The organism is Aquaspirillum sp. LM1 (genome assembly GCF_002002905.1).
Classification (GTDB): domain Bacteria; phylum Pseudomonadota; class Gammaproteobacteria; order Burkholderiales; family Aquaspirillaceae; genus Rivihabitans.
Window position 1 is genome coordinate 855,660 of record NZ_CP019509.1, and the last position, 57,671, is coordinate 913,330.

The 57,671-nt window shown below is 61.9% G+C and carries 49 protein-coding genes, 1 pseudogene and 2 riboswitches (2 of these 52 cut by a window edge); of the genes and pseudogenes, 28 read left to right on the forward strand and 22 right to left on the reverse strand.

Translation table 11 applies throughout. From position 1 onward, the window contains the following. A protein-coding gene (locus tag BXU06_RS03770; protein ID WP_077296970.1) for a heavy metal translocating P-type ATPase crosses the window boundary here: on the reverse strand, positions 1 to 568 show its 5' portion. The gene continues 1,865 nt to the left of window position 1, outside the view; 568 of the gene's 2,433 nt are visible here — the first part of the coding sequence; the start codon lies at positions 566 to 568; its stop codon lies beyond the left edge, outside the window. Positions 569 to 972: 404 nt separating this feature from the next. Between BXU06_RS03770 and BXU06_RS03775 the strand changes: the two genes are divergently transcribed. Continuing rightward, the gene (locus BXU06_RS03775; RefSeq protein WP_077296972.1) at positions 973 to 1,617 is read left to right on the forward strand and encodes a TetR/AcrR family transcriptional regulator; all 645 of its coding nucleotides are present in this window, start codon (positions 973 to 975) and stop codon (positions 1,615 to 1,617) included. Positions 1,618 to 1,993: 376 nt separating this feature from the next. On the opposite strand, the gene BXU06_RS18460 is transcribed toward BXU06_RS03775, so the two are convergent. Then, entirely contained in the window at positions 1,994 to 5,158 is a 3,165-nt protein-coding gene (locus tag BXU06_RS18460; protein WP_077296974.1) for a DEAD/DEAH box helicase, read from the reverse strand. Positions 5,159 to 5,433: 275 nt separating this feature from the next. Here BXU06_RS18460 and BXU06_RS03785 point away from each other — a divergent pair, with 275 nt between their 5' ends. The 4 genes from BXU06_RS03785 to BXU06_RS03800 are packed head-to-tail and all read left to right on the forward strand — an operon-like array spanning position 5,434 to position 10,274. Further along, entirely contained in the window at positions 5,434 to 5,964 is a 531-nt protein-coding gene (locus BXU06_RS03785; protein ID WP_150125090.1) for a hypothetical protein, read from the forward strand. Between the two features lie 14 nt (positions 5,965 to 5,978). Next, on the forward strand, positions 5,979 to 7,562 hold the full coding sequence (locus BXU06_RS03790; protein ID WP_077296978.1) for a hypothetical protein: 1,584 nt from the start codon (positions 5,979 to 5,981) through the stop codon (positions 7,560 to 7,562). After that, complete coding sequence (locus tag BXU06_RS03795) at positions 7,532 to 9,547, forward strand: hypothetical protein (RefSeq protein WP_150125091.1); 2,016 nt, start codon at positions 7,532 to 7,534, stop codon at positions 9,545 to 9,547. Before BXU06_RS03790 ends, BXU06_RS03795 begins: the two co-directional genes overlap by 31 nt. Before the next feature lie 16 nt (positions 9,548 to 9,563). After that, positions 9,564 to 10,274 carry a hypothetical protein gene (locus BXU06_RS03800; protein WP_077296982.1) on the forward strand — a complete coding sequence of 237 codons (711 nt, stop codon included), beginning with the start codon at positions 9,564 to 9,566 and terminating at the stop codon, positions 10,272 to 10,274. Positions 10,275 to 10,313: 39 nt separating this feature from the next. On the opposite strand, the gene BXU06_RS03805 is transcribed toward BXU06_RS03800, so the two are convergent. Continuing rightward, positions 10,314 to 11,522 carry an RNA-guided endonuclease TnpB family protein gene (locus BXU06_RS03805; RefSeq protein WP_077296984.1) on the reverse strand — a complete coding sequence of 403 codons (1,209 nt, stop codon included), beginning with the start codon at positions 11,520 to 11,522 and terminating at the stop codon, positions 10,314 to 10,316. Between the two features lie 61 nt (positions 11,523 to 11,583). On the opposite strand from BXU06_RS03805, the gene tnpA reads away from it, so the two are divergent. The 5 genes from tnpA (at position 11,584) to BXU06_RS03835 (ending at position 16,242) form a co-directional block, all read left to right on the forward strand. Further along, a complete protein-coding gene (tnpA, locus tag BXU06_RS03810) occupies positions 11,584 to 11,961 on the forward strand; it encodes an IS200/IS605 family transposase (RefSeq protein ID WP_256364063.1) in 378 nt (125 codons plus the stop codon). 375 nt (positions 11,962 to 12,336) lie between these two features. Then, positions 12,337 to 13,440, forward strand: coding sequence for a chorismate synthase (gene aroC, locus BXU06_RS03815; protein WP_077302640.1), 1,104 nt, complete (start codon positions 12,337 to 12,339; stop codon positions 13,438 to 13,440). 61 nt (positions 13,441 to 13,501) lie between these two features. Then, the gene (ccoS, locus tag BXU06_RS03820; RefSeq protein ID WP_077296986.1) at positions 13,502 to 13,687 is read left to right on the forward strand and encodes a cbb3-type cytochrome oxidase assembly protein CcoS; all 186 of its coding nucleotides are present in this window, start codon (positions 13,502 to 13,504) and stop codon (positions 13,685 to 13,687) included. A gap of 85 nt (positions 13,688 to 13,772) precedes the next feature. Further along, the gene (locus BXU06_RS03825; RefSeq protein WP_077296988.1) at positions 13,773 to 15,056 is read left to right on the forward strand and encodes an MFS transporter; all 1,284 of its coding nucleotides are present in this window, start codon (positions 13,773 to 13,775) and stop codon (positions 15,054 to 15,056) included. Between the two features lie 247 nt (positions 15,057 to 15,303). Next, positions 15,304 to 16,242, forward strand: coding sequence for a nucleoside recognition domain-containing protein (locus tag BXU06_RS03835; protein ID WP_077296992.1), 939 nt, complete (start codon positions 15,304 to 15,306; stop codon positions 16,240 to 16,242). A 59-nt stretch (positions 16,243 to 16,301) separates the two neighbouring features. Here BXU06_RS03835 and smc read toward each other — a convergent pair whose 3' ends face one another. Next, positions 16,302 to 19,790 (reverse strand): chromosome segregation protein SMC, encoded by a 3,489-nt coding sequence (smc, locus tag BXU06_RS03840; RefSeq protein ID WP_077302642.1) that lies wholly within the window; start codon positions 19,788 to 19,790, stop codon positions 16,302 to 16,304. 95 nt (positions 19,791 to 19,885) lie between these two features. On the opposite strand from smc, the gene BXU06_RS03845 reads away from it, so the two are divergent. Both BXU06_RS03845 and ruvX read left to right on the forward strand, forming a co-directional pair. Then, positions 19,886 to 20,446, forward strand: a complete 561-nt coding sequence (locus BXU06_RS03845; RefSeq protein ID WP_077296994.1) for a YqgE/AlgH family protein — start codon at positions 19,886 to 19,888, stop codon at positions 20,444 to 20,446. Then, positions 20,439 to 20,897, forward strand: a complete 459-nt coding sequence (gene ruvX / locus BXU06_RS03850; protein ID WP_077296996.1) for a Holliday junction resolvase RuvX — start codon at positions 20,439 to 20,441, stop codon at positions 20,895 to 20,897. Before BXU06_RS03845 ends, ruvX begins: the two co-directional genes overlap by 8 nt. Positions 20,898 to 20,936: 39 nt before the next feature. On the opposite strand, the gene BXU06_RS03855 is transcribed toward ruvX, so the two are convergent. After that, positions 20,937 to 21,224 carry a transposase gene (locus BXU06_RS03855; RefSeq protein ID WP_216352535.1) on the reverse strand — a complete coding sequence of 96 codons (288 nt, stop codon included), beginning with the start codon at positions 21,222 to 21,224 and terminating at the stop codon, positions 20,937 to 20,939. 96 nt (positions 21,225 to 21,320) lie between these two features. On the opposite strand from BXU06_RS03855, the gene BXU06_RS03860 reads away from it, so the two are divergent. Next, positions 21,321 to 22,382, forward strand: coding sequence for a S8 family serine peptidase (locus tag BXU06_RS03860; protein ID WP_171982104.1), 1,062 nt, complete (start codon positions 21,321 to 21,323; stop codon positions 22,380 to 22,382). Between the two features lie 190 nt (positions 22,383 to 22,572). Here BXU06_RS03860 and BXU06_RS03865 read toward each other — a convergent pair whose 3' ends face one another. Continuing rightward, a complete protein-coding gene (locus tag BXU06_RS03865; RefSeq protein ID WP_150125092.1) occupies positions 22,573 to 22,935 on the reverse strand; it encodes a transposase in 363 nt (120 codons plus the stop codon). Between the two features lie 191 nt (positions 22,936 to 23,126). On the opposite strand from BXU06_RS03865, the gene BXU06_RS03870 reads away from it, so the two are divergent. Further along, positions 23,127 to 23,498 carry a co-chaperone YbbN gene (locus BXU06_RS03870; protein ID WP_077297002.1) on the forward strand — a complete coding sequence of 124 codons (372 nt, stop codon included), beginning with the start codon at positions 23,127 to 23,129 and terminating at the stop codon, positions 23,496 to 23,498. Positions 23,499 to 23,586: 88 nt separating this feature from the next. Further along, on the forward strand, positions 23,587 to 24,813 hold the full coding sequence (locus BXU06_RS03875) for a multidrug effflux MFS transporter (protein WP_077297004.1): 1,227 nt from the start codon (positions 23,587 to 23,589) through the stop codon (positions 24,811 to 24,813). Here BXU06_RS03875 and BXU06_RS03880 read toward each other — a convergent pair. Then, entirely contained in the window at positions 24,799 to 25,671 is an 873-nt protein-coding gene (locus tag BXU06_RS03880; RefSeq protein ID WP_077297006.1) for an EamA family transporter, read from the reverse strand. The genes BXU06_RS03875 and BXU06_RS03880 overlap by 15 nt on opposite strands. Before the next feature lie 155 nt (positions 25,672 to 25,826). Between BXU06_RS03880 and BXU06_RS03885 the strand changes: the two genes are divergently transcribed. The 7 genes and pseudogenes from BXU06_RS03885 (at position 25,827) to BXU06_RS03920 (ending at position 33,399) form a co-directional block, all read left to right on the forward strand. Next, a complete protein-coding gene (locus BXU06_RS03885) occupies positions 25,827 to 27,134 on the forward strand; it encodes a replication-associated recombination protein A (protein ID WP_077297008.1) in 1,308 nt (435 codons plus the stop codon). Positions 27,135 to 27,142: 8 nt separating this feature from the next. Beyond that, on the forward strand, positions 27,143 to 27,784 hold the full coding sequence (locus tag BXU06_RS03890) for an Eco29kI family restriction endonuclease (protein ID WP_077297010.1): 642 nt from the start codon (positions 27,143 to 27,145) through the stop codon (positions 27,782 to 27,784). Positions 27,785 to 27,786: 2 nt separating this feature from the next. Then, positions 27,787 to 28,902: a DNA cytosine methyltransferase gene (locus BXU06_RS03895; protein ID WP_077297012.1), complete on the forward strand. Its 1,116-nt coding sequence runs from the start codon at positions 27,787 to 27,789 to the stop codon at positions 28,900 to 28,902. A 227-nt stretch (positions 28,903 to 29,129) separates the two neighbouring features. After that, positions 29,130 to 29,477 (forward strand): annotated as a pseudogene (locus BXU06_RS03905) (recombination factor protein RarA); the annotation flags it as partial. A gap of 3 nt (positions 29,478 to 29,480) precedes the next feature. Continuing rightward, entirely contained in the window at positions 29,481 to 30,755 is a 1,275-nt protein-coding gene (serS, locus tag BXU06_RS03910; protein ID WP_077297018.1) for a serine--tRNA ligase, read from the forward strand. Between the two features lie 213 nt (positions 30,756 to 30,968). Beyond that, positions 30,969 to 32,261: an AAA family ATPase gene (locus BXU06_RS03915; RefSeq protein WP_077297020.1), complete on the forward strand. Its 1,293-nt coding sequence runs from the start codon at positions 30,969 to 30,971 to the stop codon at positions 32,259 to 32,261. Between the two features lie 148 nt (positions 32,262 to 32,409). Continuing rightward, positions 32,410 to 33,399, forward strand: coding sequence for an IS5 family transposase (locus tag BXU06_RS03920; protein ID WP_077297022.1), 990 nt, complete (start codon positions 32,410 to 32,412; stop codon positions 33,397 to 33,399). Between the two features lie 154 nt (positions 33,400 to 33,553). Here BXU06_RS03920 and BXU06_RS03925 read toward each other — a convergent pair whose 3' ends face one another. The 5 genes from BXU06_RS03925 to BXU06_RS03945 all read right to left on the reverse strand — a co-directional run bounded on the left by BXU06_RS03925 (position 33,554) and on the right by BXU06_RS03945 (position 39,850). Further along, positions 33,554 to 34,084 carry a hypothetical protein gene (locus BXU06_RS03925; RefSeq protein WP_171982105.1) on the reverse strand — a complete coding sequence of 177 codons (531 nt, stop codon included), beginning with the start codon at positions 34,082 to 34,084 and terminating at the stop codon, positions 33,554 to 33,556. Positions 34,085 to 34,242: 158 nt separating this feature from the next. Then, positions 34,243 to 37,104, reverse strand: coding sequence for an aminomethyl-transferring glycine dehydrogenase (gcvP, locus tag BXU06_RS03930; protein ID WP_077297026.1), 2,862 nt, complete (start codon positions 37,102 to 37,104; stop codon positions 34,243 to 34,245). A 70-nt stretch (positions 37,105 to 37,174) separates the two neighbouring features. After that, positions 37,175 to 37,561, reverse strand: a complete 387-nt coding sequence (gcvH, locus tag BXU06_RS03935) for a glycine cleavage system protein GcvH (protein ID WP_077297028.1) — start codon at positions 37,559 to 37,561, stop codon at positions 37,175 to 37,177. Positions 37,562 to 37,644: 83 nt separating this feature from the next. After that, positions 37,645 to 38,736: a glycine cleavage system aminomethyltransferase GcvT gene (gene gcvT, locus BXU06_RS03940; RefSeq protein WP_077297030.1), complete on the reverse strand. Its 1,092-nt coding sequence runs from the start codon at positions 38,734 to 38,736 to the stop codon at positions 37,645 to 37,647. Between the two features lie 35 nt (positions 38,737 to 38,771). After that, positions 38,772 to 38,890: riboswitch (glycine riboswitch) on the reverse strand. 15 nt (positions 38,891 to 38,905) lie between these two features. After that, positions 38,906 to 38,999, reverse strand: a riboswitch (glycine riboswitch). Positions 39,000 to 39,253: 254 nt separating this feature from the next. Then, a complete protein-coding gene (locus BXU06_RS03945) occupies positions 39,254 to 39,850 on the reverse strand; it encodes a hypothetical protein (protein WP_077297032.1) in 597 nt (198 codons plus the stop codon). A gap of 249 nt (positions 39,851 to 40,099) precedes the next feature. Here BXU06_RS03945 and BXU06_RS03950 point away from each other — a divergent pair, with 249 nt between their 5' ends. Beyond that, the gene (locus tag BXU06_RS03950; RefSeq protein WP_171982106.1) at positions 40,100 to 41,326 is read left to right on the forward strand and encodes an IS4 family transposase; all 1,227 of its coding nucleotides are present in this window, start codon (positions 40,100 to 40,102) and stop codon (positions 41,324 to 41,326) included. A 21-nt stretch (positions 41,327 to 41,347) separates the two neighbouring features. On the opposite strand, the gene BXU06_RS03955 is transcribed toward BXU06_RS03950, so the two are convergent. Beyond that, positions 41,348 to 41,884 carry a MarR family winged helix-turn-helix transcriptional regulator gene (locus BXU06_RS03955; RefSeq protein WP_077297035.1) on the reverse strand — a complete coding sequence of 179 codons (537 nt, stop codon included), beginning with the start codon at positions 41,882 to 41,884 and terminating at the stop codon, positions 41,348 to 41,350. Positions 41,885 to 41,966: 82 nt separating this feature from the next. Here BXU06_RS03955 and BXU06_RS03960 point away from each other — a divergent pair, with 82 nt between their 5' ends. Then, positions 41,967 to 42,842: an EamA family transporter gene (locus BXU06_RS03960; protein ID WP_077297037.1), complete on the forward strand. Its 876-nt coding sequence runs from the start codon at positions 41,967 to 41,969 to the stop codon at positions 42,840 to 42,842. A 9-nt stretch (positions 42,843 to 42,851) separates the two neighbouring features. On the opposite strand, the gene rarD is transcribed toward BXU06_RS03960, so the two are convergent. The 6 genes from rarD to BXU06_RS03990 form a co-directional block, all read right to left on the reverse strand. Continuing rightward, complete coding sequence (gene rarD, locus BXU06_RS03965; RefSeq protein WP_077297039.1) at positions 42,852 to 43,748, reverse strand: EamA family transporter RarD; 897 nt, start codon at positions 43,746 to 43,748, stop codon at positions 42,852 to 42,854. Positions 43,749 to 43,925: 177 nt separating this feature from the next. After that, on the reverse strand, positions 43,926 to 44,414 hold the full coding sequence (locus BXU06_RS03970) for a CinA family protein (RefSeq protein ID WP_077297041.1): 489 nt from the start codon (positions 44,412 to 44,414) through the stop codon (positions 43,926 to 43,928). Then, positions 44,411 to 46,087 (reverse strand): glucose-6-phosphate isomerase, encoded by a 1,677-nt coding sequence (pgi, locus tag BXU06_RS03975; RefSeq protein WP_077297043.1) that lies wholly within the window; start codon positions 46,085 to 46,087, stop codon positions 44,411 to 44,413. The genes BXU06_RS03970 and pgi overlap by 4 nt, the downstream gene beginning before the upstream one ends. Before the next feature lie 228 nt (positions 46,088 to 46,315). Continuing rightward, positions 46,316 to 47,110, reverse strand: a complete 795-nt coding sequence (locus BXU06_RS03980; RefSeq protein ID WP_077297045.1) for an alpha/beta fold hydrolase — start codon at positions 47,108 to 47,110, stop codon at positions 46,316 to 46,318. Between the two features lie 134 nt (positions 47,111 to 47,244). After that, the gene (locus BXU06_RS03985; protein WP_077297046.1) at positions 47,245 to 47,520 is read right to left on the reverse strand and encodes a barstar family protein; all 276 of its coding nucleotides are present in this window, start codon (positions 47,518 to 47,520) and stop codon (positions 47,245 to 47,247) included. Beyond that, positions 47,511 to 47,960, reverse strand: coding sequence for a ribonuclease domain-containing protein (locus BXU06_RS03990; RefSeq protein WP_077297048.1), 450 nt, complete (start codon positions 47,958 to 47,960; stop codon positions 47,511 to 47,513). Before BXU06_RS03990 ends, BXU06_RS03985 begins: the two co-directional genes overlap by 10 nt. Positions 47,961 to 48,325: 365 nt before the next feature. Between BXU06_RS03990 and BXU06_RS03995 the strand changes: the two genes are divergently transcribed. From BXU06_RS03995 to ycaO, 4 genes are all read left to right on the forward strand, one after another. After that, positions 48,326 to 49,198, forward strand: a complete 873-nt coding sequence (locus tag BXU06_RS03995; protein WP_077297050.1) for an HDOD domain-containing protein — start codon at positions 48,326 to 48,328, stop codon at positions 49,196 to 49,198. Between the two features lie 376 nt (positions 49,199 to 49,574). Further along, a complete protein-coding gene (locus BXU06_RS04000; protein ID WP_077302644.1) occupies positions 49,575 to 49,958 on the forward strand; it encodes a type II toxin-antitoxin system RelE/ParE family toxin in 384 nt (127 codons plus the stop codon). Further along, on the forward strand, positions 49,942 to 50,244 hold the full coding sequence (locus BXU06_RS04005) for a DNA-binding transcriptional regulator (RefSeq protein WP_077297052.1): 303 nt from the start codon (positions 49,942 to 49,944) through the stop codon (positions 50,242 to 50,244). Before BXU06_RS04000 ends, BXU06_RS04005 begins: the two co-directional genes overlap by 17 nt. Positions 50,245 to 50,395: 151 nt before the next feature. Further along, the gene (gene ycaO / locus BXU06_RS04010) at positions 50,396 to 52,114 is read left to right on the forward strand and encodes a 30S ribosomal protein S12 methylthiotransferase accessory factor YcaO (protein WP_077297054.1); all 1,719 of its coding nucleotides are present in this window, start codon (positions 50,396 to 50,398) and stop codon (positions 52,112 to 52,114) included. Positions 52,115 to 52,199: 85 nt separating this feature from the next. Here ycaO and tldD read toward each other — a convergent pair whose 3' ends face one another. The 3 genes in view from tldD to BXU06_RS04025 are tightly spaced (at most 19 nt apart) and all read right to left on the reverse strand, a layout consistent with a single transcriptional unit that may run on beyond the window. Further along, positions 52,200 to 53,645 (reverse strand): metalloprotease TldD, encoded by a 1,446-nt coding sequence (gene tldD, locus BXU06_RS04015; protein WP_077297056.1) that lies wholly within the window; start codon positions 53,643 to 53,645, stop codon positions 52,200 to 52,202. 19 nt (positions 53,646 to 53,664) lie between these two features. Continuing rightward, positions 53,665 to 54,474 carry a carbon-nitrogen hydrolase family protein gene (locus BXU06_RS04020; RefSeq protein ID WP_077297058.1) on the reverse strand — a complete coding sequence of 270 codons (810 nt, stop codon included), beginning with the start codon at positions 54,472 to 54,474 and terminating at the stop codon, positions 53,665 to 53,667. Then, a protein-coding gene (locus BXU06_RS04025) for a YhdP family protein (protein ID WP_256364064.1) crosses the window boundary here: on the reverse strand, positions 54,471 to 57,671 show its 3' portion. Its footprint extends 570 nt past the window's final position; only the last 3,201 of its 3,771 coding nucleotides appear in the window; the start codon falls outside the window, past its right edge; it ends in the stop codon at positions 54,471 to 54,473. Before BXU06_RS04025 ends, BXU06_RS04020 begins: the two co-directional genes overlap by 4 nt.

The window sequence follows — 57,671 nt, forward strand, 5'->3', positions numbered from 1 at the left end:
CCTGCATCATCGACAGCCCGGCTACCCACAGCCGGTTGATTGCCTGCTTGCGCTCTTGCTGGGCCAGTTTTTCCTGGCGGTCGGCATCGTAGGGGTGGGCGTGGTAGCCAATGTCGCCAATGGCTTGCAGGATGCTGGACAGGGCAATGCGCTGATTGTCCCAGCGCACCCTGGCGCGATGGCTGGTGTAGTTGATATCTACCGACAGCACGCCGGGCAGGCGCTGCAGGTGGTGTTCGTTCAGCCAGATACAGGCCGCGCAGGTAATGCCTTCCAGAATCAGCGCCGCTTCACGGATATCGCCGTCTTCGCTGCGGACAAAACTGGCCTGCAAGGCTGGGCTGTCGTACAGGCGCAGGCGTTCGAGCAGCTCGTCCGGCAGCGGGTCGGCCTGGCGGGCTTCGGCGGTGCGGTGGGTGTAATACTCGCCCAGGCCGCTGTCCAGAATGGTCTGCGCCACGGCCTGACAGCCGGCGCAGCAGGCAGGGTGAGTGGTGTCCCGGTCACGGATGGGGAAATCAACCCCTGGCGGCACCGGCAGGCCGCAATGGAAACAGGTTTGGCTCATGCCAATATTGTGACATACCCCCTTGCTCTGTGGGCAACTTCACCCACGCTACCCAGCGTATGCCCTTGCCCTGAATCAACTTGTTCCGCCTGTCGGAATTGGCGGCAACTGTGGCAGAATTTACCCTTGTTCCCCTTTTGCGGCGCATTGGCTGCGTGCAAGCGCTGCCCATTTGACCAAAAAATGGCTAAGTGCTTGTTCAGTCAACAATCCAAGCCCATGGGCAAACGGCTCGGATCGTGATAAAAAGCAAGCATACACGGGGCTTGCCGCCTGCCGCCCCTGGGCCGCGCTGGCAAACCGCTGCCAGAGCCCCCCTCTGGCATAAACAAAAGTTTCAAACAACCATTTATAAAAATATAATGTCCGAGCCCAATACTTCTACTCCCCCCCAACGGAATACCATGGATAGCGCCAACAAGGACACCGCCACCCGCATTCTGGATGCAGCAGAGCGGCTGTTTGTCGAGCACGGCTTCGAGGCCACCTCGCTGCGGACCATTACCCAGCAGGCCGAGGTCAATCTGGCTGCGGTCAACTACCACTTTGGCTCCAAGGATGCGCTATTTCAGGCGGTGCTGGTGCGCCGGCTGGCCCCCCTGAACCAGCAATGCGTGGCCGAGCTGGATGTGCTGGAAAAATCCGGCACGCCCGTTACCGTGGAAGCGGTGCTGATGACCTTCATCCGCCCCTGTCTGGCGCTGTCCAAAGACCCCAACCGTGGCGGGGCCATGTTTGTCCGCCTGCTGTCGCGCACCTTTGTGGAAAACCACCGGCTGATCCGCGACACCCTGCCACAGCAATACAGCGAATTTGTCAGCCGCTACAGCAAGGCGTTTGCCCGGGTGCTGCCCGAGCTGAAGGGCGAAGAACTGGCCTGGCGGCTGCATCTGGCGTTTGGCATGATGTTCAATGCCTTTGCCGGCAACGATGTGCTGAAAATTTTTGTCAAGAGCGACATCGTCTCGGCCCGCGACCCGGATACCGTGGTGCGCCACATGATTCCGTTTGTGGTGGCCGGGCTGACCCGGCCAGCCAGCGTGCTGTAAGCGCCACCGCATCTGGCCCGGCGCGGCAGCGATGGACTTGCCCGTCGCCCTGCCGGGTTTCCTAGTAGCCAGTCACGATGATATGAACCAAATGACTGGCGACTCGACTGCTTTCGGCATGAGTTTCATCTGACGTGTCGTTCCCGCGAAGGCGGGAACCCAGACCGCGCTACAGCGTGCGCTGTGGGGGGTGAGCGTTGCAGGATGGCCGGCACGCTGTGGATGCCACTGGATTCCCGCCTGCGCGGGAATGACGCGGTGGGGTGCGGCGGATGGTTCGCCGTGTCAAATCAAGCTGTTGTATTGAAATAAATTAAGCAAGACATCCGACGTTGGCTTGCTCGCATACACCCTCGTGTTTCAACGTGACTGGCGACTAGCCGATTGCCTCCCCGCGCAACAGCGCCAGCAAGGCGTCGGCATCCAGCAAGGCGCTGCGGTCACCGCCTTCCAGCAGGCTATCGGCCAGATCACGCTTGGCGTGGTGCAGGGCAATCATCTGTTCTTCAATGGTGTCTGCGGCAATCAGCCGGTAGATGGTCACCGGGCGTTGCTGGCCCATGCGGTAGGCGCGGTCGCTGGCCTGGTCTTCCACTGCCGGGTTCCACCAGGGATCCAGATGCAGCACATAGTCGGCGGCGGTCAGCGTCAGCCCGGTGCCGCCTGCTTTCAGGCTGATCAGGAATACCTCGCCCTCGCCCGCCTGAAATGCCTTGACCCGCGCCTGACGCTGACGGGCCGGGGTGCTGCCATCCAGATACTGATAGGCAATGCCGCGCTGTTCCAGCCAGTGCCGGGCCAGCGCCAGGTGGTCCACAAACTGGCTGAACACCAGCGCCTTGTGGCCATTGTCCAGCAGCTCGGTCATCAGGCCGGCAAATGCGCCCAGCTTGCTGCCGGCCAGGGTGCTGTTGGGCAACACCAGCGAAGGATGGCAGCACAGCCGGCGCAGCCGGGTAATCTGCGCCAGCACCTGCATGGCGCGTTCATGCTCGGCGGCCTGGGCCACCTGGTCCAGCGCTTCCTGACGCAGCGCCTCATACAGATGCCGCTCATCGTCGGACAACACCACTCGATGCACCAGTTCGGTACGCGGCGGCAGCTCGGTCAGCACCTGCGCCTTGGTCCGGCGCAAAATAAACGGCTGCACCAGGCTTTTCAGCGTCTCGCGGGCGGCGTGGTCGCCCTGGGCGATTGGCGTGGCAAAGCGCTCGGCAAAGCGCGCCTGGCTGCCAAGCAAGCCGGGGTTGATAAAGCGGAACAGGCTCCATAGCTCGCCCAGATGGTTTTCCACCGGGGTACCGCTGGCCGCCAGGCGAAAGTCGCTGTGCAAGGCAAATGCCGCCTGGGCGCGGCGGGTGTCGGGGTTTTTGATTGCCTGGGCTTCATCCAGAATCACGCTGGTCCAGCGCACGCTGGCAAAGGCCTCGGCATCGAGCTGGAACAGCCCGTAGCTGACCACCACCAGATCGTGCGGTGCCAGCCCGCGCAGATGGCGCTGCTGCTGATACGGACGCAGGCGCAGGTCGGGGGCAAAGCGGGCGGCTTCGGCCAGCCAGTTTTGCGCCACCGAGGTGGGGGCCACCACCAATTGCGGCCCCTGCCCGGCGCGCAGCAGGCACAGCGCCAGCGTCTGCATGGTCTTGCCCAGGCCCATATCGTCGGCCAGACACGCCCCCGCCCCCCAGTGTGCCAGCCGCGCCAGCCAGGTAAAGCCGGCCAGCTGGTAGTCACGCAGGGTGGCCTGTAGCGTGCTCGGCAGGCTGACGGCCTGTTGCGACACCTCCCGCCAGCGCGCCTGCTGGGCAGCCCAGGCGGCATCGGCCTGGCAGTCGCCTACCTCGGCGGCCAACTGCGCCAGCAGCGGCAAAGCCAACGGGCTGATCCGTGCGCCGCCGTCGGCACCCAAGTGGTCGCACGCCAGTGCCAGGGCTTCCAGCCGCTGGCGCAAGCGCTGATCCAGCACCAGCCAATCCTGTTCGCCCAGCGCCACATAGCGGCCCGACTGCTGCGCCAGCAAGGTGAGCAGCTCGCGCAGCTGGACCACCCGGCCATCGTCCAGGGTCAACTGGCCCGACAGCACAAACCAATTGCCTTGCTGCTGAATGCCCAGTGATGTCTGGCGCAAGCTGGCCGGACCGGCCAGCCGCATCCGCTGGCCGGCGGGCCAGATGCAGCGCAACTGGTCGTCTTCAATCGCCTGTAGCTCGGCCAGCACCGCCAGCGCCTGCTGCGGGTCGGTGCATAGCCGGTCGCCAGATTCATGCGCGCACGCCGCCAGCGTCGGGCACTGGCGCAACAGCCGGGCGGCCTGCCTGCGTTCGTGGTCCAGCAGGCGGCAGGTGTGGACGGTGCGCCCGTCCACGCAGCCCACCACGGTGACCATGCCCTGACCCGGACGGTAATCACGGCCTTGCGCCAACGGGCGCACGCGCAGCTGCACACGCAGGCCGTCGCCTTCCGGGCGCAAATGCACATACAGGGTGGGGTCGGCTGGCACGGCGGGCAGTTGGCCGGCCAGGTCGGTCATGTCGCTGTGAATCGGCAGCAGCGGGGCCAATTGGGTGATCACGTCCAGCAGCTGCGCCCGCGCCGCACGCGGTACGCGCAGCCCGTGCCCGATGATGGCGCTGATCCGAGTCAGCTCGGCGCTAACCGGGTACACCTGCCAGCAGCCGGGGTTGATCTGCTCCAGCCACACCCCCTGGGCGTGAGCCAGCCCCGCTGGCGACAAGGCCAGCTGCACGGTGTCGCCCTGCTGTTGCAGCAGCAGGGCCGGCTGGCCGGCCTGCAGGCTGACCGGTTGTCCGGTCTGGGCGTCAAACAGCGCCGGATGGCCAATCAGCCGGGGCAAGGCGGCATCGGCCTCCAGCTGGCAGCTTTCGCCACCGTAGTAATACACCTCGCTGACGCGGATCTGGGCCAGCACCGTGCGGTCTTGCGCGCTGAGCCAGGTGGGCGGATCGGCACGCAAACGTTTCCAGCTCAGTACCCGCCCCCGACTCCAGCCTGACGCGCTGCGCTTTTGCTCACGCGCCGCCAGTTCTACCCCACCGTCGCTGACCGTCAGCCACCACGCCAGCCGGCAGGGGGCTTCTGGTGCGGATGGCGCATCGGCCTGCGCATTCAGCTGCGCCAGTGCCTGCTGCGACTGATCCAGCGCTGCCAGAAACCCCCGCTCGCCGCGCATCAGCCGCGCCAGCCAGTCGCGGCTTTGTGCCTGCGCCGGACTGGGCGGTGCCTGATGCAGCTGCGTCATGGCCATCTGCGCCAAGGGCCACAGCCAGGCCGCCCCGGCGATATCTGTCCACACCGCCAGCAGGCGCGCCTCGGCCAGCCGCCAACCGCCGGGAATCGTATCCAGCCAGCCCTGCTCAGTGAGCCGGCGCAACAGCGCCTGCGGACGCGGCGGCAGGCTGCCGGGGGCGTCAGGGGGAAACAGCGGTGGGACAACGGCAAGCAACACCCGCTCGGGCAGGCCTTCGGGTACACAGGCCAGCGTGTAGAGCACAGCCTGGGCGGTAGGGGGGAGCGGCAACATGGCGGCGAAAGAAGATGGCGGTCAGGCCGGGATTATAGCGTGGTGCCCGCGCCCTGGACGGCCATCCGCCACGGCGGCGTGCGCCAGGACAAGATCATCCGGGTGGGTCAGGGCCATCGCACCAATGCTTTTATCATGCATTTGCGTATTTCTACGGATAGGAAAGCATGCCCAACCGGCGCAAAATGACACCCATTTTTGCAAAATGGGTAAGCCTGCGCGCCCAGGCGAATACGCCCCACTCTGGGTGCCCCGCCAGCTAGCCTGGGGCCTCAATGAACAACCCGCATCAATTCATAGGCAGTAGAAGAAACATGAACACGTATAGCGCACTGCTGATCTCGCTGATTTGCCTCGCGGGCTGCAATGAGTCCAACAAGGCCAGTCCGGTGCCCACAGTCGAAACCAGCCAAAACAAGGTCACCCTCGACACGGTTCGCAATGAACTGATGAAGCACAACTTCGGCCAGGCCAACCAGCTTGCTGACCAACTGACGGCGGCCTCTCCTACTTTGATCGAAGCCTGGATCGTGGCAGCCGAAGCCAAGGCCGCCAACCAGAACCGCCTTGCCGCCCTGGCCGCGCTTGAACAGGCCTTCAACCACGGCTTGCGCGAAATCAGCCTGATCGAACAGAGCCGCTACCTCGCCGACATTCGCAATGCCGAAGAATATCGCAAGCTGCTCAATCGCTTTGGTCTGCCAACCCGCACGACCCAGGCCGCCGCCGGTGAAGTGTCCATCGTGCAGGGTGGCGGCGTGACCGAAGTGCGTGCTGGCGATGTTTCCGTAAAACTCCCTGACTAAATACTGGATTTAGCATGAACAAGAAAACACTGGCGCTGGCCCTCATCGCGATATTTACCAGCACCCTTGCCAACGCCCTTGAAATTGAAGCACGGGGCGTGGGCTCTGCCCAGAAAAGCCTGTTCAGTAGCGCAACCGATATCCGCGGCGCAGCCATGCAGCAGGCAAAACGCAACGCCGTGCTGGCCGCGCTGGACAAAGTTGTCGGCGCAGGAACCCGCAACAACCCCAAGGTGCAGGAACAACTGGAAGAGTTGATCGTCCAGGTCGGCGAACAGGTGTTCTACGACCCAATGCCGGAAATGGTTGGCGACACTTACCGCATGAATATCACCTTGCGCATGGACGACAAGCAACTGCGCGGCGTGATCAGCGACCTTGGCCTTGCCCTCAACACCAATACGGTGCGCAGCCAGTCCTTCCTCGTGCTGATGGATGAATTCTTTACCACGCCGACCGACCTGCGCGCACCGCTTGAAGAGCTGATCGAATACAAGCACGACGTCGGCAACTCTTACAAAGAGAAAGAGGCAGCAGCCCGTTCAAGTAAATCGGCGTACGCTGCCTCTGACAAGTCCGCCTATGCCGTCAAGGGTGCGTCTGCCAGCAGTGTCAACGCCGGATACGATACCAGGGTGGCCGCCGCCCAAAACAACGGGCAGGGCGGTAAAGCTGCGGTCGCCGCACGTGACAGTGGGCACTATTCTGCCGCCACTGGCAGCACCTATCAGGCTGTCGGCGCGCGCAACATCAGTGTCGCCGCAGCCTCTTCCAGCAGCTCGGCCTACGCGCGTCAGGTCAATGCGGAAGAACACGACAACACCTACTTCAAGAAGCTGGTCAAATACCAGCCGCAAAATACCGGCCCGGATAAAAAGAACTACACGTACAACGAGTTGAAAGGCCAGTTTGTTGACCTGGACATCAAGGTCATCGACAACTCCCTGTTCCGCAGCCGGTATTTCGGCAACAAGCCGATGACGCTTGATAAGCTGGAAAACAGCGCAGAACTGGAAAAATACGTCAGCTTTGCCAGAAAAGAAGCCACTGCCGACTACTTCATGCTGGGCACCTCGGTTATCTACGATCGCGGCATTGATAGCAACTCCGGCATGCACGCCTGTACCGGGGTGGCCAGTACCAAGAACTTCTCGACCAAGACCGGCGAAGACATCGGATCGAGCACCCAGTCTGAAAACGCGGTTGGCCAGACCTCGGACGATTGCCGCGCCAAACTGGCGATCAAACTGTCGCAAAGCCTGGCCAGCCAGGTTGGCCAGCGCGTGCAAGACTACTACAAGCGCCGCACGATGTACGGTAGTGAGTACATCGTCCGCCTGACCGGCAACAACATTCCGCTGATGACGCGCGTTGCCTTCAGTCAGGCGCTGAAAAATGTGCCCGCACTTCAAAATCAGGTGCAACGCCAAGCCAACGACCGGCAGATCGAAATTGTCGCGGCGTACAAGGGCAGTGACCCCATTGACCAGGCCATCGCCATGGCGCTGGCGTCGGATCAGCAATTTTCCCGTCTCGACTCCAGAACAGACGGCAACATCATCACGCTGTGCATGAATGGCTGCGGCAAAGGCAAGTGATGCGTAAAAAATTACTTGCCAGCGCCTTATTTCTTGCGCTGGCCCCCATGTTTTCAAGCGCCGGGGAGACCATCCATGTTTACCCGGTTCCCGGTATTTTTTTCGATGAAGGCGCGGAAAATCAAAAAGGCGTTGCCAGCAAGATCAGTCCCGAAATCGGCAAGATTCTCAAGGCCAACATCCGGCAGAACGTCAGTTACGCAGGCCAGGCTATTTCTAAAAGCTTTAGCAACCTGACCCAGCAGATCGATGCCAAAAACCGCTACCGCACGCTGGCGGTGTCGGTGCAGGTTACCCGGGCGTCACGTTTTGAAGTCAATAAAAAAGACGGCACCCGTGACATCTACCTGCCATTAACGCTCAGCCTGTACTTCAGCAACCCGATGACCGGCGAGGTGTTGCAATCGTTCAACCAGACCCGGGTCACCACCTTTACCAGCACGCCCGACACCATTGCCGCCAAGATCGCCCAGTACACCCAGCAGGGCTTCGAGCGTACGCTGGATGAACTGCTGACCCATGCTGCCAGCCAGTTCAAGCCCTATGTGGTTGAAGCAGCGGTCAAGGACACCTGGAAAGGCTACGGCATTCTGGACAAGGGCTATGCGGCTGGGATTGGCAAGGACGATATTTTGCTGGATGCCGATGGTAACGAGATCAAGATCGAGCACGCTGGACAGGATTACGCCGTCGCCACGCCGATTGGCGGCAAAATCTCCTCTGGCAACCGCTATGCCAGAACGTCGATGATGAAGCTGTCTGACGTCAAGAAGCCGCGTGTGCTGGTGGTGGTCAGCGATGGCAACGCCAATCTTCCGGACGCCGTGATGAGCCAGTTGTTTGCCGATCAATTGGGGGCGGACGCCCAGTTTGCCGTGCTGCCGCTCAATACAAACTATGGCAAGGTTCAGTCCGCGATCGACTCGAACACCCAAATTGGCTCAGCCGTCAGCGGGCAACGTGAACTGCCCGACTACTTTATCCGGCTGGTTGTCCCAGATGTGGTCGAGTACGAAAAACCGACCAACCTCGCTTACAAAACACAGCGCCATTACAAATCGTGGGCATTTGCCGAACTGCTGGCAAAAAATGGCCAGGTGCTCTTCGCCCGCCATGCAGACGAAGACCTTCAGGACATCGTCACTAACGGCATCGGCATTGCGGCGGCTGACCGCCGTGAAGTGGTGCTGAAAAACGTGCTGGTTGAATTGGCCGACAAGTTTGCCAAGGAAGTCAAATTCAAGCCCACCACGCTTGAAATCACCGATGCAGAAAGTGGCCAACTCTGGGTGAACGATACGGCCCAGGTGCTGCAATCCGGGCAGGCCGTTCGCATCTACCGGGAAATCAGCAAAGACGTCCTGGTGCCCACTTGGGAAGCGCGGGTTGAGACGCGTGAGGGCAGCCGTATTGCACTGCGAACCCAACTGGAAATTGCCGGCTCGCCCCCCGCCCCGACCAGAGGCGACAAGATCCTGATCGACCAGATCAACAGCCCGGCTGGCGGTGCCATGCGACTGGCGTACTGCCCCAACCCCAAAAACCAGGTCGGCAGCCAATTTGTGCCCCGCTACGACGAACTGGCCTACGCAGTTGCCACCCAGGCGGGCTTCAATATGGTCAACCGTTCGCTCAAAGGCCTGGTTGAACGCAGGGTCGGCAGCGCCAGTGGCTTCAGGACGAACATCAAGCTGCCGGAAGCGGCATTTGATCAATGCCTGGAATCACTGTACCGGATCGACCGGGTCGATAGCCCATGCGAAGGCGACGCCTGCCACACCCGTTACAAAGTCAAAACGGCATTCCGGCAAAAGCAGGGCGAAACGGTCAGTAAACAGATGATTCTTGAACATACGTTCAAGACCAGCGGTTACCAGCAAAATATCGACAGCACCCAGCTTGGGCAATTGCAACACGCAGAATTGTATAAGGACGCTGACGAGTTGCTCACCCAGACCGCAAAAAACCTTTTTCAAACCAAGTAGCAAATCAAGGCACACCATGAAAAAAGCAAAAATTGCAGCAACCCTGCTGGCCCTGTCCATGGCCACGAGCCATCAAGTTTATGCATTTGGCCTGGGTGATCTGACTAAAGCGGTCACCGGCGCCGGCACGGGCGACCTGGCCAAAGCGGTGACCGGCAGCAGCGCCAGCAGCAACGTTTCCGGTAACGACGTGGACGCATTCATCCAGACCGCCCGTCAAGCTGACCAACTCATCAACCAGTCGGCCCGGTTGATTTATCTGGCGCTGGCCAGCCAAGAAGAAAAGGCCAAGCACGAAGCCGCTATACAGGCGGCCAACGAAATCAGCGATGTGTCTGAAAAAAAGGCCAAACTTGATCAAATTAATGCCGACACGGCAACCGCCCTGCAAAAAACGCTGAACAACCAGGAAACGGTCAAGACCATCAACCAGATGAATGCAGCACAACGCAAAAACCTGGCTGCTTCCGCCTTCAACTTCATGCTTGGCCTGATGAAAGACAAGGAACTGGCCCAGCGCAGCACCAGTCTGGTCAGCGGCGTGAGCAGCAACCCGATGTTGGCACCCAAGCTGGTTAACCTGAAAGAGGCCGTCGGCTCGGTCAGCGGGCAGGTCACCAATGGGGTCAAGATCGCCGATGGCTTGATCAGTCTGGCCAAGGCGGGAAACATCAAGATCATGCCGGCATCCACTTCCGAGAAGCCGATGGTCGTGACTGAACTTTGACATCCTCGCCGGCCTGAAGGACGGCGATTCCTACGGCACTCAGGCGACAATCGCCTGAGTTGCTTCGGTGGGTTCCTGCTTCACCGAGCGGCCCGACTGCACCGACTCTCCACAGGCTAAAACGCGATGCCCTCGCGCTAGGATATTGATTGCGCCGACTAGATCGGCGTTTTCTTCGTAGGCACACTCGACGCAGGCGAATTTCGTTTGTACCTGACGGTTGTCTTTCGATACGTGGCCGCAGCACGGACAGGTTTGACTGGTGTATTGCGGCGGCACGGCGACGACGAAACCGCCATTCCACGCAGCCTTGTACTCCAGTTGTCGGCGAAACTCGCACCAACCTTGATCGAGAATCGAACGATTCAGGCCGGACTTCTGCTTCACCCTCTTGCCGTGCTGTTCGCTGTTGCCCTTGGCAGACTTGGACATATTCCGAACCTGCAAATCTTCGATGGCGATCATGGCGTGGTTTTGGCTGATCTGGCACGAAGCTTTGTGCAGGAAGTCTTTCCGGGTATTGGCGATGCGAGTGTGAATGCGCTGGATCTGGGCTTTCGCCTTCTTCCAGTTATTGCTGAATTTGACTTTGCGGCTCATGGCTCGCTGGTAGCGCGCCAGCTGTTGCTGGTGTTTCTTGAAGCTGTTGAGCGGTTCGATATGGCGTCCATCGCTCAGAGTGGCGAAACGGGCGATACCCATGTCGATGCCAACAGCCTCACCTTGCGGCAAAGGCTGATCGACTTCGCGCTCCGTTTGGATCGACACAAACCACTTGCCGCCTGACTGGCTGACGGTCGCGTTCTTGACCTCGCCCAACACGTCACGGCTGTTGCGGTAGCGCAGCCAACCCAGCTTCGGCAGGAAGATGCGGCTGTTGCCCTGATCGAGTTTGATGCCTTGCGGATAGCGGAAACTGTCCGACTGGCCTTTTTTCTTGAAGCGCGGAAAATTGGCACGTTTCTCGAAGAAGTTTTTGTAGGCGTGTTCCAGATTCTTGAGTGCCTGTTGCAATGCTTGGCTTGGCGTTTCGTTCAGCCAGAGCGTTTCCGGTCGCGCCTTCCATTCGGTTAGCGCCTTGCATAGAGCGGCGTAGCCGAGCTTCTTTTCTCCCGCCTCATGCCGCGCCTGCTGCAACGCCAGCGCCTTGTTGTAGACGTGCCGACACGAACCGGCAAAGCGGCGCATGAGGCGCTGTTGTTCGCCGTTGAGCTTTAGCTCGAATCGGTAGGCTTGAAGACGTTGCATGTCGCATAGTGTATTTTGGTCTATGGAAGAAAACAACGACATTTAGCACGGACAGCACTATATTTTTAACATGCACGTCAATTTGGTCTTTGTGGCGAAGTATCGTTGCAAAGTATTCGACTCGGCAGCTAACTACAGGCTGCGCGAACTGTTTACCAAGGTTTGCAACGACTTCGAGGCGCAACTGGTCGAAATGGACGGCGAGCGCGACCATGTGCATTTATTGGTCAGCTATCCGCCGAAAGCGCCGGTGTCTGCCTTGGTCAATAGCTTGAAAGGTGCATCCAGTCGTGTGCTGCGAAAAGAAAGGCCAGACATCGCCAAACGCTTCGACTACAAGGGTGTGCTGTGGTCACCGTCCTACTTTGCATCCTCTTGCGGCGGCGCTCCGATCAGCATCATTCGCCAATACATTGAGCAGCAGGCGACTCCAACTTAACGGCTGAAAAGGAGTCCTGCGGACTCCGCGCTATCCATCCCCGGCCTGAACGCCGGGGCTTTCCGCGCTAACTGGTAAACACCGATCCAAACACATCTCATGACCTGTAGAATGTAGAAGTCGCAACCTGATCTTGACTATTCAGAACGGAGAGCTGTCAGATCAGGTTGCGACTTCTACCCTGCAAAGGGGGCATCAGAGGTGCGCCGGCTGATTGCGGCGGCCTCTGATGACTACCGCGAGCCACTCTTCCCTCTTTGCCCTGTTTGAATTCATGCGCTTGCCCTGACTGGGTGGCCCCCCTCCAAAACCCGCTCCCCGCCTTGTGATACACTTTGCCCCGTGTTCAATTTTGCCTGTCTGTGCGAGCCTGCCATGTCTGGAAATACCTTCGGCCTGTTGTTTACCGTCACCTCATTTGGCGAAAGCCACGGCCCGGCCATTGGCTGTGTGGTGGATGGCTGCCCGCCCGGCCTGACGCTGGACGCTGCCTGGATTCAGGCCGAGCTGGACCGGCGCAAGCCCGGCACCAGCCGCCACGTCACCCAGCGCCGTGAGCCGGACGAGGTGGAGATTCTCTCCGGCGTGTTTGACGGCAAGACCACTGGCACGCCGATTGCCCTGTTGATCCGCAACACCGACCAACGCAGCAAGGACTACGGCAATATTGCCGACACCTTCCGGCCCGGCCATGCTGATTACACCTACTGGCACAAATACGGCATCCGCGACCCGCGCGGCGGCGGGCGCTCGTCCGCGCGGGAAACTGCCGTGCGCGTGGCTGCCGGGGCGATTGCCAAAAAATGGCTGGCCGAGCAGTACGGCATTGTCATCCGTGGCCACATGACCCAGATCGGCGAAAAAACCATTCCGTTTGCCAGCTGGGACGAAGTGAACAGCAACCCGTTTTTTGCTGCCGACGCCAGCGTGGTGCCCGAGCTGGAAACCTATATGGACAGCATCCGCAAAAGCCTGGATTCGATTGGCGCGCGGCTGCGTGTGGTGGCCGAGAATGTGCCGGTGGGCTGGGGCGAGCCGGTGTTTGACCGCCTGGACGCCGACATCGCCCACGCCATGATGAGCATCAACGCGGTGAAGGGCGTGGAAATCGGTGCCGGCTTTGGCTGTGTCACGCAAAAGGGCAGCGAGCACGGCGACGAACTCACCCCGGAAGGCTTTGCCAGCAACCACGCCGGCGGCATTCTGGGCGGGATTTCCACCGGCCAGGATATCGAAGTCTCGATTGCCATCAAGCCCACTTCGTCGATTGCCCAGCCGCGCCAGTCCATCAACAAGGCCGGCGAAGCCATTCTGATCGAAACCCATGGCCGCCACGACCCGTGCGTGGGCATCCGCGCCACGCCGATTGCCGAAGCCATGCTGGCGCTGACGTTGATCGACCACGCGCTGCGCCACCGCGCCCAGTGCGGCGATGTGCGGGTGGACACCCCGCGCATTCCGGCCCAGCGCGGTGAATAAGCTGGCCTGATGGCGGGCGGGGCTGTTGTGCGCCCGCCGTTTTCAAGCAAAGGATTGTGTTGTGGAAAGCCTCTACCTGCTGATTCCGTTTTCCATTCTGCTGATTTTCATTATTGGCGGACTGTTCTGGTGGGCCACCCGGTCTGGCCAGTTTGACGATCTGGAAGGCCCCGGTCATCGCATTCTGATGGACGACGACAAGCCCGCGCCGCCCAGCGACCCGGCCCGCCAGCGCCCGCCACGCTGACTGATGCCGCAAGCCGGCATCCGGCTGTCACGCTGGGCGGGTATCCTGGCCCGCCCCTTCTCTTTTGCCCAGGCGCTGCCCATCCATGTCTGCTACTTTTGCCTTTTTTCCACGCCGACGGTTTTTGCCGCTGTTCATCACCCAGTTTCTTGGCGCATTTAACGACAACCTGCTGAAAACCGCGTTTCTGGTGATGGTCAGCTACGCCGGGTTGGGTTTTGCCGGCTTGCCGGCGGCGCAGATTGTCAATCTGGCCTCTGGCTTGTTCATCCTGCCGTTTTTTCTGTTTTCCGCCACCGCCGGGCGTCTGGCCGAGCGGCTGGACAAGGCGCGCATTGCCCGCTGGGTGAAGCTTAGCGAGCTGGGCATCATGCTGCTGGCCGCCATGGGTTTTTATGCCCGCAACGTGCCGTTGCTGTTGCTGGCGCTGTTTCTGATGGGCGTGCATTCCACTTTTTTTGGCCCGATCAAGTACGCCATGCTGCCGCAGCATTTGCGCCGCGATGAGCTGATTGGCGGCAATGGCCTGATTGAGATGGGAACGTTCATTGCCATTCTGCTCGGGCAGATGGCCGGCAGCCTGCTGGTCGGGCAGCCGGTGTGGGTCACCGTGGCCTTGCTGGGTGCGGCGGCGCTGGCTGGCTGGTTCAGCAGCCGGCAGATTCCTCCGGCCCCGGCCAGCGCGCCGGATTTGCCGCTGCACCTGAACCTGTGGCGCGACACCCGCAGCCTGCTGGCGCAGGCACGCCAGCTGCCGCCGGTGTGGACGGCCATTCTGGGGATTTCCTGGTTCTGGCTGCTGGGCGCGGTGTACCTGACCCAATTGCCCACATTTACCCGCCTGCATCTGGGGGGAGACGCCCAGGTGTATACGCTGATGCTGGCCACCTTCTCGCTGGCGATTGGTGCCGGGTCGCTGCTGTGCGCCCGGCTGTCACATCACCAGTTGCGGCTGGGCTGGGTCAGCGTCGGCCTGCTGGGCATGACCGTAGCCGGGCTGGACCTGTTTGCCGCCAGCCACGCCCGCCACACTGGCGCGCTGCTGGACATGGGCACCTTTCTGGCCCGTCCCCAGGCCTGGCGGGTGATTGCCGATTTTGCCCTGCTGGGCGCATTTGGCGGCCTGTTCACCGTGCCGCTGTACACCTGGCTGCAAACCGCCAGCCCGGAGACATTCCGCGCCCAGGCGATTGCCGCCAATAATATTGTCAATGGGCTGTTCATGGTGGCGGCAGCGGCATTCAGCGGGCTGCTGCTGGCCTGGCTGGACAGCATTGCCCTGCTGTTCCTGCTGGTGGCGCTGAGCAATCTGCTGGCCTTGCTGGCGCTGGGCTGGCGTGAGCGCCAGCTGTGGTGCTGGCGGGGCTGAAATGCCCGACGTCAGCTCGCTCGCCATTTCAGCGTGACTGACGACTCGATCTCTTTCCGCATGAGCCTCACTTCACTTGTCGTTCCCGCGCAGGCGGGAACCCAGACGGTGCCACATCGTGCGTCGTGGGGGGTTGGCAAGTGCTCGGCGGTGTCGGCCAAGATCTTTGTGCTGGCCGCCAGCCAGTCGGCCATGCAGCGTTTTTCTGCCCAGCTGCCCAGCGCAAACAATGTCATAATTTGCCGCCATGGACCTGCTGATCGACATCATTCTCAAGGCTGGCCGCTCGGCGGTTGAGCTGTCCCTGTTTGTGCTGCTGCCGGTGATGGTGGTGATGCTGGCGCTGATGCGCCTGCTGGAAGCCTGGGGCGCGCTCGACTGGCTGGTGGCGCGGCTGACGCCGTGGCTGCGGCCTGTTGGCTTGTCCGGCCTGGGGGTGTTTGCCGCGCTGCAGATCAACTTTGTCAGCTTTGCTGCGCCGGTGGCCACGCTGAGCATGATGGAACAGCGCGGGGTGTCCAGCCGGCATCTGGCAGCTACTCTGGCCATGGTGATGGCAATGGCGCAGGCCAATGCGTCGTTTCCGCTGGCGGCGCGTGGCCTGCAGCTGGGAACCGTGCTGCTGCTGTCGCTATTGGGCGGCCTGCTGGCGGCGGCGCTGACTTACCATGGCTTTGGCCGCCACCTGGACGGTTGTGAACAGACCCAGGATGAATCGCTGCCGCATCCGCAGGCAGAAACGCCCAAGGGCGCGCTTGATGTGATCAACCGCGCCGGGGCCGAGGCGTTCCGGATTGCGCTGGGGGCGATGCCGATGCTGGTGTTGTCGCTGGTGGCGGTCACCGCGCTGACCGCTGCTGGCGCGGTAGGTGGGCTGACCCGGCTGCTCGGGCCGCTGTTGAGCCAGGCCGGAATCGATCCGCTGCTGATTCTGCCTTCGCTGACCAAATACCTGGCCGGCGGCAATGCCATGTTTGCGGTGATGGACGAGATGCGCCGCCAGGGTGTGGTCAGTGCCACGCTGCTGAACGCCAGCGCCGGCTGGCTGATTCATCCACTGGACCTGCCCGGCCTGGCGGTATTGCTGTCGGCGGGCAAGCGGGTGGCACAGGTGTGGAAGCCGGCAGTGCTGGGCGCGCTGGCCGGGATTGCCCTGCGCACGCTGGGGCATGTCTGGCTGAGTTGAGGGCAGGCAAAATACACCGTCCGCCCTTTTGCTGCGTCGCCCCGTCGGGGTGATGCGCCCTACTGCTCGCGCATTTTCAGCGCTTCGACCATATCCACCGCCACAATCCGGCTCACCCCCTGCTCCTGCATGGTCACGCCAATCAGCTGTTCGGCCATTTCCATGGTCAGCCGGTTGTGGCTGATATACAGAAACTGGGTGCGGTCGGCCATACGCTTGACCAACTCGCAAAAGCGTCCGGTGTTGGCGTCGTCCAGCGGCGCGTCCACCTCGTCCAGCAGGCAGAACGGTGCCGGGTTCAAGCGGAACAGCGAGAACACCAGGCTCATGGCGGTCAGTGCCTTTTCGCCACCGGACAATAGATGAATGGTGGCGTTTTTCTTGCCCGGCGGCTGGGCGATAATCTGAATGCCGGCATCGAGCAGGTCTTCGCCGGTCAGCACCAGTTCGGCACGGCCCCCGCCAAACAGCAGCGGGAACAGCTCGCTCATCGAGGCATTGACCTGATCAAAGGTGGTTTGCAGCATGCCACGGGTTTCGCCGTCCATTTTTTCGATGGCCTGCATCAGCGTGGCCATGGCTTCGGTCAGATCGGCGGCCTGATCGGCCAGGTAGTCGTGGCGTTCGCGTGCGGCGGTCAGTTCGTCCAGCGCGGCCAGGTTGACCGCGCCCAGCCCGTTGATGGCCTGACTGAGCCGGCCAATTTCACTGACCAGCGCCGAGGCCTTGACCGCGTCGGTCAGGTCGGCCAGCAAGGCGGTTTCGTCGGCCTGGGCGTTGCGCAGTTCTTCGTCAAAGCGCTCGACAGTCAGCAGTGCTTCCTGACTTTTCAGCCGCCAGTCGTTGATGGCATCGCGCAGCGGGTCGAGCGCGCCTTCCACTTGCTGGCGCGAGGCGGTGAGCTGGCGCAGCAGCTCGGTGGCGTGGTTGGCGGCGTCGCGGGCGGCGTTCAGGTTTTCTTCGCACTGGTCGCGCATGATCAGCGCCTGTTGCAGCACTTCGTCCAGGTCGGTGGCAGTCAGGTTGTCCTGCTCGGTGACCAGGGTTTCCTGGCGTTCGACCAGCAGCTCGCGGCGTTCGTCCAGTTCATCGCGGCGGCGGTTGAGGTCGTTAAGCTTGTTTTGCGCGGTGGTCAGGGCAAAGCGCGCTTCCTGCGCCTGGCGCTCCAGGTCGCGGCTGCGTGCCCGCGCCAGGGTCAGCCCGGTTTCGGCGTCCAGTCGGTGCAACTGGGCGTCGTCCAGCGCCAGCGCCAGTTCGTCCAGCTGCAGCTCGGCTTCTTCCGCGTTCAGGCTGGCTTGTTCGATGCTGGCGCGTTCCAGCTCGGCTTCTTCGTCCAGCCGGGCCAGTTCTTCGTCAATGGCGTCGCGGCGGGCGCTGTGCTGGGCCTGGGTGTGTTCCTGGCGCGCGCAGGCCAGTTCGGCCTGATTGCGTGCGGCGTCAGCGCTGCTCAGTTGCTGGCGCAGCTGGCGCAGTTGCTCGCTGTGCGCGCTCAGCGTGGCGTCGAGCTCGGCCAGTTGCTCGCGCAGGCTGTCCAGCTGCGGCTGGCTTTCCTCCAGTGCCGTGGCCAGCCGCTGGCGTTCGGCCTGGCGGGCCATCACCCCGCTGTCGGCATCCGGGGCCCAGTACACCACGCTGTGCCGAGTGGCGCGATGGCCTTGCGGGCACACCAGCCACTGGCCATCGGCCAGTTTGGGTTGCCAATGCAATAGCTGTTCCAGGCTGTCAACGGTGTGGCCGCCGTGCAGCCAGTCGGCCAGGCCCGCCGCCAGTGCGGGCGCGCGCAGGGTCAGCCGGCTGGCCAGCGTGGGCAGTGCCAGGCTGGCCGCTGGCTGGCTGGCCTGACCTGCGGCAAACAGCGCCAGCCGGGCCGGAGGGGCAGCGTTGGGCCAGTCTGTCGGGCAGCGGGCGGACAAAATCGGTGCCAGCGCGGCTTCCACTGCGGTTTCCCAGCCACTGGCGATGTCCAGCTGTTGCCACAGCGGCGCTTGCTGGCTCAGGCCGTGCTGCTTGAGCCAGGCTTCGCTGCGCCCGGCGTGGGCGGCCTGGGCCAGCAGTTTGTCCAGCGCGGCCAGGTCGGCACCCAGCCGGGTGTGGCTGTCGTGCTGGCGGCTGAACAGCGCCTGCTGTTCGCTGCGCTGGCGGCTGAGCTGTTCGCTGTGTTGTTCGGCTGTGCCCAGTTGCTCGCGCAGGGTGTCGGCGTGCAGGCTGGCGTGTGCCAGCGCCAGCCGGGCGCGGTCGAGTTCGGCGCTGTCGGCGGCGTTCAGCTGGCGGGCTTCGTCATTCAGCCGGGCGCGGCGTTCGTCCTGGCGGCGCAGGGCGGCTTCGGCGTGCTGGCTGTGCTGGCGGGCCAGATCGCGCTGGCGGGTCAGTTCGGCCTGGCGGCGGGTCAGTGTGTTCAGTGCGTCATCATGCTGGCGAAACAGCGCTTCGGCGGCGGGCACGCCGTCGTCGTCGCTGTCGGCGGCCATGGCGGCTTCTTCGGCGCTTTGCCGGGCCAGATCCCGCTGGTCTTCCCAGTGTTCCAGCTCGCTGTCAATCAGCTGGTCTTGCTGGCTTACGCTGGCCAGTTCCTGGCGCACGCCGTCCAGATCGCGCTGCAGGCGGGCGGCGGTGTCGCGGCGGTGGCGCTGCTGTTCTTCCAGCCGCGCCAGCTGGGCGCTGGCTTCGGCCTGTTCGGCCTGGCGCTGGTGTACGGCGTCGGTGGCGGCAAAATGGCTTTCACGCGCGGTTTCCAGCCGGGCGTCCAGTTCGGTACCCTGGCGGCTCATCGCTTCCAGCTCGGTTTCCAGCCGGGCCAGCTCGGCCCTGGCCTTGGCCTCGCCCTGCTGGGCATCGCGCCGGCGCACCATGGCCAGCAGGTTTTGCCGGTGGGTCAGCGTGTCGTGCAGGGTGTGGTAGTGCTGGGCCACTTCGGCCTGTTCCAGCAGTTTTTCGGTTTGCCGGGCCAGTTCCTGGCGGATGTCTTCGATACGGGCCAGGTTGTCGCGGGTGTCGGACAGGCGCGATTCGGTTTCGCGGCGCCGGTCTTTGTAGCGCGACACGCCGGCGGCTTCTTCCAGGTAGGCACGCAGTTCTTCCGGACGCGCTTCAATGATGCGCGAAATCATCCCCTGCTCAATCACCGCATAGCCACGGGTGCCCACGCCGGTGCCCAGAAACAGGTCGGCAATATCCCGGCGGCGCACCTGCTGCTGGTTGATCCAGTAGCTGGAATCGCCCTGGCGGGTGAGCACGCGCTTGATGGCAATTTCGGCAAACTGGCCCCACGGCCCGCTGGCGCGGCCTTCGCTGTTGTCAAAAACCAACTCGACCGAGGCCCGGCTGACCGGCTTGCGGGTGGACGAGCCATTAAAAATCACGTCCTGCATCGATTCGCCGCGCAACTGCTTGGCCGACGATTCGCCCAGCACCCAGCGCACGGCGTCAATTACATTGGATTTGCCGCAGCCATTGGGGCCAATCACCGCCACCAGCTGGCCGGGTACAGGAATGGTGGTCGGGTCAACAAACGATTTGAACCCGGCCAGTTTCAGATGAGTCAGGCGCACAAAAGCTTCGCAGTACAACAAGAAATAATCGGCGATTGTAACGAAATCCCGCGCCTTGCGCGCCGCAGCTGAACAGCCTATGCGATAATGCTGAAATGGACTCTTTTTCGCTGACTGACCATTTCCTGATTGCCATGCCCAATATGACCGACCCGCACTTTGCCGGGGCGGTGGTCTACCTGTGTGAACATTCCGAGCACGGGGCGATGGGAGTGGTGGTCAATAAACCGGCTGAGGTCACGCTGGGTGAACTGTTTGACCAGATCGACCTGCCACTGCTCAACCCCGAGCAGGCCGGCCACCCGGTGTATCTGGGCGGGCCGGTGCAAACCGATCGGGGCTTTGTCCTGCACCAGCCGCTGGACAACTGGAACGCCACCCTGGCAATCAACGACGATACCGGGCTGACCACCTCGCGCGATGTGCTGGTGGCGGTCAGCCAGGGCGATGGCCCCTACCGCATGCTGATTACCCTGGGCTATGCTGGCTGGGGCGCAGGCCAGCTGGAGCAGGAGCTGGCGCAAAACGCCTGGCTGACCGTGCCGGCCAATCTCGACTGCATTTATGGCCAGCCGCCCGAGGCGCGCTTTGCCGCCGCCATGCAACTGCTGGGCTTTGACCCGCTGGCCCTGTCTGGCGAGGCCGGCCATGCCTGACGCCACCGCCTTGCCGCGTGGAGCCTTGCTGGGCTTCGACTTTGGCCAGGCGCGCATTGGCGTGGCGCTGGGCAATACCGAAGTGGCGATTGCCCACCCGCTGGAAACCATTGCCAGCGACAGCAACGACCAGCGCTTTGCCCGAATTGCCGCGCTGATTGGCGAATGGGCACCGGCGGCGCTGATTGTGGGCCTGCCAGTACACGCTGACGGCACGCCGCACGAGATGACCCGCCTGGCGCGCAAGTTTGCCCAGCGTCTGCATGGCCGTTTTGGCCTGCCGGTGTGGCTGGTGGACGAGCGCCACACCTCACAGGTGGCCGAACACCAGCTCAACGACGCCGGCCTGCGTGGCCGCCGGCAAAAACCGGCGCTGGATCAAGTGGCCGCCCAGCTGATTTTGCAAAGTTTTCTGGACATGCCCGACGCAGTGGGCAGCGTACCGCTTTGACATCCTCGCCCCCCTAAAGGATGGCGATTCCTACGGTGCTCAGGCGGCAATCGCCTGAGTCGCTTCGGTGGGTTCCTGTTTCATTGAGCGGCCCGACTGCAGGCGCTTTTGGTGCTTCTTGAAGCTGTTGAGCGGTTCGAGGTAGCTGCCGTCGCTCATCGTGGCGAAACGGGCGATGCCCATATCAATGCCGACGGCTTCGCCATGCGGCAACGGCTGATCGACTTCACGTTCCGTCTGGATCGACACACACCACTTGCCGCCTGACTGGCTGACGGTGGCGTTCAGGGCCTTGCCCCGCCTGGTAGGGTGGGGTGGGGTGGCCAATCAGGTTTACATAGTTTTACCCGTGCGCCCATACGCATTTACACGGATGTTTTGTAGGCTTGAGGCTATCAATTGATGGTTATTCAGGAGTCTGCCATGTCTGCCCGCCCGCATTTTGCTCACTCGTCGCCCTTCTCCCCAACAGACAGCGATGCCCCCACCTTCCGCTCACCGTTACAAGACTGTGCCGTGTCTGCCGACAGCAGCGAGCTGGCCGCGTTGCGCGGCGGATGGGCAAGCGCGGTGCCAAGCATCCGCTTTGCACCCACCACCCCGAGCACGCCCACCGTGGTGTCGCCCACCCTGCCCAGCACGCTCAGCGTGGCAGCAGACCAGCAAACCGTGGTGATTCTGGACACCGGCCTCAGCAGCAGTGTGGATAATCTGATTTATCAGTACGACTTTTACGCCAACGACAGCAATGCCAGCAGCACGGCCACCCATGGCTCGATTGTCGCATCCCAGGTGCTGGCGGCCAGCAGCGACACCAATATCGTCATGCTCAAGGTGGCTGCCGATGGGTCGGACACCATCAGCCTGAGCGCGGTGGACGCTGCGCTGGACTGGGTGGCCAAGTACGCCAGCACGCTGAATATTGCCGCCGTCAACCTCAGCTTTGGTGCCAACAGCGCGGTGAACCGCGCCACCAGCACCACGCTATCGGATGAGTTTGCCACCCTGGATGCGCTGGATGTGGCAGTGGTGGTGGCCGCTGGCAATGCCGGCGTGAAAAACGGGGTAACCTCGCTGGCGTCGGACAGCCATGTGATTGCTGTTTCGGCATCGGATGGCAGCGGAAATTTTGCGTCTTTTTCCAACCGCGATGCCGACCTGACCGACCTGGTGGCCGATGGCGTGGATATCAGCGCCAACGGAGAAGACGTGTCCGGCACCAGCTTTAGCGCACCGCTGGTGGCGGGTGCCATTGCCGAAGTCAAGGATGTGTTTTACACCACGTATGGCCGTGAACTGAGCGTGGATGAATCGCTGTTGCTGCTGCAGGCTACCGCCAATGCGATGAACACCAGCGGTGAAGTGGCCGGCACCAGCAGCGCCGCCGGCAGCGGCTATGTGGAGCTGGATCTGGCCGAAGCGCTGGCGGCAATTGGCAATCTGACCGAGCTGCAATTAATTGGCTTGACACCCTTCCCCGCTTAAAAGTGGGAGACGCCTCGCGGCGCAAGACGTTGAGCTGTCTCGTCGCTTCGGATTGCTGAACTGGGTTTTACGGCTCATCGCCCGCTGCGCACGGCGCAAGGCGGTTTCGCGCCGTTTGAAGCGCCAGATAGCTGCCATCGCTCAGCGTGGCGAAACGGGTCATCCCCACATCAATGTTGACTTGCGCCGTTCACCCTGCACGACCCGGCGAAGCGGCGCATGTTGCGCTGTTGCTCGCCGGTGAGCATCCTTTGCGGCACGGCAAACCCGCATGCAGGCTGACGGTGACGTTCTTGATCGCACCCAACACCTCGCGGCTGTTGCGGTAGCGCAGCCAGCCGAGTTTCGGCAGGAAGATGCGATCATTCGCCTGATCGAGCTTGCAGCCTTGCGGATAGCGGAAGCTGTCGCCTTTACCCTTCTTCTTGAAACGGGGAAACGCCGCCCGTTTGGCGAAGAAGTTGCTGTAGGCGCGTTCCAGGTCCTTGAGTGACTGCTGCAAGGTTTGCGATGGCGAGTCTGTGAGCCATTGCGTCGCCGGGCAATCTTTCACGGCGCAAGGGTGTTTCTAACGACAGGACGCCTGCGGTGTCCGCGCTTTATATCACCGCCCTGAAAGACGGTGTTTTACGGCGCGTCAGATAAATACCATCACCCGCTAACTTGCATTCGGCTAAGCTGAAGCCATATTGCATGTGTTGCTTCTCATACTGCGCATCGGCGCCCCTCAGGAAAGGATTCCCCATGGCCGTTATCGAACTGACTGCAGACACTTTCAACGACGCGGTCCTGCCCGGCCAAACCGTGATTGTGGACTTCTGGGCACCATGGTGCGGCCCGTGCCGCAGTTTTGCCCCCACCTTTGAAGCCGCATCGGCCAAGCATGCCGATGTGGTGTTTGCCAAGGTGAATACCGAGGTGGAGCAGCAACTGGCCGGCGAGCTGAATATCCGCTCGATTCCCACCCTGATGGTGTTCCGCGAGCAGATTCTGCTGTTCAACCAGGCCGGGGCGTTGTCAGCCGGGCAGCTGGATGCGCTGCTGCAACAGGTAGCCGAGCTGGATATGGACGCCGTGCGTGCCGAGATTGCCGAGCAGGAAGCCAGCGCCAGCTGAGGCTGGCCGGCGTGTTCCATCCGCAACCACACCGCCGCCTCTGTGCGGCGGTGGATTTTTTTCTGCGCCCAGGCGCGTATGATGCCGCATGACCCCCATACCCCAAACCCGCTCCGGCCACTTTGGCCTGGCCCTGATGCTGGCTGCGCTGGCCACGCTCGGGCCGTTTTCGATTGATACCTTTTTGCCGGCCATGCCAGCAATTGGCGCGTCGCTGGGCGCGTCGCAAGTGGCGATGCAGCAGGCACTGACCGTGTATCTGTTCTGCTACGGGCTGATGATGCTCTGGCACGGCGCCATTTCCGATGCACTGGGGCGCAAGCCGGTGATTGTGGCGTCCACCCTGGTATTCACTCTGGCGTCGGTTGGCTGCGCGCTGGCGCAAACCTTGCCGCAGCTGCTGATTTTTCGCGCCTTACAGGGCTTGTCCGGCGGGGCCGGGCTGATTGTGGGCCGGGCGGTGATCCGCGACCGGCTGGATGGCGCGGCGGCGCAGCGGCTGATGTCGCATGTGACCATGCTGTTTTCGCTCTCGCCCGCCATTGCCCCGGTGGTGGGCGGCTGGCTGTTTGGCGCGTTTGGCTGGCACTCGATCTTTATTTTCATGGCGCTGATTGGCGGCGTGCTCACCATGGTGGCCTGGCTGGGTCTGGCCGAAAGCCACCCAGTCAGCCGCCGCCAGCCGCTGCAAGCCAGGGCCTTGCTGGCCAATTACCGACAGGTGGGGGGCCGGCGCGAGTTTCAGTTGCTCGCGCTGGCGGTGGCGTGCAATTTCAGCGGGTTTTTTCTGTATATCCCGTCGGCCCCGGTGTTTTTGATGCGCCATCTCGGCCTGAACGCGCATGAGTTCATCTATATGTTTGGCCCGGCGGTCAGCGGCATCATGCTTGGGGCGTTCTTGTCCGGGCGGCTGGCGGGCCGCTATTCGGCCAGGCAAATGGTGTCGCTGGGGTACGGCCTGATGGCCTGTGCAGCGCTGCTGAACCTGGGCTACTGCCTGTTCTGGCCGCCGGCGCTGCCGTGGAGCGTGCTGCCGCTGGCGATTTATACTGTAGGCATGTCGCTGGTGGCCCCCACCATCACCCTGTTTCTGATGGATTTCTTTCCCAGCCTGCGCGGCACCACCTCGTCGATGCAGGGCTTTACCCAGACCATGTTTTCCAGCGTGGTGGCCGGAGCCATCACCCCACTGCTGTGGGATTCGCCGCTGACCCTGGCGCTGGGCATGTGTGTGTTTCTGGCTTGCGGGTACCTGCTGCTGCGCGGGTTTCGCGTGGAACACGCCCGCCAGCGCGCCAAGTCATCCGCCGGATAGCGATGCGCCGGCCAGCAGGCTCACCCCCAGCAGCATCAGCAGCGCGCCCATCAACCGCGCTGGGGTCAGCGTTTCGCCCAGATAACGCGCGCCCAGCCAGGTGGCCAATAGCATCGACACTTCGCGCACCGGTGCCACATAGCTCAGCGGCGCTTGCTGCAGGGCAAACAGCACCAGCGCATACGCCAGCGGCGACAGCACCCCCACCCGCACAATGGCACCGGCATGCTGGCTGGCCTGCCGACGCAGCTGCGCCGGCTGCCGCCAGGCCAGTGGGGCCAGCAACAGGCTGCGCGCCAGCAGGCTGAAGCCGTAAAACACCAGCGGCGGCATCGCCAGTGCCTTGATGGCCAGGCCATCCACCACGGTGTACGCGGCAATGCACGCGCCAGTGGCCAGCCCCCAGCCCACCCCGGCGCGCTGACGGGCGCGGTCTGCCGGCGCGATGCCGCCTTGGCTGAGCAGGGCAATGCCGCCAATCAGCGCGCCAATTCCACCCCAGCCCTGCGCGCTGGGCCATTCCTGCAGCAGGGCAATTGCACCCAGCACCGCCAGCAGCGGCCCGCTGCCGCGCGCCAGCGGGTAGACCACGGAAAACGCCCCACGCTGATAGCCGCGCTGCAACACCAGCGAATACAAACTGTGCAGCCCGGCACTGGCCAGCACCGCCAGCAGCATCGGCCCCGACCATGTCAGGTCGCGTGCTTGCCAGAGCGCCAGCGGCAGCAGCCCGGCCAGACTGACCAGGCCATACAGCCAGACAAACGGCGCGCCGCCGGCCACCTGTTTGGCGGCCAGGTTCCATAAGGCATGGCACAACGCGCCAGACAACACCAGCGCCCAGGCGGAGAGTGGCATCGGGGATTTTCCAGGGTAAGCAGGGTTTGGAAGAAGAAATCTCCAGCGGCAATCATGCCGCGCCAGGCAAACCGATGTCTACCCGACGCCATCCGGCGGATGCATCTCCCCCGCTGCACAGGTAAAATCCGCTCACCCCCTCAACTGGCCACCCCATGACCGACCTGTTCCATACCGCCCCCACCCCGCCGCTGGCCGAAGCCTTGCGCCCGGCCTCGCTGGATGCGGTGGTGGGCCAGCAGCATCTGATAGGCCCCGGCAAGCCGCTGCGGCTGGCGGTGGCCTCGCGCAGCCTGCATTCGATGATCCTGTGGGGGCCGCCGGGGGTGGGCAAGACCACACTGGCGCGGATTCTGGCCCACAGCTTTGACGCGGAGTTCATCGCGCTGTCGGCGGTGTTTGCCGGGGTGAAGGAAATCCGCGCGGCGGTGGAGCAGGCCGAACGGGCGCTGACCATGCACCAGCGGCGCACCATTCTGTTTGTGGATGAAGTGCATCGGTTCAACAAAAGCCAGCAAGATGCCTTTCTGCCCTATGTGGAAGCCGGGCTGCTGACCTTTATCGGTGCCACCACAGAAAACCCGTCGTTTGAAGTCAACGCCGCCTTATTGTCGCGGGCGCAGGTATACGTGCTGCAAGCGCTGTCCGACAGCGAGCTGGCCACCCTGCTGCAGCGCGCCTGGCACAAGGCCATGGTCGGGCTGACGCTGGAGGATGCTGCACGCGACCTGCTGGTGGGCCACGCCGACGGCGACGCCCGCCGGCTGCTCAATCTGCTGGAACAAACCCGCAATGCCGTCCAGGCCAGCCCACGCCAAACCATCGACGCGGCATTTCTGGCCGAGGTGCTGACGCTGAACGCCCGCCAGTTTGACAAGGGGGGTGACGGGTTTTACGACCAGATTTCTGCCCTGCATAAGTCGGTGCGCGGCTCCCATCCGGATGCTGCGCTGTACTGGCTGACCCGCATGCTGGATGGCGGTGCCGATGGCCGCTATCTGGCCCGCCGGCTGGTGCGCATGGCCTGGGAAGATATTGGCCTGGCCGACCCACGCGCCGCCGAGATTGCCCTGAACGCCGCCGAAACCTTTGAACGGCTGGGCAGCCCGGAAGGCGAGCTGGCGCTGGCGCAAGCCACCATTTATCTGGCGGTTGCCGCCAAGAGCAATGCCGGATACAAGGCGTATAATGCCGCCAGAGCGTTTGTCGCCAGCGACCGTTCGCGTCCGGTGCCGGTGCATTTGCGCAATGCGCCGACAAAGCTCATGAAAGAACTGGGTTATGGGCATGAGTACCGATATGCTCATGATGAGCCCAATGCCTATGCAGCGGGTGAAACATACTTACCTGATGGGATAGAAAAACCAGATTGGTATCAGCCAGCACCAAGAGGGTTAGAGATTAAAATTACTGAAAAGCTTGCACTCCTGCGAAAGTGGGATAAAGAAGTTGGTAAGAAATAAGGTGAGAAATGATTAGGCAACCGTTTGATAGAAATAAGCATGTTTACCACAACGCTGCTTTCGTTGAATTGGTAAAAGATGCTATTAGGTTTTTTAATGGCACACCAGTTCACGAACTTTCACCACCAGAGAAATTTTTGGGAACAGGTGTTTATGCACTTTACTACACTGGTGATCATCCTCTTTATACGCGTTATAAAGAGCTAAATCGCCTATCGTATGACTTTCCTATCTATGTAGGAAAAGCAGTTCCCGGCGGCTGGCGGCAATCAAGAATTTCAGATTCTGAATCCACACAATCAAACGAGTTGTATCGTCGCTTGAGTGAACACAGCAGAAGCATTTCTTCCGGTGATGGCTTAAACCTTTCAGACTTTTCATGTCGATTTGTAATTTTTGAAAGAGAAGGATCAGACATGATTGGTTCAATTGAGGCTGCACTTATCAAGCTGAATAGACCGCTCTGGAATTCGTGTGTAGATGGTTTTGGCAACCATGATCCAGGTAGTGGTAGATATGAACAAGCTCGTTCAGATTGGGACGTAATTCACACCGGTAGAGTATGGGCTGATCGCTTGAATGGGGTTCCGAATAGCAAGAGTGATGTTGTTGCAAATATTACAAACCATCTGAAGAAACTGAAGAAGTAATAGTGAAATCATTAGAGATTTTTTCTGGAACTGGCGGATTAGCCAAGGGACTAGAAATTGCCGGCTTTGAACATGCATCTTTCGTTGAATTTAACAAAGATGCATGCTTATCACTTAGGAATAACTTTAATCCAGAGATTATTTTTGAAGGCGATATTGCAGACTTTGACTTAAGCGCATTAGCGGGCGTGGACATCGTTGCGGGTGGCCCCCCTTGTCAACCATTTTCTTTAGGTGGCAAGCACAAGGCACATCAAGACAGTAGAGATATGTTTCCTTATGCAATCCGCTGCATAGAACATCTTCAACCTAAAGCATTTTTATTTGAAAATGTAAAAGGGCTTTTAAGAACTTCATTTTCTGAATATTTTGACTACATTATTCAACGGTTAACTTACCCCCATTGCACCATCAGTGATAATGAAAACTGGGAAAATCATCTGCATAGACTGAAAAAGTTAAGTTATAATGAATACAAAGGAATTAATTATGATGTTTCGTTTAAAGTTTTAAACGCTGCCGACTATGGCGTGCCACAAAAACGGGAGCGGGTAGTTATTATTGGAATTCGTTCTGATTTAAAGAAAGAATGGAAGTTTCCTGAGCCAACTCACACTGAAGATAGGCTAAATTGGGATAAATTTGTGACTGGTGAGTATTGGGAAAGGTACAATATTCCAGCTCAAGAAAACACTACCATTTCCAGAGTATTGAAAAACAGGTATGGAATTTTTCCACCTGAAGAAGCTCCTTGGCAGACTGTTCGTGATGCTCTGTTTGATGTTCCTCACCCAAATGACAAACACAACATTCCAGATCATATTTTTAAGGATGGTGCTAGAGCCTACCCCGGACATACTGGCAGTGAAATCGATCAGCCCTCTAAGACAATCAAGGCAGGTGGCCACGGAGTCCCCGGTGGTGAGAACATGATTCGCTTTGAAGATGGATCAGTAAGATACTTCACTACTTATGAAGCAAAGTTGATTCAAACCTTCCCAAAGGATTTCATCGTCACAGGTGCATGGGGTGAAGCAATGCGACAGATTGGTAATGCTGTACCAGTCAAGTTATCTGAAGTTATTGCAAAGCACTTATTTAGGCTATTGAATGAATAAGAAAAGCATCTGCAGGTATCTGGTATCTGTCGCCTCGATAGAATCCCAAACTCAGGGGTGATAACGGAAGAACAAAGTGCAAGATACGGCCAGGTATTCAAAGACAAAGCAGAGGCAAGATTGTTGCCATCGGAGAGTGCATCAACTGAAATGGTGGGACCCGAATTGAGCATTTCTGTCGCCACGCTGGAGCATTGGCGCGTAGAGACACTGTCCATATCCGCCTTGAGGCAGTGCTGATGATGGCGCTGGACGAAGGTGCCAAGAGCAATGCCGGATACAAGGCGTATAATGCCGCCAGAGCGTTTGTCGCCAGCGACCGTTCGCGTCCGGTGCCGGTGCATTTGCGCAATGCGCCGACCGCGCTGATGAAAACCCTTGGCCATGGCCAGGCTTACCGTTATGCCCACGACGAACCGCATGCCTACGCCGCCGGCGAGCAGTATCTGCCCGACGGCATGGCCGCGCCCGGCTGGTATCAGCCGACGCCACGCGGGCTGGAAGCGAAAATCGCCGATAAATTGCAGTTTCTGCACCAATTAGACGAACACGCCAAAAACACCGATCAGGATTAATTCATGCTTGATATTCAACTGCTTCGCAACGACCTGCCTGCCGTGGCCGCCCGCCTGGCTGGCCGGGGCTTTACCCTGGACACCGACGCCTTTGCCCAGATGGAACACGAGCGCAAGTCGCTGCAAACCCGCACGCAAGACCTGCAGGCACGGCGCAATGCGCTGTCCAAGCAGGTGGGCGAAGCCAAGCGCAAGGGCGAAGACGCCTCGGCGATCATGGCCGAAGTGGCCGGTCTGGCCGATGAACTGAAAGCCAACGAAACCGCGCTGGCGCTGCTGCAAGACCGCCTGTCGGCGCTGCTGATGACCATCCCCAACCTGCCGCACGAATCGGTGCCGGTGGGCCGCGATGAAAGCGACAACGTGGAAGTGCGCCGGGTGGGTGAGCCGCGCGCATTTGATTTTCCGGTGAAAGACCATGTTGATCTGGGTGCCGCGCTGGGCCTGGACTTTGACACTGCCGCCAAGCTGTCGGGCAGCCGTTTTGCCGTGCTCAAGGGCCAGATGGCCCGCCTGCACCGCGCGCTGGCGCAGTTCATGCTGGACACCCATGTCAGCGAACACGGCTACACCGAAGTGTATGTGCCGTACATGGTCAACGCCGACTCGATGCGCGGCACCGGCCAGTTGCCCAAGTTCGAGGAAGATCTGTTCCGCGTGCCGCGCGGCGAAGACACCTTTTATCTGGTGCCCACCGCCGAAGTGCCGGTGACCAACTTCATGCGCGACGAACTGGTCAAGGCCGACCAGCTGCCGATGCGCTACTGCGCGCACACCCCGTGCTTTCGCTCGGAAGCCGGCTCGTATGGCCGCGACACCCGTGGCATGATCCGCCAGCATCAGTTTGACAAGGTGGAAATGGTACAGATCGTGCGCCCGGAAGCGTCGTTCGATGCGCTGGAAGCACTGACCGGCCACGCCGAAGCCATCCTGCAAAAGCTCGGCCTGCCCTACCGCGCCATCGTGCTGTGTACTGGCGACATGGGCTTTGGCGCGTGCAAAACCTACGATCTGGAAGTGTGGCTGCCGGCGCAGAACACCTATCGGGAAATCTCCAGTTGCTCGAATATGGGCGACTTCCAGGCCCGGCGCATGCAGGCGCGCTTCAAGAACGAACAGGGCAAGAATGAGCTGGTGCACACCCTGAACGGCTCTGGCCTGGCGGTGGGCCGTACCCTGGTGGCGGTGCTGGAAAACTACCAGAACGCCGACGGTAGCGTGACCGTGCCGGAAGCATTGCGTCCGTATATGGGCGGGCTGGAACTGCTGCGTCCGTAAGCATGACGGGGCAACCCGATCGCGCCAGAACCGCCGTGGGGGACGCCCTTCGGCGGTTTTTTTGCGGGTGATCGCCACGCCCGGCTGGCCTGCTGGCGCAGGCAGACAGCCTGGCGGATTTCATGATACAAATGTGACAAACGAATTGAGAGAGGCATGTCATCGGCCAGGCTGGCCTGGCATGCAATACCGCCGCCTATCTGAAGGATCTCCATGGCAACCCACGACCCGCTGGCCATTCAAGACCCCAGCTCGTTTGAAAAACACATTGGCACGCTGTTTCAAAACAGCAACTGGGAAGTGATTGTGCCGCCAGCCAATACCCGAGGCTATGATCTGGAGCTGCGCCGGGACAAACTGTGCGTGGCGGTGCAAATCAAGAACTACACGCGCAAATGCAGCTTTGCCGATCTTGAAAAGTTCAAGAGCTTTCTGGAACTGCCCCTCGCCGCCAAGTTCACCCACGCCTTTTTTGTGTCGGCCAGCGGTTTTTCCAAAAACGTGCTGCTCGATGCCGAAGCCAGCCGGCGCGAGCGTCAGGAACAGAAAGCACAGCGTGACGCGCTGGCCCAGCAAGGCGGCCAACCCGCCCCGGCCCAGGATGAAACACTGCCGCGCGCCAATGCCAGCGCCAATCTGGTGCTGGTGAATTACCGCAACGGCAAGCTGGAGTTTCCCTCGCTGGAAAGCAGTGCCGCCGAGGTACCCCCGGTGGAGCGGGTCCGTTATATCGGCGTGTTCACCTGCAAGGGCGGGGTGGGCAAAACCACCACAGCCGCCCATCTGGCGGGTGCCTTTGCCCTGATGGGCCACGATGTGGTGCTGCTCGACCTCGATCCCGACCAGAACCTGCATAAGCTGTTTCGCGCTGATCTTGACGACCCAGGAAGCGATGCCAGCCTGTTTGTGCCGGCCATGGTCAAAGGCCAGATGGGAACGACAATTACCGTACTCAGCCATGAACAGTGGGACAAGTCCCGCCAGGCGGGCCACACCGACCTGGACGCCAAAATCATTATCTGCGACTGCTCGCCAGTGCTGTCTGAAAACCTGCCTGAACTGATTGAAAAATTTGACTACTGCATTATCCCGACCACGCTGAATCCACTGGGGATTGCCAAGAACGCCAATGTGATTACCCGTACCTTTGCGCATATCCGCCAGATCAATCAGAAAGCCGAGATGTTCTGCCTGATCAACAGTTTTGATGTGGGCAAAGCGGTAGAAAAGAAAAACGACACCTTGCTGACCCATCTGCAAAAGGAAATCGACCACTACGCCAGGCACGACCCCAAGTGCCGGCTGATTCATCCATCGCAGGCCAAAATCCGCTACAGCAGCGCCCTGCTGTACTGGGGTTACCACATCATCGACGGCAGCCCGCCGCAGCTGGCGTTTCGCGAAGTGGCCGGGCGCAGCTATCCGCGTACCGATTTCTTGCAACTGGCTGAGTATCTGGAAGAGCACACCGATATTGAAACGCTGCGCCATCGCGGCGAGGCGTAGGGAAAGCTTGCAAGCGTGAGGGGGGGCTCTGCCAGCCCCCCACCCATCACGACAACGCTACAGTTAAGGACGCGCTGATTTATTCCCCAACAGCTGGATCTAAGCCTCCTGATCTGCGAACATCAGCACATTGAACGTGGGTGGTCACATGAAGACGCAAGCCAGCTTTTCCGAACTGGAATACGCGACAAAGAAGAAGGTCACGCGGCGCGACCGGTTTCTTGACGAAATCAACAAAGTCACGCCATGGGCCGCCTTGGTCGCGCAGATTGAGCCGTTCTACCCGAAAGGAACAGGCCGGGGCCGACCGCCGATTGGCGTAGCGCGGATGCTGCGAATGTACATCGCCCAACAATGCTTCGGACTCTCAGACGAAGGCATCGAAGACGCCATCTATGACAGCCAGGCCATCCGGGGATTTGTTGGCATAGACCTGTCGCGGGAGTCTGCACCAGACGCCACCACCCTGCTCAAGTTCCGCCGCCTGCTGGAAACGCACCAGCTGACCGAGCGCATCTTCGAGACCATCAACGCCCTACTGGCTGCGAAGGGCCTGATCCTCAAGGAAGGCACGGTTGTTGACGCCACCATCATTGCTGCGCCGTCCTCGACCAAAAATCGAAGCGGTGAGCGTGATCCTGAAATGCATCAGACCAAAAAGGGCAACCAGTGGTACTTCGGCATGAAGGCACACATTGGGGTGGATGCTGAAACGGGCATCGTGCATACCCTGGTCACCACGTCAGCCAACGTCAGCGATGTCACCCAGGCGCATGCCTTGCTGCATGGCGAAGAGCGGCTTGCCTTTGGCGATGCAGGCTACCAGGGGGTTGAGAAGCGGGAAGAGAACCGGGGCAGGCGGGTTGAATGGGAAATTGCCATGCGTGCGGGCAAGCGCAAGGCGTTGCCGGATACGCCGGTCGGACGACTGCAGGAGCGGATCGAACAGGCCAAGGCCAGGATCCGGGCCAAGGTTGAACATCCGTTCAAGATCATCAAGAACCTCTTTGGCATGAAGAAGGTGTCCTACCGTGGGCTGGCGAAGAACACGGCGCGGCTGCACACCCTTTTTGGGTTGGCGAATCTGTTGACGGCCAGGCGGCGACTGTTTGCGCTGAACACCCAAGGTGCGTCCTGAAAGGGGGAAATGAGGAAATTTGCCGCCTGACAGGGTGAAGACTGACCGAAAATGACGGTGAGCAGGCATTTTTTACTCGCCCAAGCGCTCATGCCGAATCGATGCGGCCCGCTTCGGTCTTCTTTGGTGAAATGCTGATTTTTTCAGCGCGTCCTTAATTCAGTGCTACCGGGTAAATGGTGTTCACAATCCATTTGCCATTGCTCATGATGAAGCCAAACGAAATTTCCTTGACCATGTAACTGTCCCATTGGGTGCATCGCCCTTGGGCATCTGCCTGTTTGCACGAGTAGGCCCCCAGGTTGCCCATGCCCAACGCGGTCAGCGAAACCACTTGGAACGGAGCGTTGCCCGAGCAGGCAACGGGGTTGGCAATATATTGATACTGGCGCCAGGCCGCATCGTACTTGCCTCTTGCCTCAAACAGGGTTTTGCCTTGTTGCGAGGTGCCTGGTGGTGGGGTCATACCATAAATATGCTGGGTGACATGCCCGCCCATGGCAGTATTCTGGTCGGCATTGGCACTTTGCTGCACCGAAGGGATATCACGGCAGGGTGCGGCCAGCGCTGGGGAAGAGAGCCCTATGCCGAGCAAGCTCAAGCTTGCGACCAGGAAGCGCCATTGACGGGGAAAGCGGTGAGCTATTTTCATGATTGAGCCTTTCTGAGCAGGATTGAAAAACAACAGTATGTCAGATAAATTTTCTGCATGCCAGAACAGGAACGCTGCGACAGGGATATGGTGAACGCTGCTGACCCCATCAACAAAAAACCGCCCACCCGGTCATCCCCGGTGGGCGGTTTTGCTCTGGTGCCAAGCGCTCAACGCAGCCTGGACAAGGCTTACTGGTAGTTCTCCATCCCCGGGCACGAGCACATCAGATTCCGGTCGCCATACACATCGTCAATGCGGTTGACCGACGGCCAGAACTTGTTGTCGCGCACCCATTCCAGCGGGAACACCGCCGTGTCGCGGGCGTAGCTGCGCGTCCATTCGCCGCTGATCACGTCGCGCTGGGTATGCGGGGCGTGCTTGAGCGGGTTGCTGTCGGCGGCCCATTCGCCGGCTTCGACCTTGCCGATTTCAGCGCGGATGCTCAGCAGCGCGTCGATAAAGCGGTCGAGTTCAGCCTTGGATTCGCTCTCGGTCGGCTCGATCATGATGGTGCCGGCCACCGGGAAGCTCATGGTCGGGGCGTGGAAGCCGTAGTCCATCAGCCGTTTGGCCACGTCCACTTCGGTCACGCCAGTGGCGGCCTTCAGCGGGCGCAGGTCGATGATGCACTCGTGCGCCACGCGGCCATTCTTGCCGGTATACAGCACCTGATACGCGCCTTGCAGGCGGGTGGCCACATAGTTGGCGTTCAGCAGCGCCACCTGGGTGGCGCGCTTGAGGCCGGCGGCACCCATCATGCGGATGTACATCCAGGAAATCGGCAGGATCGACGCGCTGCCAAACGGCGCCGCCGACACCGCGCTCTGGCCTTCGCTGCCATTGGCGATCGGTGCCACGCTGTGGTTGGCCATGAACGGGGCGAGATGGGCTTTCAGGCCAATCGGGCCCATGCCGGGGCCGCCGCCGCCGTGCGGGATGCAGAAGGTCTTGTGCAGGTTCATGTGCGACACATCCGCGCCAATCTTGCCCGGCTGCACCAGGCCCACCAGGGCGTTAAGGTTGGCACCGTCCATATACACCTGGCCGCCGTGGGCGTGGATGGTGTCACAGATGTCGCGCATGGCTTCTTCAAACACGCCATGGGTGGACGGGTAGGTGATCATCAGGCAGGCCAGGGTGTTGCCGTATTGCTCGGCCTTGGCTTTCAGGTCAGCCACATCCACATTGCCGTTATCGTCGCAGGCGACGACCACCACCTGCATGCCCATCATCTGCGCGGTGGCCGGGTTGGTGCCGTGGGCGGATTTGGGGATCAGGCACACCGTGCGCTGGGCGTCGCCACGGCTGGCGTGGTAGCGGCGGATGGCCAGCAGGCCGGCGTATTCGCCCTGCGCGCCAGAGTTGGGCTGCATGCAGATGGCGTCAAAGCCGGTGATGGCCTTGAGCTGTTCGGACAGGCTGTCGATCATCGCCAGGTAGCCGGCGGCGTGTTCGCGCGGGGCAAACGGATGCAGGCCGGCAAATTCTGGCCAGGTGACCGGAATCATCTCGCTGGTGGCGTTCAGCTTCATGGTGCAGCTGCCCAGCGAGATCATCGAATGATCCAGCGCCAGGTCGCGGTTTTGCAGGCGCTTGAGGTAGCGCAGCATTTCCGTTTCGCTGTGGTGGGTGTTGAACACCGGGTGGGTCAGGTAGCGCGAAGTGCGCGCCAGGCTGGCCGGGATGGCATCGGTGACGCTGGCGTCCAGGGCGTCGATGTCCACCGGCTGGCCGGTCAGCAGTTGCACCAGCGCCGCCACGTCGGCGCGGCTGGCGGCTTCGTGGAAAGCCACGCCCACCGTGGTGTGGTCTACCCGACGCAGGGTGTAACCGGCGGCTTCGGCTGCGGCCAGCACGGCATCGGTGCGCGGGCCGGTGGCCACCAGCACGGTGTCGAACCAGCTTTGATTGACCACGGTGCCGCCGTGGGCGCGCACGCCAGCGGCAAACAGGTCGGCCAGACGGTGCACATAGCCGGCGATGCGGCGGATGCCGGCTTCACCGTGGTACACGGCGTACAGGCCGGCCATATTGGCCAGCAGCACTTGCGAGGTGCAGATGTTCGAGTTGGCTTTTTCGCGGCGGATGTGTTGCTCGCGGGTTTGCAGCGCCATGCGCAGGGCCTGGCCACCGTTGGCGTCGATGGATACGCCGATGATGCGGCCGGGCATGGCACGCTTGTATTCGTCGCGGCAGGCAAAGAAAGCCGCGTGCGGGCCGCCAAAGCCCAGCGGCACGCCAAAGCGCTGCGCCGAACCCAGGGCAATATCGGCCCCCAGCTCGCCCGGCGACTTCAGTAGCGCCAGCGCCAGCAGGTCAGCGGCCAGCACGGCCACGCCGCCTTGCGCCTTGACGCCGGCAATGGCTGCGCTCAGCTCGTGCGCTTCGCCCCGGGCGTTGGGGTATTGGAACAGCGCGCCAAATACCTCGGCACCAGCGGCGTCGGCTGGTTCACCCAGCACCAGCTCAAAGCCAAACGGCTCGGCGCGGGTTTTCAGCACATCCAGGGTTTGCGGCCAGATCTGGCTGTCAACAAAAAAGCGGTTGCTCTTGCTGGTGGACACGCGGCGCGCCATGGTCATGGCTTCGGCGGCGGCGGTGGCTTCGTCCAGCAGCGAGGCATTGGCCAGTGGCAGGCCGGTCATGTCGATGATCACTTGCTGATAGTTCAGCAGCGCTTCCAGGCGGCCCTGGGCGATTTCGGCCTGATACGGGGTGTAGGCGGTGTACCAGCCGGGGTTTTCCATCACATTGCGCAGGATCACCGCCGGGGTCAGCGTGTCGGCGTAACCCATGCCGATGAAGGTCTTGCTCAGGCGGTTTTGCTGGGCCAGGGCTTTGAGCTCGGCCAGCGCTTCGTGCTCGGCGCGCGGCGCCGGCAGCGGGATATCTTGTTCCAGCAGAATGCTGGCGGGTACGGTTTGCGCCACCAGGTGGTCAAGCGATTGCGCGCCAATGGTGGCAAGCATGGCGTCAATGTCGGCGTGCGACGGGCCAATATGGCGTTCGATAAAGCCGTCGTGGTTTTCCAGGGCAGTCAGCGTGGTCATGTGTGCGAAATTCCGGGGGAGTGCAAGGGGGGCCGCCGCCCTGCCGTCCGGCAGGGGGCGGGCAGGGCGATCAGCCGCCGATGGCTTGGGTGTAGCCGGCTGCGTCAAGCATGCTGTCCAGCTGGGCCGGGTTGCTCAGTTGCAGACGGAACATCCAGCCTTCACCGTAGGTGTCGCTGTTAACCAGTTCCGGATTGAGGCTCAGCGATTCGTTGATCTGGGTCACCACGCCATCCAGCGGGCTATAGATGTCGGAGGCGGCCTTGACCGACTCCACCACGCCAGCGCTGGCACCGGTGGACAGTTCGCTGCCCACTGTCGGCAGTTCAACAAACACCACATCACCCAGGGCTTCCTGGGCGTGGTCGGTAATGCCCACGGTGACCTGACCATCGGCGTCAACGCGCACCCATTCGTGGCTGTCGTTATACTTCAGGTCGTTGAGAATCAGGCTCATGAATTACTCCTTGGCAAATCAGTTCAGATGGGGTGACCCGGAACGCGGCGCGCACACGCCTCGCTCTCGTGATGATAAATGAATCAGGCGTAAACCTGCTTGCCATTGCGCACAAATGGCAGCTTGACCACACGCACGGTGGTGGATGTGCCACGCAGGTCCACCTGCACGCTGTCGCCAGTGCTGGCCGGCACGCGGGCAATGGCAATCGACAGCTTGAGGGTGGGCGAGAAGGTGCCGCTGGTAATCACGCCAGCACTGCCATCGGCGGCAGTGACGGCCATGCCTTCGCGCAGCACGCCACGGCTTTCCAGCACCAGGCCCACCTGCTGCATGGCCGGGCCGGCGGCGCGTTCGGCTTCCAGCGCGGCGCGGCCAATAAAATCGCGGCTGGCCGGCTCCCAGGCAATGGTCCAGCCCATGCCGGCGGCCAGCGGGCTGATGGTTTCGTCCATGTCGTGGCCATACAGATTCATCCCGGCTTCCAGACGCAGGGTGTCGCGCGCGCCCAGGCCGGTGGGGGCGACGCCAGCGGCCAGCAGCTCGCGCCAGAAGGCCGGCGCGTCGGCGTCGGGCAGCATGATTTCCAGGCCGTCTTCGCCGGTGTAGCCGGTGCGGGCGATAAACCAGTCACCGACCGGCACGCCCTGAAACACTTTCAGCGACTGGATCAGCTCGGCCAGTTGCGGGCGGGCGGCGGCGGTCTTGGCGCGGGCGTTCGGCCCCTGGATGGCCAGCATGGAAAGATCGTCGCGCACGGTCAGCTCAACGGCAAAGCCGGCGGTTTGCGCTTGCATCCAGGCCAGGTCTTTGGCGCGGGTGGCGGCGTTGACCACCACGCGGTAGCCCCAGTCGGTGAGGTAGACAATCAGGTCGTCGATCACGCCGCCTTGCGGGTTGAGCATGCCGGCGTACAGTGCCTTGCCGACAAAACCCAGCTTGTCCACATCGTTGGCGATCAGCTTTTGCAGATAGGCTTTGGCGTCAGCGCCAGTGAGGTCCACCACGGTCATGTGCGACACGTCGAACATGCCGGCGTCGCTGCGCACGGTTTCATGTTCTTTCAGCTGCGAGCCGTAATGAATGGGCAACGCCCAGCCGGCAAAATCAACAATCTTGCCGCCAGCGGCGACGTGTTCGGCGTAAAGCGGGGTGTGCAGGGCGGTATCGGCCATGGTTCAGGGTCCTAGCGGGGTGTATGGGCAGCAAGCAACACCCCTCTGTCCTGATTACCTGAGATTTTCCGGCACGGGCGGCGCAGTGCCGCCGCAGGATGCCGTTAGCCCCTTCGGTGTCCGGCCCAAGCCGGCGCTCTCCAGAGTTGGTCGGCCCGTGACACGGGCCGGATACCATACAGTCCTTTAGCCTGAGCGATTGCGGGTGCGCTTGCGCCTTCGGCGGCGGCCTGATTGCGGCCACTCTCTCCTGCATGGTGCCCGGATTATCGTCACTGTTTGCCGGGATGGCAAGGCGAATGTGCAGGAAGAATGTGCGGATGCCCCTGCATGGCGGGCTGCCGGTCCGGATCGATTTTCACCCGTTCAGCCCTGGCGCTTGATCGGACAGGACAAGGGGGATTCAATGTCGATTTGCATGGTGAGCGCCAAACTGCATGGGGGTCAGCCAGCCGGCTGGCCGAGCGGCTTCAATCAAGGCTGGCACGACTGACTGCGCCAGCCTCGCAGGCAGGCATCAGGCACGGCGGTAATAGGCTTTTTCTTCCAGGGAAATGTCTCTGATCGTGGGTGCCGGCTTATGGTAGTCGTAGTAGGAAGCCACTGCCTGGCTACCCAGCGCGGTGGCAACAGCATTACGGGCCATTGCCCGGTATTCGTGCTGGCTCAGGCCCTGACCTGCCCGGTTAATGGCGTCCAGATCGATGCCGCCATGGCTATATATGGAGCCATCTTTGTACACTACGGCCAGAATCTCACCAGCAGGACTGCGAAAAATACTGTCAGCTTCCCGGCTAAAAAATTTTTCAAGCGCCGCTGGTGAATGGTGTTCTTTCAAGACTTTTTCATTATGTGCGTCCAACTCTTTAAGCAGCTTGTCCATTTTCAGAAAAGCGGCTTGCTCTTCCTCGGTTGGCTTGGGTAAGAGCATATAGCGGATATTATTATGTGTGGTATTAGCCAAGGCCGGATCGAAAGTAAAGGAAAATCCGGCATTCGGTGATTCGTTGTAGAATTTATCCAATTCAGCCTTGGCCGCCAATTGCTCCGGGCTGCCGACGTAGTTGGGGTTGCTGGGGTAACTGGATAAGAGGGATCCAATGTCGATTTGCATGGTGAGCTCCAAACTGCATGGTGGTCAGCCAGCCAGCTGGCCGAGCGGCTTCAATCAAGGCTGGCACGACTGACTGCGCCAGCCTCGCAGGCCACTGCCGCGAAATTAGCTAAAAATCATACACCGTGCAACCTTCCCTTACGGTAGAATAGCGCACACAACCCATTGATCAGTATGTAAAAATGACAAAAAAACCGCCCCTCTCAATACTCCAGTTCAATCCATAAAATTCACACCCTCATCACGTCCGTGGACTTCATTGCCCGACATCGCCAGGCTGCTCGCGACTTTACCCGCCGCGCCGTTTTCACCTTCGAGCGTGTCGTCGGCGTCTTGCTCGTCAATCTGATGCGCTCGCTGCAAGTCGAGCTTGATCAGTTCTTCTCCCGGATTTCCTTGCCCTTGGGCCGTCGCGCTCATGACGATGCTTTCCGCATGGCGCGCAAGAAGTTGCGTTGGCAAGCCTTTGTCGAACTTAACCAGGCGGTTCTGGCAGACCTCCATCCCGCACCAGATTGGCACGGCTTGCGTGTGGTTGCCTGCGATGGCACCACGCTTTATCTGCCCACCACACACCCTGACACCATCAGCAGCGGCCCAGATGGATTCAACTGCTACCACTCGCAGGGCGGCATCTACAGTCTTGCCCGCGCCAGCGCCTTGTGTGAAACCAGTTCAGGTCTGATTCTGCACGCCAGTCTGGCTGCCGACACCCGTGACGAACGCAGCATGTTGGCCGAACAGTTTGAGCATCTGCGCCCTGACGATTTGTTGGTGTTGGATCGCGGGTATCCGGCTTATTGGCTGTTTGCCTTGTTGCTGGCGCGCCAGCAACATTTCTGCATTCGTCTGCCACAGAGTTTTTCGCCACAGGTTCAGGCTTTTGTGGCGTCTGGTCAGGCTTGTGCTGTCATCAGGATGCAGCCTGGCCACGGGCAGCGCCAGGATTTTGTCCAGCACCAGCTGCCGATGGATGCATTCTCGGTGCGCCTGGTGCGTGTTCCGCTCAAAACAGGCCAGATTGAAATTCTGGCCACGTCGCTGCTGGATGCGTCACGCTGGCCCGCAGTAGACTTTGCAGCGCTGTATCAGCAACGCTGGCGCATCGAAGAGGCGTTCCGGCATCTCAAATGTCGCTTGCAACTGGAGCAGTTTGGCGGGGAGACGCCACAGGCGATTCGTCAGGAGTTCCACGCCTCAATCCTGTTGCACAATCTGGCCATCATTGCTGCGCAGGATGTGTTGGCGGAACAGGAGCTGGATGCGGCCACGCTGGTGCCAAACCTGACTCATGCCACACATCTGGTGCGTTTGTATCTGCCTCAGTTGCTGGAAGACCCGGCATCAATCGATAGGATTGGGCCGGCCTTGTTTGCTGGAATTGCTGGGCAGATCAGCAAACGACGGCCTGGCAAGCCCGCACCGCCACGTAAGCCGAACCGGAAGAAACCACGCCGTCACCGGGCTTATAAATGACGGCAGGGTCATGCGATGTGGCTATTTTCGCGGCAGTGCCCTGCCGCCCTCGCCCTCCAGCCCCACCATCCACTTCCCCAACAGCCGATCCAACAGCGCCAGTTCCTCCGCCTCCAGCCCGGCGGTCAGCCGGTGCAGGTTGTCCACATGCTCACCCACGGCGCTATCAATCAGGGCTAAGCCATCTGCACTGAGTTGCACCAGCACGCTGCGGGCGTCGTCGGGGTTGATCTGGCGCTGGATCAGGCCGCGTTTTTCCAGTTGTTGCAGTTGCCGGGTCATGGTGCCGGAGGTGAGCATCAGCGAGGAAAACAGCACGGTGGGGGCCAGGCGGTAGGGTTCTCCGCTGCGGCGCAGGGTGGCCAGCAGGTCAAATTCCCAGCTGCTCAGGCCGTGTTGGGCAAACACGGCGTCCAGGCGTTTTTGCATGTGGGCGGCGCAGCGCTTGAGTCGGCCTACCGGGCCCATTGGGCTGACGTCCAGGTCGGTGCGCTGCTGCTGCCATTGCTGCAGGATGACGCTGACGGCGTCGTGTGCCGGGGGTGGGGTGGGGGGCATGGGGTCGGTCCTGGTTAATTAGCTTGAATTCAAGATAAAAACCGGATAGCCTGTCATTATCTTCAATCCAAGACAAATTACCATGACTCTCGCCTTTCCCGCCAGCCTGCGCGATACCTTGCTGACGGCGCTGGCCCCGTTGATCTGGGGGTCTACCTATTGGGTGACCAGCCAGTGGCTGCCACCGGATCGGCCTTTTACCGCTGCGCTGCTGCGGGTGTTGCCCGCCGGGCTGTTGTTGCTGGGCTGGACGCGGTGCTGGCCGGCGCGCGCCAGCTGGGGGCGTTTGCTTGGGGTGTCGGTGCTGAATATTGGCGTGTTTCAGGCCCTGCTGTTTGTAGCAGCGTACCGGCTGCCGGGCGGGGTGGCGGCCATTCTGGGGGCGACTCAGCCCTTGATGGTGCTGGGCTGGGTGTGGCTGCTGGAGCAGCGTCGGCCCCGCTGGCCGGTGGCGCTGGCGGCGTGGCTGGGGGTGGGCGGCATGGCCACATTGCTGTATGCGCCGGGAACGGCATGGGATGGCGTGGGGGTGGCCGCTGCCGCCGGGGGCGCAGCGGCAATGGCCTTGGGCTGTTACCTCACCCAGCGCTGGCAGGGGGTGGGGCTGCCGGTGCTGGCGCTCACCGGCTGGCAACTGACGCTGGGCGGGCTGTGCCTGCTGCCGCTGGCCTGGCGGCTGGAGCCGGCGCTGCCGCCGCTCAGTGTGGGCCAGGGGCTGGCGTATGGGTATTTGTCGCTGTGCGGCGCGCTGCTGGCGTATGCGCTGTGGTTTCGCGGCATACGCCGGCTGCCGGCGGTGGCGGTGTCGTCGCTGGGCTTGCTCAGCCCGCTGTGCGCCGCGCTGCTGGGCGCATACTGGCTGGGACAAACCCTGCACGGCTGGGCCTTGCTTGGCTGGCTTATCACGCTGGGCAGTGTGCTGGCGGTGCAACTGGCCAGCCGGGGCACACGCCGGTAGTGGCGCACGCTAGCGCCTGGTTTTCCAGTACGCCAGCAGGCCGTGGCCGGAATACAGCGCCAGCGCGGCCCAGATCAGGCCAAATCCGATGGCGCGCACCGCGCCAAATGGCTCGTGGTACAGCCACACGCCCAGCAGCAGCTGCATGGTTGGCCCGACATACTGGATCAGGCCGAGGGTGGCCAGGGTCAGCCGGCGCGCGCCGCTGGCAAACAGCAGCAGCGGCACGGCAGTCACCACGCCGGCCCCCATCAGCAGCCCATCGCTGAGCCCGCTGCCGTGGCCAAATGCGCCCGCGCCCTGCCAGTGCAAGACCAGCAGCGCCAGCAGGGCAAAGGGGGTAATCAGATAGGTTTCCAGCGCCAGGCCTTCCAGCGAGGGCAGCGGCGCGCGCTTGCGCAGCAGGCCATAGACGCCAAACGAGCCGGCCAGGCTCAGCGCCACCCACGGCACGCTGCCCAGCGACAGCGTCAGCCAGCCTACCCCCAGCGTGGCCAAGCCCACGGCGCTGGCTTGCACCGGGGTCAGCCGCTCGCCCAGAAACACCCGGCCCAGCAGCACATTCACCAGCGGGTTGATGAAATAACCCAGACTGGCTTCCACTACCCGGTTTTCATTCACTGCCCAGATATAAATCAGCCAGTTGGTGGACAACAGTAAGGACGACAGGGCGAATACCCGCAAGCGCGCCGGCTGGCGCAGGCTGTCGCCCAGCCAGGCCCAGTTGCGCTGAATCAGCAGGATGCCGGTAACAAACACGGCGGACCAGACAATCCGGTGACACAAAATCTGCAGTGCCGGCACATGTGCCAGCGGTTTCCAGTACAGCGGGAACAAGCCCCAGATAAAAAAGGCAGCAACGGCGTACAGCACGCCGCGACGGGTTTCCTGATTCGACATCGACATGGTAAGGATGGGCCTGAACGGAGGGCCAGCCCGGCTTGTGGCCAGGTGGCGCGGGGGGAGAATTGCTGATGGTAGCGCCTGGGCGGGGAAAACTTCAATGGCCAGTGTGGCTGGCGGGTGGCGTGTTGCCCCGCCGGGGGGATGTGCCGGCGGCGGGGCGATCAAGCGTCGGGCGGGTCAAGCCTGGCCCAACGCCTGCAGCAGGTGTTGCAGGGCGGTTTCGACGGTTTGTTCACGCACTTGGTCGCGGCCACCGGCAAACACCTGGCTAAAGGTATCCACGCCGTGTGGGCCGGCCAGGCCAAACCACACCAGGCCCACCGGTTTGTCGCGGCTGCCACCGCCAGGGCCGGCAATACCGCTGACGGCAATGGCCCAGTCGGCGTGGCTGTGCAGGCGTGCGCCGGCGGCCATTTCGCCCACGGTGTCGGCACTGACCGCACCGTGACGGGCCAGGGTGTTGGCGCTGACGCCGAGCATCTGCTGTTTGGCGTCATTGGCGTAGCTGACCCAGCCAAAACCAAACCAGTCCGAACTGCCGGGAATGGCGGTCAGTGTGCCGGCAATCAGGCCGCCAGTACACGATTCGGCGGTGGCCACCTGCTGTTGGCGCTGACGCAAGGCGTCGCCCAATTGGGCGGCCAGATGACGGGCGGTAGGGGTCATGGCTGGGGCTCCGGAAGAGTAGAAGCGGCGGTGGCGCGCTGGCGGTAGTGGGCAATCAGCGCATTGGTCGAGGCGTCGTGCGCCAGCGGCTGGGCGGGGTCGGCCAGCTCGGGCTGGATTTGCCGGGCCAGTTGCTTGCCGTATTCCACGCCCCATTGATCGAAAGAATTGATGCCCCAGATCACGCCTTGCACAAACACCTTGTGTTCGTACATGGCCAGCAGCATGCCCAGGGTGTGCGGGGTGATGGCGTCCAGCGCCAGCGTGGTGGATGGCTGGTTGCCGGGAAACAGTTTTTGCGGCAGCAGCAGGTCGATGCTGTCGCCATCCAGCCCGGCCAGTTCGGCCAGCACTTCGGCTTCGGTCTTGCCGCGCATCAGCGCCTCGGTCTGGGCAAAGCAGTTGGCCACCAATGCCTGATGGTGGTGGTCAATCGGGTAATGGCTGCGCATTGGCACAATAAAATCACACGGCACCAGCCGGGTGCCCTGGTGCAGCAGCTGGAAGAACGCATGCTGGCTGTTCACCCCCACCTCGCCCCAGATCACCGGGCCGGTGTCAAAGTCCAGCGTTTCGCCATAGCGGCCCACCCGCTTGCCGTTGGATTCCATGTCCAGCTGTTGCAAATACGCCGGCAGCCGGCCCAGGCCCTGGTCGTAGGGCATAATGGCGTGGGTGTGGGCGCGGTAAAAGGTGTTGTACCACACCCCCAGCAGGGCGAGGATCACCGGGATGTTCTGGGCAAACGGCGCTTCCAGAAAATGCGCGTCCATCTGCCGGGCGCCGGCCAGAAAATCTTCAAATGCCTCTGGGCCGATGGCCAGCATCACCGACAGGCCAATCGCCGACCACACCGAATAGCGCCCGCCCACCCAGTCCCAGAACTCGAACATATTGGCCGGGTCGATGCCAAAGGCGCGCACCCGCTCGGTCTGGCTGGAAATGGCCACAAAATGCCGGGCGACATCGGCCTGGCTGGCCACCTGCAGCAGCCAGGCGCGCGCGGCTTCGGCGTTCATCAGCGTTTCTGGCGTGGTAAACGATTTTGACGCCACAATAAACAAGGTGGTGGCCGGATCCAGCCCTTCCAGGGTTTGCGCCAGATGCTGGCCGTCCAGATTGGACACAAAGCGCACGTCCAGCGGGCCGGCAAACGGGCGCAGCGCCTGGCATACCAGCATCGGCCCCAGGTCGGAGCCGCCAATGCCCAGGTTCACCACGGTGCGAATGGGCTGGCCATCAAAGCCCCGCCAGTCGCCACTGCGTACCTGACGGGCAAACGCCGCCATGCGCGCGCGCACCGCCAGCACCAGCCCCATCACCGGCTGGCCTGCTACGTCAAACTCATCCTCGGCCTGGCCGCGCAGCGCCATATGCAGCACGGCGCGCTGTTCGCTGACATTGATCCGCTCGCCGGCACGCATGCGCTGACGCCAGTCGCCCAGCCGGGCGGCGTTGGCCAGTTCAAACAGCAATTCCAGCGTGCGTTCGGTGATGCGGTGCTTGGAATAGTCCATCAGCAAGGGCCCCAGGCTGAGGGAAAACCGGGCAAACCGTTCCGGATCGGCGGCAAACAGTTCGCGCATGTGCATGTGCCGGGTGGCGCGCTGGTGCTGGTGCAGCTTGGCCCAGATCGAGGTGTGGTTCAGGTCGTAGTGTCGGGGCTGGGTCATACTTGGGTGTCGTCAGGCAAAATGGGCCGGGCGGCCTGCCCGGCAAGATTAAGGTTGGTTCACACAACGCGCCTGGCATTGTTGTGCCGCCTTGCCGTGTTTTTTGTTGTGTGAGCCGCTCCAAATACAGCGCCACAGCCGCACTGCATGGGCGCTGCTGCAGCGCAATGTACCCAGCATAAGCGCTTTCTGGCAATTATTAAAGCCGCGCCCCGGCCCATGCCCGCGTCAGGCGGTGCCCAGCAGGCCATCCAGCACGGTTTTGAGCTGGGCGGCGGTGCTGTCTGGCTGTTCCAGCGGAAACAGATGCCGGCCCGGATGCTCCAGCATGGTCAGGCCAAAGCGGCGCTGGATAAAGCGCAGATCCGCCGGGGTGATGACATCGCTGCGCGCGCTGGCAATATACGCCCCCGGCACCCGCAACGATCCGGCGGGTCGGGCAAAGCTGTGCGGCAGGGTGGCAAAAATCTGGCCTTCTATCTGCGGCTGAAAGCGCAAATGCACGCCCTGCGGCCCTGGCGTGGTGCCAAACTCAACATAATCATGCAGCGCCTCGGGGTCGAATTCGGCAAACAGTGCCTTGCCGGTAAAGTGGCGCACCGCGCTGGCGGCGTCTGGCCAGTGCGCGCGGCGGCGAAACGCCGCACCCGCCGGGGTGATGCGATGGGTCTGGCCCAGGCGCTTGCCCAGCCAGATCATCCGGCTGCGCCACGGGTTGAAGATGGGCGCGTCCAGCAACACCACCGCCCGAAACGCCTGTGGCCGGCGCAGGGCAGCCAGCAGGGTGATGACCCCGCCCAGCGAATGCCCAACGCCAATCACCGGCTGGCCATAGCGGGTATCCAGGGTGTGCAGGGTTTCTTCCACCAGATGCGGCCAGCTGTCGGTCACCGGAAAACGCGGGTCGTGGCCAATCATATCCAGATAGCCAATGGTGTAGCGGTCGCTCAGGGCGGCAAACAGCTTGCGGTAAACCGGCGCAGGAAAGCCGTTGGCGTGGGAAAAATGCAGAATGTCGCGCATGGATCACCTGTCAGACGTGGGGGGGATGGCCCGGAAAGGGTAAACAACCGTTTGAATACACCGCAGTGTAATACAAAATCACATTCCGTCACCCATCCACCCGGCTTGCCTGCGTCAGACAGGCCATTGCACGCTCAGGACAGCCCGATCCACACCTTGAAATCGTCCCGCTCGCTGGCCACGGCATGCAGCACGGCAGTCAGCGACTCAAATGCCTCTTCGCCCATGTCGTTACGGGCGCTGATGGCGTTGTGCCAGAACAGCTCCACCGGGCCGGGCACGTCGTTCAGCGCGTCTTCCAGCGCATCCAGGTTGTGGCCAAAATGCGCCGGCAGCGCCAGCCCCTGGCTGATCTGGGCATAAAAGGTTTTCAGGGAATCAATACGCGATAATTCACACTTTACTGGCATGCTGGAACCTCAACAAAGGATTGATAGTGATCGGTGGTGACAAAACGGCGCTGGGCAGAAAACACCAGCCGTTTGGCGTTGCGCTTGCTGCCCCGATAGTCCAGGTCGGCTTCGGTCCAGCGGTCGGCAGGCAGGCGGCGTTCACGGTTGGCAAACCGGTCGCCCCCCATGCGCTTGCCCTTGAGCGCGTCAATCTGGTTGAATGGCGTGCCGGGGGTCCAGCCGGCGGCGCGGGCGGCCTGCTTGCTGACATAACGGTCAGCCGGCAGCTCGCCACTGCGATTAAGCGCCAACAGGGTGTCGGCCAGGATGCGCACATCCTGGATGGGATCAGCCAATTTGGCATTCACTGCGCGCACCGCATCCAGGCAGCTTGGCGGGGCGGCGTGGGCGGGCAGCAGCAAAAAAGCAGACAATAACAGCAAGAGTGCGCGGCGCATGGGCAAAAAACCGTCTAAAGTAAAACGGCCATCGTAAAAGGTTCTCGCTGCGCCAGCAACGCATGACAAGGGTTTCATGATGCACATCAAACGCTTGGTTAAATCTTCCGCTATGGTGCTTGCAGTGTAAACGTGAGCTGTGGCACGCTTGGACGCCTTGATATCTCGACATATCGACGCTGTTGGCCATGATGAAGCAGGCCGCCCTGGGCTGACCAGCCAGATGCCCCTGATTCTCCGGGCTTGCCAATCCGCTGCGCACGCTGGCACCTGTTGCGTCCAGCCAGGTCAGCACACCCGAATTTCATCATGGCGCGGCCAAAAATACTTGCCATCTGCGTGGCATAAAACGCAGGGAGAAACACATGTCCCACCCCATTCCGGATATTCCAGACGCCCCCACCGAAAATACCGCCCTGGTGCTACCGCCGTGCCCGGCGGTGCTGGCTGGTTTGTTTGAAGCCATTCAGCGTGACCACGATCTGCGCGAAGTCGCCTCGCTGATTGCCGCCGACCCGGCCATCTGCGGTGCCGTGTTGCGCACCGCCAACAGCGCGGCAGAAGGCATCCACACCTCGTTCCGCGACCCGCTGCAAGCAGTCACCAAGCTGGGCGTGCGCCGTGTGCTGGGCATTGCCTGCGCCATTGCCGCACCGGGTGCGTTTCCGCTGCCGCCACAGGTGGCCGAACGCTTCTGGCGGCTGTCGCGCACCATGGCCGAAGCCGCCCGCCAGGTGGCCAAGCGGATTCCCGGCCCTGCCGAAGAAGACGCCTACCTGTATGGCCTGTTCCGCGACTGCGGTGTGCCGCTGCTGATGCTGCACTATCCGGACTACGAACAAACCGTGCAGGACGCGCTGGCGGAAAACCTGCCCTCCACCAAGCTGGAATACTTCCGCTATGGCACCCACCACGCCATGGTGGGCGGCCTGATTACCCGCCACTGGAAAATGCCCGACGATCTGGTGCTGGCCATCCGCCATCAGCACGACGCCACCCTGTTTGGCGACAATACCGGCTCAGTGGCCCCGTCAATCCGCACCCTGGCCGCCATGGGCTTTTTTGCCTCGTCAGCCGCCCGCCATGCACTGGGCGAGCTGGAAGACCCGGAATGGGTATGGTGCGGTCGCCAGGCGGCTGCCTACCTGGGCTACCAGAGCAAGGAAGCGGTGGAAATGGTCTGGGATATTGCCGAATCGGTGCGGGAAGTGCTGGGCCGGCAAAGCCTGCCAGACTGATTGTGCTGCCCGTTCGCTACCCGAGCGCCAGCCGATAAAAAAACCGCCTGCCCTGGGCGGTTTTTTATTTTACCCTGACCCAAGCCCAGTACTTCGTGAGCACTCACCGTCGAGGTGTTGTGCACAAAATTCATGGAAGACCACGCCAACACACCGAAGACAAGCCGGTGCGGGAAGCCACCAAACTGGGAGCAAATCGGCACCAATCGGTTGTCAGCCTGCACCAAGAACCGAAAAAAATAACCAGGAGATGACCACATGATTAACTGGTTTTCGTATCGCCGCCATGGCAATTGGCGCAGCGGTCTTTCCCGCCCGCCTATCATGCTAAGCACTGGAAAACCATGCCCATTTCGGGTATGGTTTGGAGGTCAAGATGACGCATATCCTTAAGCGAAAAGATTTTGCACGATGGCAGGCGGTCGAAAAGCTGTCTGATGCTGCTTTGTGCAAAGCAGTTCAGGAGATGGAAAGCGGTTTAATTGATGCCGACTTGGGCGGCTTCCTCTACAAGAAGCGGGTTGCCCGTCCTGGTGGTGGCAAGAGCGGCGGCTACCGCACGCTGCTGTCGGCACGGATCGGCAGCCGCTATGTGTTCCTGCATGGGTTCCCCAAGAGCGACAAGGCGAACATCACGCAGGATGAGAAGAAGGCACTGCAATTTGCCGGCAAGGTGTTCCTGGAACTGTCCGCCCAAGCTTTGTCGAAGGCGCTGTTGTCGGGTGTGTTATTGGAGGTGCATTGTGAGCAAGATTATTGAATCCCTGCGTGGCGACCTGGCCGCACTCCACGAAGCGGGAGCGATCAATAAGGTGACGATGCGCAACTTCGACGCGATCTGCCCACCGCCGGTGCGGAAGTTCAGCGCTGCCGACATCAAACGTCTGCGCGAAGCCTTGCAGTTCAGCCAGCCGGTGTTTGCGCTTCACCTGCACACCACGGCGTCGACCGTGCGCAAGTGGGAGCAAGGCGAGACTCACCCCACCGGCCCGGCGCTTAAACTGCTCAACATTATCGCCGACAAGGGCCTGCAGGCCATCATCTGACGTTTGACGTCCCATCAGGATGTTCGAAAAAACGTGACCCGTACATCCCTGCCAGTGCGGGGGTGACGATTTTTCAGCCGATTCCAAGCGCCGCATCGCGTACACTGCCGTCCTTGGTTTTTTTCTGAACACGCTTTTGCCAGGATGCCCAATGCAAACCCTACACTTTATTACAGGCAAAGACGCCGCGCTGGAAGACTCAATTGCCACCATGCAGGCCAAACTGGCCGCCAAAGGCTTTGTCATTGAAGAATGCTCGTGGCTGCACCCGGTAGATGCGGTGTGGTCGGTGCATATCCGCGACCGCGATTGCCCGCTGATGTTTACCAATGGCAAGGGCGCCACCCAACTGGCCGCCCACGCCAGCGCACTGGGCGAGTTTTTTGAACGCCTGTCGTGCAATTATTTCTGGAACCACTACTATCTGGGCCAGGCCCGCGCCCAGGCCGGATTTGCCCATTACCCGCGTGAGCGCTGGTTTGCCGTGCCGGCAGACAATCGCTGGCCTGAGGCACTGCTGACCCCCGAGCTGCAGGCGTTTTACAACCCTGACCAGCTGATTCCCGGCAGTGACCTGATTGACCTGAACACCGGCAATGCCGAACGCGGCGTGTGCGCGCTGCCGTATGTGCGCCAGCGCGACGGGGCCGAAGTGTGGTTTCCGGTGAATCTGATCAGCAATCTGTACGTCAGCAATGGCATGTCGGCAGGCAACACCCTGGCCGAAGCACGGGCGCAGGCGCTGTCGGAAATTCTTGAACGCCATGTCAAATACCGGGTGATTGCCGAAGGGCTGTGTCTGCCGGAAGTGCCGGAAGCGGTGCTGGCGCGCTATCCGGGTGTGGTGGCTGGCATTGCCGGGCTGCGTGCCGCCGGGTTTGGTGTGCTGGTGCGTGATGCCTCGCTGGGCGGGCAGTACCCGGTGATGAACGTCACCCTGCTCAATCCGCGCGATCAAGGCTGCTTTGCCAGCTTTGGCGCGCACCCGCGCTTTGAAGTGGCGCTGGAGCGGGCGCTGACCGAGCTGCTGCAGGGCCGTGCCCTGGACGCGCTGGATGGCTTTCCGGCACCGGGCTTTGACCTGGAAGAAGTGGCCAGCGCGCCCAATCTGGAAATCCATTTTGTTGATTCCAGCGGGGTGATTGCCTGGAACTTCCTTGGCCAGACCCCGGATTTTGCCTTTGCCGACTGGGATTTCAGCCAGACCACCGCCGACGACTACGCCTGGCTGTGCCAGCGCATTCACGACGACGGCTACGAGATTTATGTGGCCGACTTTGACCACCTGGGGGTGTACGCCTGCCGGATTCTGGTGCCGGGCATGTCGGAAATTTATCCGGTGGACGATCTGGAATACGAAAACAACAGCGTGGGCAATCTGCTGCGCCCGGCGCTGCTGCAACTGGCCGAGCTCAGCCCCAGCGCCTGCGCCGACACGCTGGACACGCTCAATCAGCTCAATATTGCCGAACACCGCCCGGTGGCCGGCCTGATTGGCCTGGCGGTTGACCCCGGTACGCTGTGGGCCGACTTGCGCGTGGGCGAGCTCAAGGCGCTGCTGGCGCTGGCTGCCGGCGATGCCGATGCCGCCCGCGAAGGCTGCGAATGGGTGCGCCACTTTGCCCAGCTCGACCCGGCGCGCCGGCAGGTGTACCACTGCGTGGAAGCCCTGCTTAACCTCGACCCGGCGGCCAACTACCAGACCGCGCTGGCCGGGCTGTATCCGGCGGATACCCTGGCCCAGGCGCATGGGCTGCTGGATGGCTCGCTGCGCTTTTTTGGCGCGTGCTCGCCGGGTATGGATCTGGCCAACACCCAGATGCACCAGCGCCTGCTGGCGGCTTACGCCAAGGTGCACGACCCGGTGTAACCGGGCCGTCGGGCATGGTGCGGCGGGGTACCTGCTGACTGGCAGAACGCCGTTGCCAGAGCGGGGGCCACCCCCTCAGCCCGGTTTACGCCGTGCCTCCCACCGTCAGCCCGCCGTCAATACGCAAGGTGGGCTGGCCGACGCCCACCGGTACGCTCTGGCCTTCCTTGCCGCAGGTGCCAATGCCGGTGTCCAGCTTCATGTCGTTGCCGATCATGCTCACGTAGTTGAGCACGTCCGGGCCATTGCCAATCAGCGTGGCCCCTTTCACCGGGTAGGCGAGTTTGCCGTTTTCGATTTTCCAGGCTTCGCTGGCAGAAAACACAAACTTGCCGCTGGTGATGTCCACCTGACCACCGCCAAAGTTCACCGCGTACAGGCCGTCCTTCACTGAGGCGATAATCTCTTCCTGGCTGTGCGCGCCGCCCTGCATATAGGTGTTGGTCATGCGCGGCATGGGAATATGCGCGTAGCTTTCGCGCCGGCCATTGCCGGTGGGGGCTACCCCCATCAGCCGGGCGTTCATCGCATCCTGCAAATAGCCCTTGAGAATGCCGTCTTCAATCAGCGTGGTGCACTGAGTGGCGTTGCCTTCGTCGTCGATCGACAGCGAGCCACGCCGGTCGGGCAGGGTGCCGTCGTCCAGCACGGTCACGCCGGGGGCGGCCACGCGCTGGCCCACCTTGCCGGCAAAGGCCGAGCTGCCCTTGCGGTTGAAGTCGCCTTCCAGGCCGTGGCCGATGGCTTCGTGCAGCAGAATGCCCGGCCAGCCATTGCCCAGCACCACCGCCATGGCTCCCGCCGGGGCCGGGCGGGCGTCGAGGTTGACCAGCGCCTGATTCACCGCCTGGGCGGCGTAGTCGGCCAGCACGGCGTCGGTAAAGTAGGCAAAGTCACAGCGGCCACCGCCGCCAGCGCTGCCTTGTTCGCGCCGGCCATTTTGCTCGGCAATCACCGTGACCGACAGGCGCACCAGCGGGCGGATGTCGGCGGCGCGCACGCCGTCGTGGCGGGCGATGTACACCACGTCCCATTCGGCGGCCAGGCTGGCCATTACTTGCACCACACGCGGGTCGCGCGCACGCGCCAGGCGTTCGAGTTTTTCCAGGGTGGCCACCTTGGCGGCGGCATCCAGGCTGGCAATCGGGTCTTGCGGCAGGTACAGGCCGCGTCCGCCCACCACACGCGGGCTGGCGGTCTGGCCGCTGCCGCCGCTGGCGGCAATGGCCCGCACTGCGCCCGCAGCCCGGCGCAGCGCCGGCAGCGAGATTTCATCGGAATAGGCAAACGCGGTTTTTTCGCCGGCCACGGCGCGCACGCCTACGCCCTGGTCGATGTGAAAGCTGCCGGATTTGACGATACCTTCGTCCAGGCTCCAGCCTTCACCACGGGTGTACTGAAAATACAGGTCGGCGTAGTCCACCTGATGGGTGAGCATGTCGGCCAGCACGCCGGACAGCGCCGGTTCGTCCAGGCCCGCCGGGGCAAGCAACAGGGCGTCAGCCTGGATCAGCAAATCGGTGTTCATCATAGTGTCCTTGTGACGCAAATCAGAAAATACGGTGGGCCAGCGCCGGCAGCCGGGTGCGTACCGACGCCATCTGGCGCAGATCGAGCTCGGCCAGTGCCATGCCTTCACCGTGCGCCTGCTCGGCCAGAATCACGCCCCAGGGGTCGATCAGCATGCTGTGGCCGTGGGTGGTGCGTCCGCTGGCGTGGGTGCCACCCTGGCCGCTGGCGATGACAAAGCACTGGTTTTCAATCGCGCGCGCGCGCAGCAGCGGCTCCCAGTGTGCCTGGCCGGTAATGGCAGTAAACGCCGCCGGCAGCACAATGATGTCTGGCTCGCCCATGGCGCGAAACAGCTCGGGAAAGCGCAGGTCGTAGCATACCGACAGGCCGATGCGGCCCAGCGGGGTGTCCACCGCCACCGGCTGCTGGCCTGGGGTGATGGTGTCGGCTTCGCAATAGCGCTCGCCCAGCCCGGAAAAACCAAACAGATGAATCTTGTCGTAACGCGCGGCCACGCTGCCATCCGGGGCAAACAGCAGGCAGCTGTTATACACCTTGTTGGCGTCTGGCGCAGCCAGCGGCAGGGTGCCGCCCACCAGCCAGATCTGATGACGGCGGGCCATGGCGGCCAGCGCGTCCTGAATCGGGCCGTGCCCCCAGGCTTCGCGCACCGCCACCTTGTCGGTGTCGTTCAGGCCCATCAGGGCAAAATACTCGGGCAGCACCACCAGCTGGGCACCCCGGCTGGCGGCGTCGGCCACCAGCCGGGCGGCGTAGGTCAGGTTGGTCGGCACGTCGGGGGCCGACACCATCTGGATGGAGGCCGCAATCAGGGAAGAAACGCTCATTTTGTCTCGGAAGTGGAATCCCCGCCAAAGCGGTCAAGTTTGCGGATGACCGGCGCGCTCAGGCTGCCGGTGATTTCGTAATCATAGGCGAACAGCTTGCCCACCGGGTCTTGCAGCACTTTTTGCGCCGCCAGCGCCGCCATGCCGATCAGTGGGTTAAGCAGCGCCGCGCCGGTGGCCAGCGCCACGCTTTCTGACAGATGCGGCTCGACGGTTACCCGCAGCTGCTGCCGGTCACGACCCAGATCGGCGCGTCCGGACAAGGCCACATTGGCCGCCGGGCCAATCATTTTCATGTCGCGGATGGTGACCAGGCCGTTATCGACGTTGATCTTGCCTGAGGCGGAATTAAACGCAAAGCCCTGGCTGAAAATGTCGTGGAAATCCAGCTGAAACCGGCGGGGCAGCGATTGCAGGCTGAACACGCCCAGCAGCCGGCCCATGCCGGGGTTGATCTTCTCAAACTGGCCGTTTTCTGCCAGCACGGTCAGCTCGCCGCGCAGCGACGACAGTACCGGGCTGAACACCCCGCCCTGCCATTGCAGCGCGCCATTGGCCTTGAGCTGGCCCCGGCGAATGGCGTCCGGGTAGCCCAGCCGGGTGAGCAGGCCATCCAGATGGGGGCTGTCCAGCTGGCCGCGCAGCGCGGTTACCCCCTGTTTGCCATCGTTTTGCCAGACGCCAGTCACCTGCACCCGGCCATCTGGGCTGTTCAGTGACAGCTGGTCCAGCTGCCAGCCGTGCGGGCGCGGCTGCATGCTCAGTTGCAGCTGGCCCAGGTCGTGTTGCTGGTAGTCCAGCCGGTCCACGCTGATGGCCAGTGCCGGCAGATTGCTGGCCAGCTGGCCCGCGCCCACTTCGCTGCTGCTGTCGGTGGCTGGCAGTGGCAGGGTCAGCCGCGCCAGCCGGGCACTCAGCCGTCCGCCGTGGTCGGGCTCCCAGCGCAGCGTGCCGGCCAGCTCCTGGGCGCTGACCTGGCCACTCCATTCGCCATGGCTGGCTTGCAGCTGCGCCTTGACCTGTGCCAGCCGGCGGCCCTGGCTGAACAACTGAGCGGCTTTCAGGTTGACCGTCAGCGGCGGCCAGTTGCCGCCGGCATCGCCGCCGCCCAGGCTGAGCCATGGGTCAAGGTCAAAGCGTTCGCTATTGATCGCCACGGCAATGCCGTGCAGCGGCAGCGGCGGCAGTGCCCCCGATGGCCCCAGCCGCAGCGCGCCGCGCTGCACCACGCCGTCGGGATCAAACAGCATCTGCCCCTGCAATGCATTGCCCAGCCTGATGCCCAGCCGCTGGCCGTGGCGTTGTTCCGGATTGGGGCTGAGGTCCAGCCGCAGCGGCAGGCTGTCGGTACTGGCCTTGCCAATTGGTGCTGGCAGCTGGCTGCTCACCCCGGTTAACGACGATTCCAGCCAGAGTGACTCCAGCTGCTGGCCCACGCTGAATTCGCCGCGATATTCGCTATTGCCGGCCACATGCGGGGCCAGCCACGGCAGGTATTGCCGGGTGGCATCGCGCAGATTGGCCTGGCCAGCCAGCTTAAACTGCATGCGCCCGGCCTGGCCACGGCTGATGCGCAGCTGGCCCGCGCCGCCCAGCGCGGTAAAGTGCAGGCCATCGCTGCTGGCCCCGGTTTCGCTGAATTGCAGCGGGCCGCTGACCTCGGTCAGCGGCGGAATGGCGTAGTCGGCAAAGGTGATGGCATTGCGGGCAAAGCGGTATTCGCCCTTGACCTGGGTGGCGTTGGCGTCGTCCAGCGGAATAGCCAGCTTCAGGCTGAGTTCGCCGTTACCCTGGGGGCGGGCTGCCGACGCCAGCCCGCCCAGCAGCCGGTCAATCGGGCTGGCGCGCAGAAACTGAATGAACGCCAGCGTGGGCCCGCGCGCCTGGCCTTCAATCTGCAAATGGCTGCTGGCGTGTTCAATATCCGGCAGCACGCCGTTCACGGCGTGCAACTGCGCTCCCATTACCCGGCCACTGGCCTGGCGGATTTCCATCCGGTTGCCCAAAAACAGCAGCTCGCCGTCAATCTGCTCCAGCGCCGGCCAGCCCGGCGCGTAGGCCAGCGTCACCTTGTCGGCGCGGGTGCGCACCTCAAACACGCCACTGCCCGGTGCAGCAAACGGAAAATGGTCCAGATCGCCCTGCAGGCGCAGGCTGGCCCCGTCGGCATGGCCGCCCTTGAGCGCCGCCACCAGCCAGCTGCGGGTGTCATTGCCAATCGACAGCGGCAGATACGCCGGTACCCGGTTGGCCGGCATCCGCCCCAGTGTGGCTTTCAGGTCAATCCGCCCTGCATGGCCAGGCACATAGCGGTAGCGCCCGGCCAGCTGGCCGCTGACATCGGCGTTGCTGAAGCGGATATCGTCCAGATCCACCGCTACGCCCTGGGCTTCGCGGGTCCACGCCACCTTGGCATCCAGCGCATTAAAACCCAGCGGCGCAACAAACACCCCCGGCAGGGTCACACTGGCGGCCCCCTGGTTTTTCAGGTTCAGCTCGCCCCGGTTTTCGTCAAAGTTCAGCGCACCGGTCATGCCGGTGACCGAAGGCAGCACGCCAGAGCCATGCCAGCCCAGCTGGCGAAACGCGCCCGACACCTGGTAGCGCGACGGGGCCACCACATCGCCACGCCAGCCAACATGTACTTTTTCGACAAAGCCGGTTGGGTCGAGGGTTTTCCACGCGGTGTTCTGGTCCAGCGGCAAATGGCGCAGCAGTGGCTTGATCGCCGCCAGGTCTACCTGCGACAGGGTGAGCTTGCCATGGCCATCGCTGCCTTCCTTCCATTCGCCGTCAATATCGGCGTGGTCGAAGATAGCCGCGTTTTCTGCCACCGCCACCAGGTCGTGGGCGGCCAGCTTCCAGACACCAGACGACGACTGGCTCAGTTGCACCGCGCCAGACAGCACCGGCACCCGTACCGCGTCTTCATTGGGATTCAGCCGCAGCAGCACATTGCGCAGCGACAGACGGGCATTGAGCATGTCGATGCGCGCACCGTCAAAGCCCAGTTCAACGCTGGTTTGCCCCTCGCCCTGTGGCAGCACCCGGCTGCGGTTGAAGTTCAGGTAGTTTTCCCAGGCCGACAGCCGCACCCCACCCACCTCCAGCCGGGCGCGGCCCTGCCAGCGTTTCCAGTCGGCCAGCCGGTCGCCGCGCCAGTCCATCGACGCAGAAAAACTCGACAGCCAGTCACG

Coding starts and splice junctions, on each gene's coding strand:
- ycaO (WP_077297054.1), top strand. CDS start 50,396: ATGCAAACCCTACACTTTATTACAGGCAAAGACGCCGCGCTGGAAGAC.
- rarD (WP_077297039.1), bottom strand. CDS start 43,748: ATGTCGATGTCGAATCAGGAAACCCGTCGCGGCGTGCTGTACGCCGTT.
- BXU06_RS03845 (WP_077296994.1), top strand. CDS start 19,886: ATGGACTCTTTTTCGCTGACTGACCATTTCCTGATTGCCATGCCCAAT.
- BXU06_RS03875 (WP_077297004.1), top strand. CDS start 23,587: ATGACCCCCATACCCCAAACCCGCTCCGGCCACTTTGGCCTGGCCCTG.
- BXU06_RS03995 (WP_077297050.1), top strand. CDS start 48,326: ATGTCCCACCCCATTCCGGATATTCCAGACGCCCCCACCGAAAATACC.
- BXU06_RS03775 (WP_077296972.1), top strand. CDS start 973: ATGGATAGCGCCAACAAGGACACCGCCACCCGCATTCTGGATGCAGCA.
- BXU06_RS03890 (WP_077297010.1), top strand. CDS start 27,143: ATGATTAGGCAACCGTTTGATAGAAATAAGCATGTTTACCACAACGCT.
- BXU06_RS03880 (WP_077297006.1), bottom strand. CDS start 25,671: ATGCCACTCTCCGCCTGGGCGCTGGTGTTGTCTGGCGCGTTGTGCCAT.
- BXU06_RS03945 (WP_077297032.1), bottom strand. CDS start 39,850: ATGCAAATCGACATTGGATCCCTCTTATCCAGTTACCCCAGCAACCCC.
- BXU06_RS03790 (WP_077296978.1), top strand. CDS start 5,979: ATGAACAAGAAAACACTGGCGCTGGCCCTCATCGCGATATTTACCAGC.
- gcvP (WP_077297026.1), bottom strand. CDS start 37,104: ATGACCACGCTGACTGCCCTGGAAAACCACGACGGCTTTATCGAACGC.
- serS (WP_077297018.1), top strand. CDS start 29,481: ATGCTTGATATTCAACTGCTTCGCAACGACCTGCCTGCCGTGGCCGCC.
- aroC (WP_077302640.1), top strand. CDS start 12,337: ATGTCTGGAAATACCTTCGGCCTGTTGTTTACCGTCACCTCATTTGGC.
- BXU06_RS03835 (WP_077296992.1), top strand. CDS start 15,304: ATGGACCTGCTGATCGACATCATTCTCAAGGCTGGCCGCTCGGCGGTT.
- gcvT (WP_077297030.1), bottom strand. CDS start 38,736: ATGGCCGATACCGCCCTGCACACCCCGCTTTACGCCGAACACGTCGCC.
- gcvH (WP_077297028.1), bottom strand. CDS start 37,561: ATGAGCCTGATTCTCAACGACCTGAAGTATAACGACAGCCACGAATGG.
- BXU06_RS03915 (WP_077297020.1), top strand. CDS start 30,969: ATGGCAACCCACGACCCGCTGGCCATTCAAGACCCCAGCTCGTTTGAA.
- BXU06_RS03860 (WP_171982104.1), top strand. CDS start 21,321: ATGTCTGCCCGCCCGCATTTTGCTCACTCGTCGCCCTTCTCCCCAACA.
- tldD (WP_077297056.1), bottom strand. CDS start 53,645: ATGATGAACACCGATTTGCTGATCCAGGCTGACGCCCTGTTGCTTGCC.
- BXU06_RS03990 (WP_077297048.1), bottom strand. CDS start 47,960: ATGCGCCGCGCACTCTTGCTGTTATTGTCTGCTTTTTTGCTGCTGCCC.
- pgi (WP_077297043.1), bottom strand. CDS start 46,087: ATGACCCAGCCCCGACACTACGACCTGAACCACACCTCGATCTGGGCC.
- BXU06_RS03960 (WP_077297037.1), top strand. CDS start 41,967: ATGACTCTCGCCTTTCCCGCCAGCCTGCGCGATACCTTGCTGACGGCG.
- BXU06_RS03885 (WP_077297008.1), top strand. CDS start 25,827: ATGACCGACCTGTTCCATACCGCCCCCACCCCGCCGCTGGCCGAAGCC.
- BXU06_RS03800 (WP_077296982.1), top strand. CDS start 9,564: ATGAAAAAAGCAAAAATTGCAGCAACCCTGCTGGCCCTGTCCATGGCC.
- BXU06_RS04020 (WP_077297058.1), bottom strand. CDS start 54,474: ATGAGCGTTTCTTCCCTGATTGCGGCCTCCATCCAGATGGTGTCGGCC.
- BXU06_RS03825 (WP_077296988.1), top strand. CDS start 13,773: ATGTCTGCTACTTTTGCCTTTTTTCCACGCCGACGGTTTTTGCCGCTG.
- BXU06_RS03785 (WP_150125090.1), top strand. CDS start 5,434: ATGAACAACCCGCATCAATTCATAGGCAGTAGAAGAAACATGAACACG.
- BXU06_RS04000 (WP_077302644.1), top strand. CDS start 49,575: ATGACGCATATCCTTAAGCGAAAAGATTTTGCACGATGGCAGGCGGTC.
- BXU06_RS03970 (WP_077297041.1), bottom strand. CDS start 44,414: ATGACCCCTACCGCCCGTCATCTGGCCGCCCAATTGGGCGACGCCTTG.
- BXU06_RS18460 (WP_077296974.1), bottom strand. CDS start 5,158: ATGTTGCCGCTCCCCCCTACCGCCCAGGCTGTGCTCTACACGCTGGCC.
- BXU06_RS03805 (WP_077296984.1), bottom strand. CDS start 11,522: ATGCAACGTCTTCAAGCCTACCGATTCGAGCTAAAGCTCAACGGCGAA.
- BXU06_RS03920 (WP_077297022.1), top strand. CDS start 32,410: ATGAAGACGCAAGCCAGCTTTTCCGAACTGGAATACGCGACAAAGAAG.
- ruvX (WP_077296996.1), top strand. CDS start 20,439: ATGCCTGACGCCACCGCCTTGCCGCGTGGAGCCTTGCTGGGCTTCGAC.
- BXU06_RS03985 (WP_077297046.1), bottom strand. CDS start 47,520: ATGCCAGTAAAGTGTGAATTATCGCGTATTGATTCCCTGAAAACCTTT.
- BXU06_RS03955 (WP_077297035.1), bottom strand. CDS start 41,884: ATGCCCCCCACCCCACCCCCGGCACACGACGCCGTCAGCGTCATCCTG.
- BXU06_RS03870 (WP_077297002.1), top strand. CDS start 23,127: ATGGCCGTTATCGAACTGACTGCAGACACTTTCAACGACGCGGTCCTG.
- BXU06_RS03980 (WP_077297045.1), bottom strand. CDS start 47,110: ATGCGCGACATTCTGCATTTTTCCCACGCCAACGGCTTTCCTGCGCCG.